The organism is Micromonospora sp. DT4 (assembly GCF_049841675.1).
In the GTDB taxonomy this organism is placed as follows: domain Bacteria; phylum Actinomycetota; class Actinomycetes; order Mycobacteriales; family Micromonosporaceae; genus Micromonospora.
Genome location: NZ_JBNCKT010000025.1, coordinates 1 through 57148, shown reverse-complemented (window position 1 = coordinate 57148; position 57148 = coordinate 1). Strand labels below are relative to the sequence as shown.

The following is a 57148-nucleotide window of genomic DNA, read 5'->3' as shown; positions in this document are numbered from 1 at the left end:
AAGCGCTCTAACCCCTAAAAGCGGCCGAGGTGAGTCCGACCTAAAGCCTTGCGCCGTCTGTCAATGATTGCGTGGATGGAGATCAGCTCAACCGGCGGACGACGGGCCGGAGGACGCTAATGAGAGGGCTCGTGTCGGTGGTCGACAGGTGGGCGCGGCACGCTGCTATGTTGTCGGCTTCGTTGAGCTCCGACCAATCGAGCAGGAAGCCTGCCGCGGCGCCCAGCTGCCGGAGGAACGCTCGGGTCGTTCGGCCGTTGCCCTCGCGAAACGGGTGGCAGGCGTTCAACTCGCCGTAATAGTGGGCAAGCGTTTCGACGAACGCCTCGTGCTTGAGGCCGAGGAGGAAGCTGTCCGCCGTCAGCCCACCGAGGACTGCATGGACCTGGTCGTCAATGAAACGCCAGTGGCAGAAGCGTGCTCCTGGCTTGCTGAAGTTGCCGGGGATGATCATGCGCGATGCCTGAACCTCCCGGATCGAAGTCAGGCGAAACTCTGTTTCCCGGAGGACGTCTGGGTCGGTGATCCCCAACTTGTTCTTGAGACAGTCGGTCCCTGTCCAGCAGTACGGATCACTCACCCTTTAGGCGAGCAATCTCGTCGGAGATCAGATCATCCGCGCTGACCACCACCGGCGACCGCGCTCCGCTCGGCTTCGTGCCGCCGTCCCCGCCGTCCCGCCAGGTGCCGCAGAGCATCGCCGACGGGCTCCAGTCGGAAATCCAGCGGTACAAGGACGAGTTGGCCCAGACCAAGCTCCTCCTGGAGGGCAAGGCGTCGCTGGCGCAGGCGCAGGCGGATGCGATGGTCGCGGCGGACCGCGCCGTGCGCGATGCCGACGCGCGCCGCGACCAGGCCGCCGCCCTGGTGGCGAGCTTGGCGCCATCCGCTCAGGCCGAGCAGGCGGCGCTCGACAGCAAGGGGACGCCGAAGGTTTCGGCCGCCCGGCGGGAGGAGTTCATCGCCCGCGCCCGGCGCGCCTCACACGAACCGCTCAACGAGATGCAGACCCGGGTCGAGATCGACGAGCAGTTGGGCGCGGCCGGCTGGACTGTCCAGGACGAGAGCCAGATCAATCTGTACGCGGGCACCGGTGTCGCCGTCCGGGAGGTGACCCTCGCGACTGGCCGGGCCGACTATCTGCTCTATGTCAACCAGCGGCTGGTGGGCGTGATCGAGGCCAAGCGCGAGGGGACCGCGCCGCGCGGAGTGGAGGCACAGCTCGACCGCTATCTCAACGGGCTCACCGCTGAGCAGAAGCTCGCCGCGTGGCACCGGGACGACCCGCTGCCCTTCGGCTACGTCGCCACGGGCACCGAGACGGCCTTCGTCAACCGGCTCGACCCGTTTCCGCGTACCCGTGAGGTCTTTGCCTTTTACCGGCCCGAGACGTTCGCAGGCCAACGCGATCAACCTCGCCTCCACCTCACCAGTCACCTTCGGCTCGACCGGCGGGGTGAGCCGCTTCCTGCGGGTGATGGTGTCCTCGACATCACCACCACGCTCGGCGTAGGCCCTGGAAGTCTTGACCACCGTGTCCACATGCACCCCAGCCCGCTGCGCGACGACTTCCTGGCTCGGCACCGGCCCCACCCGATCGGGATCGTTCTCATCACCACCATCAGCACACACCACAACCACCGCCAATTAGCGGCGACACGCTACTAGCAATCTCACCGCCCAGCGCGTGTTTTGTGGACGGTCAGCGGGTGACGCGGACCTCGCCCTCGAAGCGCGGCGAGTAGTCGCAGTCGATCTCGGTGCACAGCTCGATGCCCCCGTTGACGAGCGCTATGCCTCGGTTGAAGGCGAAGCCGCCGGCCTCCGCGTACACCCGGCCGGTCACGGCCTGCGCCGACCCGGTGCAGTAGACGGGCGCCCAGCCGCTGCCGTACGCGACGTTGTCGCCGGAGCGTTGACGCAGACTGAATTCTGCGCCGCCGTTCCGACCGGATTCGCAGGTCACGGTGAGGGTGATGTCGACGGCGACGCCGCGTGCGATCAGTTTCGCCGAGGTGACCTCGACGGTGCTGGCCGCGCTCGCCGGAGTCGGTGCGAGCAGCGCGAACAGGGAAAGGCAGAGCAGGGCGGTGGTGGTGGTGACACGGCGCACGGCGGTCCTCCTCAGTGGAGTGGGTGCGTTTCCACAGTCACCGTAGCCATCGGCGGTACTCGCCACCATCGATCGATCGTGGGGTGCTGGGCGGCCGTCGGGTGGGGGTGGATGGACGGGTGAGCGTGATGCCTGTGCGTCATCTTGATGACACACAGGCATCAGAGACTCAGGGGACATCGCTCCCCGGGAGCCGCGCAACGGCGCGGCGGCGATCAGGCCTGGCGGCGATCAGGCCTGGCGGCGATCAGGCCTGGCGGCGATCAGGCCTGGCGGCGGTCAGGCGCGCGAGCGGGGCAGGCAGCACTTCTTGTACTTCGTGCCCGAGCCGCACCAGCAGGCGTCGTTGCGGCCCGGCGGCCAGGAGGTGATGCCCGCGTCGTCGAGGCTGTCGGCGTACTCGTCGAGGGTTTCCTCGTCGATGGGATCGGTGCCGGCGAAGGCCGCCAGACCCTCGACGCTGCCCGCCACGATGCCCAGGTCGCCGCCGCCGAGTCCGGACGCGTCGGCGAGGGCGCGCTCGATCTGGGCGCGGTGTTCGTCCCAGGTGCTCGGATAGCTCTCGGCCAGTGCCGGCCAGCGCACCAGCAGCGCCTCGAACTCCGGCTTCGGCCAGAACAGCAGCGTCGCCGGACCGTCGTCGAGCGCGTCCGCGGCGTGGCTGGCCGCGTCGCGCAGCCGGTCGGCGAGGTTGTCGTGCTCGTCGTGCGGCAGGCTCAACTTTCCGCGCAGGTCGTGCCGCCGCTGGGCCAGGCCGTAGATCATGGCGGCGGCCGTGTCCTGGGCGTCCTCGGACTCGTGCTGGTGGGCGCGGCTGCGGTCCACCATCGCGTCGAGTGCCGCGGTGAGCCATTCGACCGCCGTTTCGGCGTGGCCGGACTCGGCCAGCTCGTCGACCAGGTGGACGGCGTCGGGGTCGGTCTCCAACAGCGGACGCAGCTCGGACAGCTCCGCCCGTCCCTCGTCGACTCGGCCGAGGCGCAGCAGGAGGCCGCCGCGCACGGCGCGGACGTACGTGTTGTCGTCGGGCTGCTCGGCGATGGCGCGGGTGGCCAGGGCGAGCGCGTCGGCCAGGTCACCCGCCTGCTCCATGATGTCCGCGGCGACCAGCAGGGCGTAGCCGGTGTCGGCGGGATCGGCGACTCGGCCCTCGTCGACGGCGCTCACCAGCTCGGTGACCAGCGCCGCCGGGTCGGGGCTCCCCGATCCCAGGGAACCGATCTCGTCGATACGGTCGGCGGTCAACATCTCGGGCATGGGCACATCCTGACGAACGGCGGGTGACGACCGGCCAGCGTACCCCGACACACAGCGCAGCCCGGGCGGCGAACCGCCCGGGCTGCGACGCGGACCTCAGCGGGTCGCGGGCATGGTGGCGAACTCGCCGGCTAGCTCGGACTCGACGATCGTCGCGGCGGACGGCCGGCGACCGGCCGACGCCCGCCGGGCGGAGGGGACGGCGAGGGACGCGAGCGCGGCGGCGAGGGCGATCGCGGTGAGGACGAGAAATCCCTCCGTGAAGCCGGCCTCCCGGGGCAGGCCGCTGGCCTGCGGGTGGGCGGTGATCACGCCGCTGACCACGGCCGCGCCGATCGCGCCGCCGATGGTACGGATGTTGGCGTTCATGCCGGTCGCCACGCCGGTCTGGCTGGCGGGCACGCTGGCGACGATGAGGTTGGCCATCGACGCGAAGGCCAGACCGATGCCGAGGCCGACCAGGCCGCCGGCGACGGCGACCTCCCAGCGGGTGTCGTGCGCGGCGGCGAGCATGGCGGACGCGGCCACGTTGAACGCCGCGCCGGTGGCGAGCTGCGCCTTGGCGCTGAACACGGCCTGGAGCCGGCCGGCGATGATGCCCGCGACGAACATCGCGACCAGCATCGGCAGCATGAGCAGACCGGCCTGGCTGATGCTGGCGCCGAAGCCGTAACCGGCCGCGGTCGGGGTCTGCACGAACTGGGGCAGGAACGCGTACACGGAGAACATCGAACCGCCGTAGAGCAGGGCGACCAGGTTGGTGGTCCAGACGCCGGGCAGGCGCATCATCCGCATGTCGATCAGTGGGTTGGCCGAGCGCAGTTCGGCGGTCAGCCAGCCGGCCAGCAGCACCACGGCGAGGGCGAGTAGGCCGAGCACCCGGGTGCTGGTCCAGCCCCAGGCCGCGCCCTGGCTGATCGGCAGGAGCAGCGCGACCAGCCAGCCGGAGAGCAGCAGGGTGGCCCGCCAGTCGATCCGACCCGGGGTACGCACCGGTGACTCCGGGATGAAGAGGTACGCGGCGACGGCGGTCAGTCCCACCACGACCAGGGGGATCCAGAACAGCCACCGGTAGTCCAGCGCGGTGACGATCGGCCCGGCCAGTACGACGCCCAGGCCACCGCCGGCGGCGACGATCGCCGAGATGGCGGCGACGGCGCCGGAGACCCGCGCGGCGGGGAACTCGTCGCGGATGATGCCGAACGACAGCGGGAAGACCGCGCCGCCGATGCCCTGCACGACCCGGGCGACGATGAGGACGCCGATGTTCGGCGCGATGGCGGCCACCAGGCAGCCGAGGGCGAGGGCGGCGAGCGAGACGACGAGCACCCGCTCCTTGCCGATCATGTCGCCGACCCGCCCGAGGATCGGCGTGAAGATCGACGCCGAGAGCAGGTAGGCCGTGAGGACCCAGGTCACGGTGTTCTGGGAGGTGTGCAGGTCCTGCTGGATGGTCGGCAGCACCGGGGTGATCAGCGACTGGAGCATCGCGAAGAATCCGGCGCCGGCCGCGAGCACGGTGAAGGTGAGCCGACGCGAGCTGCGTCGGGAGGTCACTGCCACGAGAGAAAACTCCTGAGATGGTACGGAAGAAGGCGTGTGTCGCCCGTCGTCGGCGGCGGGCGGGTTGTCGGGTTCGGGCGATCGGGTGGCCAGGCGGATCGGGCGGGTCCCGAGGTAAGCTATCCGGAGGCAGGCCTCCGGGAGTTCCGGAGGGGTGCCTCCACTAAGCTAGCGGAGGGTTGCCTCCGGATGCAACCAGGATGAGGTGACGCACGTCATGACCAGCGCGGAGCAGGTGTCCGAGGTGTTCGCGCAGCGGCCCAAGCGGGCCGACGCGCGGCGTAACTACGACGCCCTGGTCGCCGCGGCACGTGACGCGTTCGCCGAGAACGGCGCGGCCGCCTCGCTGGAGGACGTGGCCCGCCGGGCCGGGGTGGGCATCGGCACCCTCTACCGCAACTTCCCGACCCGGCGGCACCTCTTCGAGGCCGTCTACGTCGAGGAGGTCCGGGCGCTGAGCCGCTCCGCCGAGGACCTGGCCGAGCTGCCCCCGTGGGACGCCCTCGTCGCGTGGCTGCACCGCTTCGTCGCGTACGTCGCCACCAAGCGGGCGCTCGCCGAGCAGTTGCTGCACGACTCGGAGATCTTCGGGACCTGCCGGACGGAGATCTACGCCGCCGGCGAGCCGCTCATGAGCCGCGCCCAGGCGGCCGGCGTGGTACGCGACGACATCGGCTTCGACGACGTGGTGCGGCTGATCAGCGGGCTCACCATGGCCCAGTTCCCGTCGCCCGAGCAGCGCGACCGCGTCCTCGGTGTCGCCCTCGACGGGTTGCGCCCCGCGGCCGCCGCCCGCTGACGACGCTCACTCGTCGACCAGCACCAGCCACTCCGAGGGTGGCCTGGTCAGCCGCTAATACCTCAAGCGGCTCGGCGGCACCGCCACCATCGGCCGGTACGTCAGCCTGGGCGCACCGCAGTACGGCACGTACGTCGCCAACATCGTGGCATTCCTCGGCCTGGGTAGCTGCGCCGGCGTCGTGGCCTGCCAACAGATGACCATCGGCTCGGCGTTCCTCGCCGACCTGAACGCCGGCGACGACACCCCCGGCCCGGTGCGCTACACCACCATTCGGACACTCCAGGACGAGCTGGTTCGTCCGACCGGCAACGCCGCCGTCAACGGCGGCACGACGAACGTGCTCGTCCAGGCGTACTGCCCGCTGCGGGTGGTGGGGCACCTGGGCCTGGTGCTCGACGGCACGGCGTACACCATCGTGCGCGGCGCCCTGGTCGACGGCCCGGTGCGACCCAACTGCCTCGCGGTCTGACCGCTCGTCGGTGCGGTGGTCCCGCGGGGACCGCCGCACCGGGCCCGCGACGGCGAGTGTCGGTTGTATGACGATCCCGCGAAACGGTGTGGCAGACATCAGATGTCCTCGATAACCTGCTCCGGCCGTCCACTCCCGACAGTGTGGACGTCGTCCGTCGAGAGGGAGTAGCAGGCATGACCGAGCCGCACCGGGTGCCGCCGGAGAGCACACCGCCGACAGTGCCGCAGCTCGACGTCCGGGCCGCCGAACCGCCGACCGCCGACGCGCCGCCGCCCACCGGCGGGTTCGCCGACCGGCCGCCGGGTTACCCGAGCGCCCTGGTCTGGCTGCGCGCCGGGATCCTGCGGGACTGGCGGGGCGTGCTCGGCGCGTTCGTCGCCACCTGGTTCTACCTGCCGGTCGCGCTGCTCCTGGCGTTCTGGGGCGGTCTCAGCCTCGCCGCGGTCGGCCTCTTCGCCGGTGGCACCGGCGCGGACGACCAGCTCCCCTCGGCGCTGCGCGACGCCCCACTGATCGGCTCCCTGCTGGACGCGTTCCTCAGCCGCTCCGGCGGGGTGCTCGGCGGCGTGGCCGGCTTCGCGGTCGGCTTCCTGGCCGGCTTCCTCGCCGTACTGGCGCTGCCCTTTCTGGGCGTCGCCGACGAGCCTCTCGGGCTGCTCACCGGCCTGGTCGGCACGGTCGTCGCGGCGGCGCTGATCGGCGTCCTCTACACGCTGTACCGGGTACTGCTCGAGGCGAAACTGCTGGTGGTGTCCGGCGCGCGCCAGCCCAGCCGCCGCGAGAACGCGCGTCTGCGCCCGCTGCTGGACGACTGCGCGCGACGCCTCGGCCTGCCCAACGTGCCCCGGCTGCTCATGGAGGACGACCCGATCCTGAGCAACGCCCGGACGTACGCCCGGCACGTGGTGGTCACCACCGCCGTGCTCACCGAGCCGGACGACGAGGTGGCCGCGCTGCTCAGCCACGAGCTGGTGCACTGGCGCACCGGAGACGAGATCACCAGCGCCTTCGTCCGTGGCGTCGGCCTGCCGCTCACCCTCGCCCACGCCCTGCCCACCTGGCTGATGCGGACGTTCCCGCACCCGGCCACCAACTTCGTGGTGTTCCTGTTCTTCTGGCCGGTGCTGCTCACCATGCGGTACGTGGTGCTGCCCCTGCACGCCCGCGACGTACGGGCCGCGGAGTACCGGGCCGACCTCGGGGCCGTGCTGACCGGACACGTCGACGGACTGCGGCGCATCCTGGAGCGGCGGCTCTCCTTCGAGAGCGGGCGCAGCGGCTGGGACGAGGCGGTCTGCGCCACCCACCCGCCGCACGAACTCCGGCTCGACGCGCTGGAGCGGGCCTCGGTGGCCGGCGTACCCGCCGACGCCGCAGCGCCCGTCACCGCCGAACGGCTGTTCGGCCACAGCGGCCCGGTCGGCAGCCGCCGCACCTGGCTGCTGGTCGGCGCTCTCGCTCTCGCCGCCTGCCTCGGCACCAGTGGGCTGGGCGTGGTGCAGTGGGCGTTCTTCCGCCCAGAGGCGACGGTCGACGGATTCTTCTCCGCGCTCGCCGACTCCGACAGCGAGGCCGCGCTCGACCTGCTCACCGACGAGGACGCTGGCGCCGACCGCAAGTTGCTCGCCCAACTGCTGCGCGGCAAGGGCTACCAGCCACCGACCGACGTCGAGGTCACCTCGGTGGAGCGCGACGACGACACGGCCACCGTGACGGTGGCGTACCGACTGGGCGACGTGCGGCAGACCGCCACCCTCACCCTGCGCCGCGAGGAGGAGACCACGGCCGGCCTGTTCCACGGCTGGCGGTTGAGCGGCGGACCGATCCCGCTCAGCTCGTCGATCGCCGAGCCGGGCGTACGCCTCAACGGTGTGGAGCTGCCGGTCGCCACCGAGGGGCCGCCGCTGGTGCTGCTGCCCGGCCTCTACACCGCGACCGGCCCGTCCAGCGCGCTCAGCGAGACACCCGCCGAGACCGTGACGGTCGGCCCGGGGCAGGGCGGGGCGACCCTGGAACTGGCCCCGGTGCTCAAGCCGACGGCGGTCGAGGCGGTCGAGACCCGGGTCCGTGCCTGGTTGGACGAGTGCGCCAAGCAGACGGTCGCCGCCCCGCCGGGCTGCCCGTTCCGCTACTACGGCGGGTCCGCGCAGAAGGTCACGTGGAAGATCCTGGAGTACCCGAAGATCGCCGTCGAGCTGACCGGCCCGAGTACCGCCCGGGTGTCCACCCCGCTGGAGGGCCAGGGCAGGGTGCAGGTCAGCGGCACCACCACCTACTTCGGCACCAGCTCACCGTTCAGCGACGACAACGCGCTGACCGTCACGGGCCTCGCCACCGCCGACGGGGACGCCGTCGTCTTCCAACCCGCCTCCGACTGACCGGGAGACCCACCGTGACCGACAGCGACGCCGCGCGGCTGCCCGTCCGGCTGACCATCAACCCCCGACAGCGGCAGCCCGTGGCGGTCGACCTGCTGACCTGGATCCACCGCCGTCCGGAGTACCGGCCGGTGGTCCGGGCGGGCGGCGGTGGCGGGGGACGGCCCGGCTTCAGCGACGCCGTGATCATCGCGGTGCTGGCCCAGGGGCTGCTGCCGGGGCTGTTCAACCTGTTGCAGTCCTGGGTGGACCAGCAGCGCACCGAGGCCAGCATCCGGATCCAGTCCGGGGACACCGAGGTGGAGTTGCAGGTCAGCGGACGGACCGACTCGGCCCGCCTGCTGGCCCAGGCCACCGAGGCGCTGCGCGCGGCACGGGAGAGCGGCCCGGACGCCGCCGACTGAGGCCGACGGCGTCCGGACCAGCGCGGTCAGCTCGCCTTGGCCAGCGCCTCGAACTCGTCGTCGGTGAGCCGTACGTCTGCGGCGCCCACGTTCTCCTCCAAGTGCGCCACCGACGACGTACCGGGGATGGGCAGCATCACCGGCGAGCGGCGCAACAGCCAGGCCAGGGCGAGCTGCGCGGGCGTCGCGCCGTGCGCGTTGGAGATCGCGTCCAGCGGGCCGCCCGGCCGGGCCAGCTCGCCCGTGGCGATCGGGAACCACGGGATGAACGCCAGGTCGTTGCGTTCGCAGTAGTCCAGCACGTCCTCGGCGCTGCGGTTGGCGAGGTTGTACAGGTTCTGCACCGAGACGATCTCGGTGATCGCCCGCGCCTGCTCGATCTGCTCCACGCTGACCTCGGACAACCCGATGTGCTGGATCTTGCCCTCCTGCCGCAGGAGCGCCAGCTCGCCCAACTGGTCGGCGAGCGGAACCTGCGGGTCGATCCGGTGCAGCTGGTACAGCGGGATGCTGTTTAGGCCCAGGTGTCGCAGGCTCAGCTCACACTGCTGGCGCAGGTACTCCGGGCGACCCAGCGGACGCCAGTCGCCCGGCCCGGAGCGGGTCAGCCCGGCCTTCGTCGCGATGACCAGGTCGTCGGCGTACGGGTGCAGAGCCTCGCGGATCAGCAGCTCGGAAACGAACGGCCCGTACGAGTCGGCGGTGTCGATGAACGTCACGCCCAGCTCGACAGCCCGGCGCAGCACCCGGAGAGCCTCGGCCGGGTCCTTCGGATCACCCCACACGCCCGGGCCGGTGAGCTGCATCGCCCCGTACCCGAGCCGGTTGACGGTGACGTCGCCGCCGATCCGGTACGTGCCGGACGCCACCGAACCACCTCGTGATCGTCCCCCCGTGGCGGCCCGCCATGCCGCCGCCTGCCCGACTGTGTGCCGGGACACGACAACCGTGGCCCCTAGCGCTCGCCGTGTCCGGTCTGCTACGCCTGATCCGAGTCGGCGCGGCCGGCCGGGGGAGGCGCAATGTGGCGACGGTTCCGACCGGACCCGGTGGGTCGGCTCCGGGGGCGGCTGGACCGCTTCGCCGCCACCCGCGACCCCCGTGCGGTTCTCGACTCCGGCGCGATCCGCGACGCCGAGGCCGTCATCGACCTGGTGACCGAAACGCCCACGGACGGGCCGCTGCCCGAGCGGGTCGCCGAGGGCGTGTCCCTCCTGGCCGGTCTGCACTGGTACCGCTACCGGCTGCTGCCCGCGGGCGAGGACGCCGACGACCTCGACCAGGCGCTGCGGCTCACCGAGTTCCTGCTGCGCTTCGCGCCGGAACGGGTACCCCCGCCGCTGCTGGCGTTGCTGCGCGCCCAGCATGCTCGCGGGGGATCACCCCGGCCCGCCCCCGCCGCCCCCGCCGCCCCCGCCCCCGGCACCCGCGCCGCCCCCGACGACGCGGCGAACGCCCAGTACGTCGAGGCCGTCCTGCTGATGGCCGCGGCCGAGAACAACCGTGACTACCGGGTGGCCGACCAGGCCGAGGCGCTGCTGCGGCAGGCGTTGGCCGGTACGCCGGCGGGCACGCCGGAGCGCCTGCACTACCTGTCCGCCCTCGGCCGGGTCCACCGCGACCAGTTCCAGCATCTCGGCCGGCGGCGGGCCCTGGCGGCGGCCGTCGAGGCGCACCGGGAGAGCCTGGAAGCCACCGGCGTCGGCGACCCGGAACGTCCCGTACGGCTGTTCAACCTCGGCAACGTCCTGGGCGACACGTACGAGGTGGACCACGACCCGGCAGCGCTGGACGAGTCGATCACGGCACTGCGCGACGCGGTGCGGGCCGCTGCCCCGGGCGCGCCGGTGCGCACGATGGCGCGGATGAACCTCGGCCAACGGCTGCGCGACAGGTGGCGGTTGCACCGGCGGCCAGGCGACCTCGACGAGGCGGTCGACGCCTTCGCCGCGGCCCGGGGCAGTGCTGATCCCCGGGTCGCCGCGCTGCACGGCGCGGCCCTCGCCGAGCGGTTCCTCCGCGACCGCACGCCCGCCGAACGGGACGCCGCCATCGAGGCGTACCGGTCGGCGTTGACCGGGTTCGGTGGGCTCGACCCGGAACTCGCCGGCACTACCCGGGTCGGCCTCGCCACCCTGCTCGCCGATCGGCACCAGGCCGCCGCCGACCCGGCCGACCTCGACGCGGCGATCGACGCGTACCGGGCTGCCGCCGGGTCCGGGACGACACTCGACGGGATGGACGGGGACGAGTTGCGGCACGCCGTGGCCGGTCTGCTGGTGACCCGGTACGAGCGGCGGCGGCGGGCCGACGACATCACCGAGGCGGTACGGGTGCTGCGCGCCGGCGTGGACGTCGCCCGGGACCCCGTCCAGCGGGTGGGCCGGCTCGCCGACCTCGGCCACGCGCTCGCCCTGGGCCACGCCGACCTCGGCGGGGTGAACGCGCTGCGCGCCGGCCGCGACGCGCTGACCGAGGCGGAACGGCTGCTGCCTCGTACCGACCCGCTGCGTCCGCACGTCCTCAACAACCTCGGCAACACCCTGCGCGAACTCGCCGACCTGGCCGGCGAGCCGGCGCTGCTGGAGCCGGCGGCGGTCGCGCTGCGATCGGCCGTCGCCGCCGCCGAGCCGGAGGACGCCTCCCTGCCCCGGTACCGCTCGAACCTCGGTCTGGTGCTGCAGGCGCTGTTCGCCTCCACCCAGGACCTGGCGACCCTGACCGAGGCGATCCAGGTGTTGGCGCAGGTGATCGACACGACGCCACCCGGGCATCGGGACCGCTTGCCGGCGCTGACCAACTACGGCTCCGCCCTGAACCGCCGGGTCGAACTCTTCATCGACGGCGCGCTGCCCGCCCGTGACGGGTCCGTCGACGAGGTCGCGGCCGGCATCGCCCGGGACTCCGACGCCGCAGTGGCCGCGCTGCGCGAGGCCGCCGAGCTGGCCGAACAGGAGGCCGACCCCACCGAGTACGCCCAGACGGTCGGCACCCACGCGCTGGCCCACCTGCTGCGGCATCGCCTGAACGGTGATCTGCCAGCGCTGGACGAGGCCGTTCGGCTGCTCGAAGGGCTCAGCGAGCGGCCATCGGCCGACGCGGACCGGCACCGGATCCTCACGAACCTCGGCAACGCCCTCCTGCTGCGTTACCAGGCCGGGCATGCCGACGCCGACGCGACCGCCATGCTGACCGCCTACCGGGGGGCGGTCGACGAGCTGGTCGTCGAGCATCCCGCGCGCACCATGTGCCTGAGCAACCTGGCCACCGCCCTGGAAGCGGTCGCTGCGGCCACCTCCGATCCCGACACCACCACGGCGGACACCAGCGCGGGTCGCTCGGGCGTGGGTGGCTCCGGGGTGGGTGGCTCGGGCGTGGGTGGCTCCGGGGCGGGTGGTTCCGGCGTGGGTGGTGCCGACGCGTTGGCCGAGGCGACCGCCGCGCTGCGCGCCGCCGCCGACGTCGAGTCCGCGCCGTCGCTGCTGCGGGCGTCGGCCGCCAGCCGGTATGCGGCGCACGCCGCCCAGGCCGGCGACCTGGCGGCCGCGCTCGACGGGTACACCACCGCCATCGAGCTGATCGACCTGGTGGCCTGGCACGGCATGGATCCCGACGACCAGAGTCGCCTACTCGGGCGTTTCCCCGGACTGGCCAGCGACGCCGCGGCGGTCGCCATCGCCCTGGACCGCCCGGAGCGCGCGGTCGAACTGCTCGAATACGGCCGGGGCGTGCTGCTCACCCGCGCCCACGACGCGGGCGCCGACCTGGCCGCGCTGCGCGCGCAGGCCCCCCGGCTGGCCGCCCGCCTCGCCGACCTCCAAGCCGCCCTCGACGACTTCCCGGCGCCGCCGGCCGGGATGTCAGCGCCGTCCGGGCTGGCGTCGCCGTCCGGGCTGGCGTCGGTTGCTGGGGTGGCGTCGGCGGTCGGGCTGGCGTCGGTTGCTGGGGTGGTGTCGACGGTCGGGTTGGCTGGTGACGGCGTACCGGGCGCAGGGGCCGGAGCGACGCCGGAGCAACGGTACGACCTCGCCACCCGCCGCCGCCACCTGCTGACCGAGATCCGCGACCGCCCCGGCTTCGCCGATTTCCTCCGTCCGCCGCCGTTCGACGAGCTGGCCCGAGCTGCTGCCGTCGGCCCGGTGGTGCTGGTCAACGTCGCCGCCCGGCGCTGCGACGCGCTGGTCGTCGCCGACGGTCAGGTCACTGTGGTGCCGCTGCCGGAACTGACCCTTGCCGAGCTGGTCGTCCGGACGGTGAGCTTCCTGACCGCCATCGCGGCGATCACCGGGCCGGCGGCGGCGGACGTACCCCAGCCGCAGGTGCGGCGTCGGCACTCGATGGCCCGCGCCGAGGTCGCCCAGACACTGGACTGGCTGTGGCGCGTCATCGCCGCACCCGTACTCGACGTGGCCCTGCCCACCCCACCCGACGCCGAGCCCGCGGCCGGGTCGTCGCCCGACGCGGTCGGTGGTGGGCCCCGGCTGTGGTGGTGTCCCACGGGCGTACTCACCCTGCTGCCGCTGCACGCCGCCGGTCCGCTCGCTCGTGGCGACGGGGTGCTCGACCGGGTTGTTCCGTCGTACACGGCCTCGCTGCGGGCGCTGACGCACGCACGACGGGGCGGCCCGGCCCGGCACGGACCGGTCGACGCGGCGCTGTTCGTCGGCATGCCGCAGACGCCCGGCCTGGCCGATCTGCCCGGCGTCGCGCGGGAGGAGGAGATCGTCCGGCGGCATGTGCCCCGGGTGCGTTCCCTGCTCGGCCCGGTGGCCAGCCCGGCGGCGGTGCTCGCCGCCCTGCCCGAGCAGCCCGTCGCGCACCTGTCCTGTCACGGTACGCAGGACCTGCGCGCCCCGGCCCGGGGACGCCTCGAGCTGGCCGGCGGCGCGCTGCGCGTGCGGGACCTGTGGCGGCCGGCCGGCAGCCCGGCCGCGTTGGCCATCCTCTCCGCCTGCGAGACGGTACGCGGCGGAGCGGCCCTGCCCGACGAGGCGCTCACGCTCGGCACGGCCTTCCAACTGGCCGGCTTCCGGCACGTCATCGGCGCGCTGTGGTCAATCTCGGACACGCTGACGGTGCGGCTCTGCACCGACCTGTACGAAGGGTTGGCGGTGACCGGAGGGATCGACCCGGATCGCGCGGCCGTGGCCCTGCACGCGGCGGTCCGCCGCCTCCGCGCCGCCCTGCCCGACCATCCGGACACCTGGGCCGGCTACGCCCACCTGGGCCCCTGACTCCCCGACGGTGGCGACCGCCGCGTGGGCCCCTGACTCCCCGACGGTGGCGACCGCCGCGTGGGCCCCTGACTCCCCGACGGTGGCGAGCGGCCCGGTCGCCACGCCCGGCGCGGCGGATCGGAGCGCCAGCCGGGCTGTTCAGGCCGCGCCGACCGGCAGGCTGACGGCGGGGGAGTGGGCGGGCGGGGCGGCGGGGGCGTACCAGGTCACACCGACTGCCGCGACCAGCAGCGTGGTGCACAGCAGCACCAGGCCCACGCCCGTGCGCAGCGACCGGACCGCCGCCACGGCCTCCAGATGATCACCGAGCGGGGCCGGCGGGAGGGCCGCCACCGGGGTCACCGCCAACCGGCCGTGCGCCGCGCGGAGCAGCGCGAGCGCTCCCGCCACGCCCGCGAGCAGCGCGGCGAGCAGCAGCAACCCGACCAGCGCGCCCCAACCCGGCGCGAGCGTGCTCACATCCGAGCGACCCCGGATCAGGCTGAACCCGACCAGCGCCACCAGCAGGCCGCCGAGGCCGTTACGCCAGGCCACCGCCGCCGCGCGGACGCGCTCCAACTCGCCGCGCAGCAGGCCGGTCAGCTGCTGCGCGCGGCGCAGGTCGGCCACGGTCGCGGGCGGGCCGGGACGAAGACGGATCACGCCTCGACCTCCAACCACAGCGTCCAGTACGCCCCGCAGCCCCGCAGCCCGGCGGGGCACCCCGGGTGCTCGGCCTCGCACTCGCACAGCAGCGTCCGGTAACCGGGGTCCGAGGTCGCGGCGTCCTTGCGGTACACCTCGTCCACGAGAGTGGTGGTGCTCGTGTGGCCGCACCGGGGGCAGCGCCCGCTGAGCACCACCGCGAACTCGAACGCCTGGAGGCGGAAGTCCGCAGCGGCCCGCGTGGCGTACGCCTCGTCGGTCACCTCGGCGTACGGCAGTGGGCTCGACACCGGCTCGTCGTCGCGCATCCCGACCTCCCGCCACCGACACCTGGACCGTCCACCGTAGCCGGTGACCACACCGGCGCAGGTCCGCGTCCCCGTGTCCGCGCCCGCTCGTCCCCGGGGACCTGCCGGGGGCAGTTGCGCGGAGCGCCCGGTACCGCCCTCGTCGGCGTGCGACGCTGGGCGTGTGCCGGTGACGCCGGCCCGGGCGGCCGGCCTGGTGCGTGCCGGCGCGACGGCGGAGGGAGGACCATGGCGCAGGTGCCGCAGGTCGACTTCGCGCTCGACACGTACGAGTGCATCGTGATCTATCCCGGCGCGGCCGGACGGGCCCTGCCCCCGGAGACCGTGCAGCGGTTGCAGGCCGAGCACGCCGAGTACATGCAGGCGTTGCAGCGCCGGGGGATCATCCTGGTCGCCGGCTCGGTGGACGGCCCGGCCCGTACGCCGGAGCCGCCGATCGGCTTCGGGCTGGCCCGCACCGGCAGCGTCGAGGACGTGCGCAGCGTGCTGGAGGCCGACCCGGCGGTGCAGGCCGGCCTCTACCGGGTGGACGTGTTGACCTTCCTCTGCCCGGCTGGCTCGCTGGAGTTCCCGCTGGTCAAGGCCGGCGGCTGACCGTCGGCCCCACGACGGGTGTCGTGCTGGTGACGGTGTCGCGGTACGCGTCGGTGTTACGGTCGCGCGAACCGGGCGTGCCCGCGCCCGGCCAGACGGCGTACGACCCGGGTGACCTGCCCATCGCCGTGCCCGCCCGGCCCGCCTCCACGCGCCGCAGGGAGCCGCCGCCGGGAGCGCCCCGACATCGTCCGGCACGGAGGCGTACGATTCCCGGCGCGCGGTCGCCGTTGCCCGTCGCCACAACGTTCCCGGTGCGCTTGCGCCGCCGGCCCGACGCGTGCCGCGCATCGTTCGACACCTGTTCCGCTGCCTGCAAGGGGTCGGTCCCGAGTCCGACCCGAAGGAGAGACTAGCCTGATGGGCGTGACACGCCGCGCGAAGATCGTCTGCACTCTTGGTCCCGCCACCTCGTCGCCGGAGCGCATCCGGGGCCTCGTCGAGGCCGGTATGAACGTGGCGAGGCTCAACTTCAGCCACGGCAGCCACGCTGACCACGAGGCCGTCTACCGGATGGTCCGGGAGGCCTCCGAGGCCGCCGGCAAGCCGGTGGCCGTCCTCGCCGACCTTCAGGGCCCCAAGATCCGGCTTGGCAAGTTCACCGACGGCCCGCACGAGTGGCGTACCGGTGACTCCGTCGTGATCACCAGCGACGACATCGCCGGCACCAAGGGGCGGGTCTCCTGCACGTACCGGAAGCTCCCGCAGGAGGTGAAGCCCGGTGACCGGCTGCTGATCGACGACGGCCGCGTCGCCGTGGAGGTCACCGACGTCAGCAGCAACGACATCCGCTGCCTGGTCACCGAGGGCGGCCCGGTCTCCAACAACAAGGGCGTCTCGCTGCCCAACGTGGCGGTCAGTGTGCCCGCCATGTCGGACAAGGACGCCGAGGACCTGCGCTTCTCCCTGGGGCTCGGCGTCGACCTCGTGGCGCTCTCCTTCGTCCGTTCGGCCGAGGACATCAAGCTCGTGCACAGCATCATGGCCGAGGAGGGCATCTTCCGGCCGGTGTTGGCCAAGGTCGAGAAGCCGGAGGCCGTGGAGCACCTCGAGGCCATCGTGCTGGCCTTCGACGGCGTGATGGTCGCCCGTGGCGACCTCGGTGTCGAGATGCCGCTGGACCAGGTCCCGCTGGTGCAGAAGCGCGCCGTGCAGCTGTGCCGGGAGAACGCCAAGCCGGTCATCGTGGCCACCCAGATGCTCGACTCCATGATCGAGAACTCCCGCCCCACCCGGGCGGAGGCCTCGGACGTGGCCAACGCGGTCCTCGACGGCGCGGACGCGGTGATGCTCTCCGGCGAGACCAGCGTCGGCAAGTACCCCGTGCTGACCGTCAGCACCATGGCCAAGATCGTGACGACGACCGAGTCCGGCTCGATCGGCGTGCCCCGGCTGCAGCACGACCCGCGTACGCACGGCGGCGCGCTCACCGTGGCCGCCTCGTCGATCGCCCGGGCCATCAACGCCAAGGCGCTGGTCGCGTTCTCGCAGACCGGCGACACCGTCCGGCGGCTCTCCCGCCTGCACTGCGACCTGCCGCTGCTGGCGTTCACCCCGGTCCCCGAGGTGCGCGACCAGCTCGCCCTGACCTGGGGCGTGGAGACGTTCCTCATGCCGTTCGTGCAGCACACCGACGACATGTTCCGCCAGGTCGACCAGGCGCTGCTCGGGCTCAACCGGGCCAACCCCGGCGACTACGTGGTGATCGTGGCGGGCAGCCCGCCCGGCACCCCCGGCTCGACCAACACGCTGCGCGTACACCAGCTCGGTTCGCTGGTCGACGCGGCGTCGGCGCGGGCGCTGCAGTGAGCGACGGTCGGGTCGCGGTCGGCCAGGCAGCGGTGGACCAGCTGCTGGAGGTGCTGGACCTCGACCCGACCGGGGAGATGACCTTCCGGGGGATGAGCCCCCCGGTCGGCCCACAACGGGTGTACGGCGGCCAGGTTGCCGGTCAGGCCCTGGTCGCCGCCGGCCGCACGGTGGACCCGGAGCGGTTCGTGCACTCGCTGCACGGCTACTTCGTCCGCCCCGGCGACCCTGTCGAGCCGATCGAGTACCAGGTGGAGAACATCCGCGACGGCCGGTCGTTCTCGGTACGCCGCGCGGTCGCCCTTCAGCACGACAAGCCGATCTTCTTCATGTCGGCGTCGTTCCAGCGGGCCGAGGAGGGGTTGGACCACCAGGCTCCCGCCCCGCTGGAGGTGCCCCCGCCGCAGGACGTGCCGACCATGTCCGACCGGCTCTCCCGTTACCCGGAGCGCCTGGGTATGTGGGCGCAGATCCCCCGCCCGATCGACGTGCGCTACGTGGGGGAGCCCGGCTGGGTCCGTCCCGGCGACCGGCCAGCCGACCCGCACCAGCGGGTCTGGATGCGCATCGACGGCAAGTTGCCCGACGACCCACTGCTGCACGCGTGCGCCCTCACGTACGCCTCCGACCTCACCCTGCTGGACTCGGTGCTCTCCGTGCACGGCGAGGTGTGGGGGCCGGGTGGCGTGGTCGGCGCGAGCCTGGACCACGCGCTGTGGTTCCACCGGCCGTCCCGCGCCGACGAGTGGTTCCTCTACGACTGCTGGAGCCCGTCCGCGTCGGGCGCGCGCGGGCTGGCGACCGGCCGGATGTTCACCACGGACGGCCGGCAGATCGCCAGCGCCGTACAGGAGGGTCTGCTGCGCCGCGTCGGCGCCTGACCCGATCGGTCATGCCTGGTGGATGGCCTCGCCGGCGATCTCGATCTGCACGGTCTTGCCGACCAGCACGCCGCCGCTCTCCAACACGACGTTCCAGAGCAGGCCGTAGTCCTCCCGGTTGATCTCGGCGGTCGCGCTGAATCCGAAGATGTTCTGCCCGTACGGATCCTGACGGGCGCCGCCGAAAGTCACCTGAAGGTCCACCGCGCGGGTGATCCCCTTCACCGTCAACTCGCCGGTGAGCACAAATCGATTGGGCTCGGACTGCGGCGGGGGATTGTGACTTCTGCCTCGTCCACCAGGTCGGTGGTTGCGCAGGCGTGCCCAGTAGAAAATCGGGTCTTCGTTGCTCTGCCACTTGATGCCAGTGCTTCGATATTCGAGAGTGGTATAGCGCTCCACGTCGAGGAAGTCCGCGCTTTTCAGGTGAGTGTCCCGGTCGGCGTTTCCGGTGGAGATGCTCGCCGCCGCGATGGTGGCGGTCACCCCGGAGCGCAGCGGATCCTCTGCCACCGTGATCTCTGCGGTCGCCTCGGCGAACTCGCCGCGTACGGGGCTCACCATCATGTGACGGGACAGGAAACCGATCCGCTTGTGCGCCTGATCGAGGCGGTAGGTGCCGGCGATCGGGATGGTCATGCCATCCCAGGTGCGTGTGGCGACATCGGCCATCGTGTTGCCTTCCCCCCCCGGGTTCATCAATGTCTGGCCCGAGCCCCAGAAACCGGTCGGGCAGGTGCAGTGCCCGCCCAGCATAAGGACGCTCCGAATCGGCCTTTCGGGCCCCACCGGGTAGTGGATCACGGCCGTCGGTGCTATTGGCTATTCGTCGATGCGTGACCGATCGGCCGAGGGCCGCCGGTCCCGGCGGATGACCTGCGGGCTAGCCTTGCCGGCATGCGTCTCTCCGCCCGGGTCGACTACGCCCTCCGCGCGGCCGCCGAGCTCGCCGCGACGGCCAGCGGCCCCGGGCGGGGCCGGCCGGTCACCGCCGACCAGATCGCCCGCGCGCAGGAGATCCCGCCGAAGTTCCTGGAGAGCATCCTGTTGCAACTGCGCCGGGGTGGCATCGTGCACGCCCAGCGTGGTCCGGAGGGCGGTTACTGGTTGGCCCGTCCGGCCGAGGAGATCTCCCTCGCCGAGGTGATCCGGGTGATCGACGGGCCGCTCGCGCACGTCCGGGGGCAGCGCCCCGAACAGCTCGGCTACCACGGACCGGCCCGTGCCCTCCAGGAGGTCTGGATCGCGCTGCGCGCCAGCGAGCGCGAGATCCTGGAGCTGGTCAGCGTCGCCGACGTGGCAGCGGGCACTCTGCCCGCCCGCGTCACCGAGCTGGCCGCCGACCCGCGCGCCTGGATCTGAGTGCCAGCCGGCCCGGACCTGACACCCACCCGCCGGGGCCACCCTGCTCAGCTCGATCTCCACCGAGTCGGCCGCGCCGTGGATGGCCGCCATCCTCTTCACCCTGGGCACGTACCTGCTGGTGCGCTTCGCCCGACCGCTGCGTACCGGCCGGGTCGGCGGACGGCTGCGCGGACGCTTCCTCGGTCCCCTGGGCCTGGTCGCCGGCTTCGTCGATGCGACCGGCGGGGGCGGGTGGGGCCCGGTCGCCACCCCGGCGTTGCTGGTCTCGGGTCGCATGGAGCCCCGCAAGGTGATCGGCTCGGTCGACACCGCCGAGTTCGTCGTGGCGGGCGCCGCCAGCGTCGGTTTCCTGATCGGGCTGGGCACGGAGGGGTTTCTGCTTCCCGCCGTCGTGGCCCTGCTGATCGGCGGGCTCATCGCCGCCCCGATGGCCGCCTGGCTGGTGCGCATCGTGCCTGCCCAACTGCTGGGCGCGGCGATCGGTGGCGTGATCGTGCTGACCAACGCCCGCACCCTGATCCGGTCCGCCGAACTGGTCGGCCCGCTCCGCCCCACCCTGTATGCCCCGTTGGCTGCGGCTGGCCGTCGGTTCACCGCAGGGCACCGAGGCGCACGTCGACGAGGCGTGGGCGCTCCTCGCCGAGGCGGCGGACAAACTGCTGACGCGCTGACCGGTCCGTCAGCGATCGGAACGACCGGCAGCAGCGCCGCGTGACCTCCGCGCCGAGGACCTGATTGAGCGTGATGCCTGTGAGTCATAAATATGACTCACAGGCATCACGCTCGCAGGAGTGAGCATCCGCCGTAGCGGCCGGCGCTCACCCGGTCGAGTCGATCAGGCGGTGTGGGGGAGGGGCAAGAGCCACACGGCGTGACGGTCGTCGATATTGCGGAGCGGAAAGCGCTTGCCCTACGATGCGGCTGAGCCGGATCCGAGTTCCAGGGCGTTCATCCCCGACCAGATCGCCGTTCGCCGCCGCCGCGGCGGACCGTCCATCGTGCTACCCCGGGCAGGGCAGGTGGATCACAGCGGTCATCACCGGATCCCCGGAGGCAGTTCATGCACCCGTCAAGACAACGGCTGATCCTGCTCGCCGCCTCGACGGCGGCAGCCGTCGTGGCCGGCGTTGCCGGCACGGTCGTCGCCTCGGCCGCCGCCGTCGCCTGCCGCGTCGACTACCAGGTCACCAACCAGTGGCAGGGCGGCTTCGGCGCCAACGTCACCATCACCAACCTCGGCGAGGAGGTCAACGGCTGGACCCTCACGTGGTCGTACGCCGCCGGCCAGCAGGTCACCCAGGCCTGGAACGCCACCGTCAGTCAGTCCGACGCCCAGGTGAGCGCGCGCAACGTCGACTACAACGGCGCCCTCGTCACCAACGGCACCGCCTCGTTCGGGTTCAACGCCTCGTGGACGAGCAGCAACCCCGCGCCGGCCAGCTTCGCGCTCAACGGCGTCACCTGCACGGGAGCGCCCTCCACGGGCGGCCCGACCACGCCGGCCCCGACCACGCCGGCCCCGACCACGCCGGCCCCGACCACGCCGGCCCCGACCACGCCGGCCCCGACCACGCCACCACCCACCCCTGGGGCCGGGGCGAAACAGATGGAGAACCTCGACCGAGGGCTGATCAGCGTCCGTTCCGGCAGCGGCAACCTGGTCTCCTGGCGGCTGCTCGGCACCGAGACGTCCGGCGTGTCGTTCAACCTCTACCGCGGTTCGACCAGGGTCAACGCCAGCCCGATCACCGGCGCCACCACCTACCTCGACAGCGGCGCGGCGGCCGGGTCGACGTACACCGTGCGGGCCGTGGTGGGCGGCGCCGAGCAGGCGGCGTCCGCGCCCGCCCTGCAGTTCGCCAACGGCTACCTGGACGTGCCCCTGCAGGTGCCGGCCGGCGGCACCACCCCCAGCGGGGAGAGCTACACCTACAGCGCCAACGACGCCTCCGTCGGCGATCTCAACGGCGACGGCACCTACGAGATCGTGCTCAAGTGGGACCCGTCGAACGCCAAGGACAACTCGCAGTCCGGCTACACCGGCAACGTCTACGTCGACGCGTACACGCTGACCGGCACCCGGCTGTGGCGCATCGACCTGGGTCGCAACATCCGGGCCGGCGCGCACTACACCCAGTTCCAGGTGTACGACTACGACGGCGACGGCCGCGCCGAGGTGGCCATGAAGACCGCCGACGGCACCCGCTTCGGCACCGGTCAGCTCATCGGCTCGTCGTCGGCGGACTACCGCAACTCCAGCGGCTACGTGCTGTCCGGCCCGGAGTACCTGACCATGTTCAACGGCCAGACCGGCGCGATCGCATCCACCGTCAACTACGACCCGCCGCGCGGCACCGTGTCGTCCTGGGGCGACTCGTACGGCAACCGGGTCGACCGGTTCCTCGCCGGCACCGCGTACCTGGACGGCCAACGCCCGTCACTGATCATGGCGCGGGGCTACTACACCCGCGCGGTGGTCGCGGCGTGGGACTTCCGCAACGGCACGCTGACGAAGCGCTGGACGTTCGACTCGAACTCGTCCGGCAACGGCGCCGCCGCCGGCCAGGGCAACCACCAGCTCTCCGTGGCCGACGTCGACGGCGACGGCAGCCAGGAGATCGTCTACGGCGCCGCCACCATCGACGACAACGGTTGGCTGCTCTACTCGACGGGCAACGGGCACGGCGACGCCATGCACGTCGGGGATCTCGACCCGGGCCGCGCCGGCCTGGAGGTGTTCAAGGTAGACGAGGACGCCAGCAAGCCCAGCTCGTGGTTCGCGGACGCCCGTACCGGTCAGATCCTGTGGTCCACGCCGGCCTCCGGCGACAACGGCCGGGGCGTCTCCGCGGACATCTGGGCGGGCAGCCCCGGCGCGGAGTCCTGGTCGGCGTCCGTCTCCGGCCTGGCCAACACCCGCGGGCAGAGCGTGGGGCGCAAGCCGTCGTCGACGAACTTCCTCGCCTGGTGGGACGGCGACCCGGTCCGCGAGCTGCTGGACGCCACGAAGATCGACAAGTACGGCACCGGAGGCGAGACCCGGCTGCTCGATGGCAGTCAAGTGGCGTCCAACAACGGCACCAAGTCCACGCCGGCGCTCTCGGGCGACATCCTGGGTGACTGGCGCGAGGAGGTGATCTGGCGAACCACCGACAGCCGGGCGCTGCGCATCTACAGCACACCCACCCCGACCAGCACCCGGATCTACACGCTCATGCACGATCCGCAGTACCGGGTGGCGATCGCGTGGCAGAACACCGCGTACAACCAGCCGCCACACCCGGGGTTCTTCATCGGCGATCAGATGGCCGATCCACCCACCCCGAACATCTACCTACGCTGATCTGACCCTGGCGGTACCGATTGCGTTCGCCTAAGGTGGCAGGCACCGGGCCGCAGCCGCGGAATCCGCACAGCTGCAGCCCGGTGCTCCACACCGCGGCATTCCCGACCCGTCCCGACCGGAAATGCCGTACCACCACCGGCACCAACATTAGGCACTGTCCGGGTCGCGGGAGTGACGCTGACGTGAAGATCGTGTTTCACGCGTCCCGACGTAGGCCCCCGGCCACCTTCTCGGCGATCAACTCGTACGACCGCACCCGGTCGGCCACGTCGTACACCAGCGTGGTGAGCATCAGCTCGTCCGCGCCGGTCCGCTCCTGCAACTCGGTGAGCTGCCGCCGCACCGTCTCCGGCGAACCCATCGCCTGCCCCTCGCGCCGTTGCAGCACGAACTCCCGCTCGATCTCGGTGTACGGGTACGCCGCCGCCTCGTCCGGCGTCGACAGCGGCTCCGGCCGACCGGAACGCAGCTTCAGGAACGACAGCGCGCTCGGCCCGGCCAGCCACTCGGCCCGCTCGTCGGTGTCGGCGCAGACCGCGTTGACGGCCACCATCGCGTACGGCTTGTCCAGCCACTGCGACGGCCGGAAGTTCTGCCGGTACAGCGCCAACGCCGGCAGCGTGTTGGCCGAGCTGAAGTGGTGCGCGAACGAGAAGGGCAGACCCAGCAGGCCGGCCAGTTGGGCGCTGAAGCCGCTGGAACCGAGCAGCCAGACGGCCGGCTGCTCACCCCGACCCGGCGTGGCGACGATCTGCCCCGGCTTCTCCCCGCTGAAATAGTTCATCAGGTCGGCCAGCTCACGCGGGAAACCCTCCGCCGACAGGCCCTCCATGGTGCGGCGCAACGCCAGGGCGGTCACCTGGTCGGTGCCGGGGGCCCGGCCGATGCCCAGGTCGATCCGGCCCGGGTGCAGCGCTTCGAGGGTGCCGAACTGCTCGGCCACCACCAGCGGCGCGTGATTCGGCAGCATCACCCCGCCCGAACCCAGCCGGATCGTCGACGTGTTCGCCGCCAGGTGCGCGAGCAGGACCGCCGGCGCGGAGCTGGCGATCGCCGGCATGTTGTGGTGCTCGGCCACCCAGAAGCGGTGGTAGCCCAGGTCCTCGGTGCGCCGGGCCAGCTCGGTGGTGGCCCGCAGCGCCGCGCCGGCGGTGGCGCCCTGGGCGACCGGAGCAAGATCAAGAACAGACAACGGTACGGTGATCACGCGCAGTGCCAACTCCCCGGCCCGCCCGTTCATTCCGACCGCCGCTCAGCCCACGCCCCGCGCCTGCTCGAAGATCAGGCTGGTCTGCGTGTGCTGCACCACCGGATCGACCGCCAGATGGTCCTGCACGAAATCCCGCAACGCGTCACCCGACGCCGCCCGCACGTGCAGCACGTAATCCTCCGCACCCGCCACGTGTAACACCGACACCACCCCGGGCAGCCGCACCGACCGCGCCCGGAACGCGTCCACCGCCGCCCGCTCGTGCGCGGTCAACCGCACCGACACCAGCGCCTGCAACGGCAGGCCCAGCGCCGCCGGATCCACCTCCGGGTGGAAACCCCGGATCGCCCCGCGCTCACGCAACGCCCGCGTACGCGTCAGGCACGTCGACGGCGCCACCCCCACCCGCTCGGCGAGCGCGTTGTTCGGCAACCGGCCGTCCGCCACCAACTCGGCGAGGATCGCGCGGTCCACCTCGTCCAGGGCCGGGTACGGCCGCAGATCGTTCGGCTCAGAGGGCATCCGAGCATCGTCTCCCGAACCACGAGCCAAAACCAGGGCCCCTCGGCAGAATCATCTACCAAACTGTTGCCCTTACGCCGGCAGATGTTCGACCCTACCCGCATGACGATGGTGGACACCCAGGCCGTACACGCCGGCCGCGACGACCTTCGCACGCTCGGCGTGCACGTACCACCGATCGACCTCTCCACCACCAACCCACTGCCCTCGGTCGACGACGGCGGCAACGCCTACGAACACCTCGCCACCGGCGGCACCCTCCCCGCCGACGCCAGCGCCGTCTACCAACGGCTCTGGAACCCCACCGTCGCCCGCTTCGAAACCGCCCTCGCCGCCCTCGAAGGCACCGACCAGGCAGTCGCCTTCGCCAGCGGCATGGCCGCCCTCACCGCCACCCTGCTCGCCGCCACCCGCGACGGACACCGCCACATCGTCGCCGTGCGCCCCCTCTACGGCGGCACCGACCACGTCCTCGCCACCGGCCTGCTCGGCACCACCGTCACCTGGGCCCACCCCGACCAGGTCGCCACCGCCATCGGTACGGACACCGCCCTCGTCGTCATCGAGACGCCCGCCAACCCCACCCTGGATCTCGTCGACATCGCCGCCCTCGCCCTCGCCGCCGGTGACGTACCCCTGCTCGTCGACAACACCGTCGCCACCCCCGTCCTCCAACAACCCGCCCGCCACGGCGCCGCCCTCGTCCTGCACAGCGCCACCAAGAGCATCGGCGGGCACGGCGACGTCCTCGCCGGCGTCGTCGCCTGCGACGACGCCTGGGCCACCCGACTCCGCCAGGTCCGCGCCGTCACCGGCGCGATCCTGCACCCCCTCGGCGGCTACCTCCTGCACCGCGGCCTGCAGACCCTGCCGCTGCGGGTCCGCGCCCAACAGGCCACCGCCGAGAAACTCGCCGGCTGGCTCGCCGACCACCCCGCCGTACACCGGGTGCACCACCCCTCGGTGTACGACCCGGCGGCGCTCGTCGGCCGGCAGATGTCCGGCCCGGCAGCCTGCTCGCCTTCGAGGTACGCGGCGGCGCGCCCGCCGCGGCCACCGTGGCCGCCGCCTGCCGACTCATCACCCACGCCGTGTCCCTCGGCGGCGTCGACACGCTCATCCAGCACCCCGCCTCGCTCACCCACCGACCCGTCGAGGGCGACGCGAAGCCCGCCGCCGCGCTGCTGCGCCTCTCCGTCGGACTGGAAGACCCCGAGGACCTGCGCGCCGACCTCGCCCAGGCGCTCGACACGATCGCCTGATCAGCGCAGCTCGCGGTTGCCCAACACCCGCGTCGGCGCGCCCTCCGCGCCACCCGCGGCATCGCCCGACCGATCCCGTCCGTCATCGTCACCTGGTTCGGCAGCAGCCGCCGCAACACCGGGAACAGCGGACGGGTTACCGCGTACCCGATCCGGTAGGCCCGCGTCCGCGACACCGCCCCGTACGTCGGCTGGATGAACCCCGGCCGTGCCGCGTACCCGTTGGGCAGCAGGTCCATGATCGCGTCCTCGGTGCGACCCTTGACGCGCGCCCACATCACCCGGCCCTGCCCGGTCGAGTCGGTGCCGACGCCGGAGACGTAGACGAAGGTGACCTCGGGGCTCACCTCGGCCAGCAACCTCGCCGCAGCGAGGGGGTAGTCGTAGCTGACCCGGGTGTACGCCGCCTCGTCCAGACCCAACGACGAGACGCCCAGGCAGTAGAAGCAGGCGTCCACGCCGGTCAGCTCCGCACGTAACCGATTCCAGGTCACCCACGTCGGGGACGGTCAGCTCCCGCAGCTTCGGGTCCTGCTGACCGGTACCCCCTGTCGTCGACACCCGCACAGGCTCCCACGCACGTGATGCCACCGCCCCCTCCGCCGGTCGATCATGAAGTTATTGCCTTCGATGTCGGCGTGGCGAGCACCGCGCGCATCGCCACGTCGCAGGCTTCGATGAGGCCAGGCCAGGCATCAGCGCAGTAGATCCGCAAGACCGGCACCCGCGCCGTCGTGACCAAGTGGCCGTCACCGAGATAGAGGCCAAGCAGGTAGACGTAGGCGGCGGGGTCTGTCGGACTGTCGACACCTTCCCGGCAGCGGAAGCACCGAAGCTCCGTGCCCTGGAGTCGAGCCTCCGGACGGTCATTACACCAGTGCCAGACCGTCAAGTACGGCAGGCCGTTGGCGCGAGCGGTGTCGGCGACCGTGTTGCCGGCCAGGAACATCTGCCGTGCTCGTGCGCGAATCTCGGGCGGGTACACGAGAGAATTCTCGAACACCCGTACGACATCTTTTGTGGTGCCCTCGGTGGGATTCGAACCCACACTGTATGGAGTTTGAGACCATTGCCTGCTGCCAGTTGGGCTACGAGGGCGCTTCCCTGATTCGGCCCTGACAGGATACCCACTACGCTGAGGGCGGTGACACCCGGCTGGGCGGGTGTCGGGTTCGAACTGGTGGGGGTAGGGCTGGTGGCTGAGACGCCGACGGATGCCGAGCGCAGGCGCGTACTGATCGCCGAGGACGAGGCGCTGATCCGGCTGGACCTCGCCGAGATGCTGGTCGAAGAGGGCTACGAGGTGGTGGGGGAGGCCGGCGACGGCGAGACCGCCGTGCGCCTGGCCGAGGAGTTGAAGCCCGACCTCGTCATCCTCGACATCAAAATGCCGATCATGGACGGGCTGGCCGCCGCCGAGCGCATCGCGGGCGCCCGGATCGCCCCGGTGATCATCCTCACCGCGTTCAGCCAGCGGGATCTGGTGGAGCGGGCGCGGGCGGCGGGGGCGATGGCGTACCTCGTCAAGCCTTTCCAGAAGAGTGACCTGGTCCCGGCGGTGGAGATCGCGTTGTCGCGGTACTCGGAGGTCGCCGCCCTGGAGGCCGAGGTCGCGAGCCTGACCGACCGCCTGGAGATCCGCAAGACGGTGGAGCGCGCCAAGGGCGCGCTGATGACGACGTACGGGATGACCGAGCCGCAGGCGTTCAAGTGGATCCAGCGCACGGCGATGGACCACCGGATGACCATGAAGGAGGTCGCCGAGCGGATCCTCGCGGAAACCGCCGGCGGCGAGGTGGCGCAGCAGCCGAGCGTCTGACGGCGTACGGCATGCGCGGGGCCGCCCGGGCGGCCGGTGGTGGTTAGCATCGACGGGTGTCCGTCCGACGGGTGATCGCGGTGTCCGGCCTGTTCGCGCTGCTGCTGGCGGGATGTGACGGTCCGGCCGTGCCGGGCGGCGGCGGGTCTACGGCGGCCGCTGTGCCGGCGTCGCGGCCGGCGTGGAAGGCGGTGACGATGCCGGCGCCGCCGGGTGGCGCGGGCCGCCTTCTGGTGCGGGATGTGGCGGCGTGCGCGGGCCGGTGGTTCCTGGTCGGCGGTGTCGCGGACGCGTCGGGCGGGACCCGTCCGGCGGCGTGGTCCAGTGTGGACGGTACGGCGTGGTCGGCGCTGCCGGTGCGGGCGGATTCGTTCTACGGCAAGCAGAACGTGCTGTCGTCGGTGGCGTGTCGTGACGGTCGGGCGGCGGTGATCGGCGCGAAGGTCGGCGGGGCGCACGGCTATCCGCGGGTGAGCACGTGGCGGCAGGTGGCCGACGGCGCGCTGGTCGAGGTGCAGGCGTCGTTCGAGACGTACGGCGGGCCGACGGCGGTGAACGTGTCCCGCCTGGCGGCGGGTCCGTCGGGTTGGTTGATCGTGGGTAACCGGTCGGCGGGCGCGGCGTCCTGGGTGTCGTCGCCGCCGGCGGCGGAGTTCGCGCTGGTGGAGGGCGCCCCGGGGTTGGCGAGTGACGCCGAGGGGGTGACCTGGGCGTTCGACGCGGTGGCGACGTCGTCCGGGTGGTTGGCGGTGGGGGGTCTGCTGCCGGCTGGTCGGATCGACCGGGATCCGGCGGTGTGGTCGTCGCCGGACGGGCGGTCGTGGCAGCGCACGGTGTTGCCGGGCGGTCCGGAGTACGAGGAGTTGCAGCGGGTGGCGCTGGCCGATGGGGTGCCGGTGGCGGTCGGGTTGCGGGGGGCGACGTTCGGCGCGTGGCGTCAGGAGCCGGCGGGCTGGGTGGCGGCGGGCGTGTTCGGGCGGCGTTCGGACGCGGGTGTGCCGCAGGTGGCGTCGCTGGTGGCCGCGGATGGTCGGTTGTTCGCGGCGGTGGTGGACGGCGCGCGTTACTCGGTGTGGGTGTCGACGGATCGTGGTGGGTCGTGGCGGGAGGCCGCGCTGCCCCACGATGTGGCGGCGGGCGCCGACCGGGACGTGGCGGTGGTGGCGGTGGGTGACCGTTGGTGGGTGGCGGTGGACGACGGTTCGCGGTCCGGACTGTGGTGGGCGAGCGGGACGGGCGGCTGAGGGAAGGACCCGGCCGTCTCACATTCCGGACACGTCAGGTCCCGCTGTTTGCCCAGGTCAGCCCACCTTTTCGGTGGGTTTTTGGGCCCGGCGGGTGTGGTGAGCCGCCGACTTGGCGTCGGCCTAAGGACCGATCGACGGATTCACCTGTTACGCGTATCGACAGGATTACCCACGTCTTCGTAACGGTTTCGCAGACCCCGCGTTCAGGCCTTCCGAGACGGCGTGCGGTGTCGGTACGCTCCGCCATCACGAGCCGTTACGCAGGGGGCATCCCTGCGGGGTGGGTGGATCTGCGGTCCGCGTGCTGTCGCCGTCACTACGGGTCAGCCGCGTCCGCATCTGGAGGAGGTCAGGAAGCCGTGAGGCGAAGCTATGTACGGGCGCTGGGCACTGTTGCGCTCGCCGCGACCCTGGTGGTTGCGGCTGGTTGCCAGGATTCCGGTGGCGGCGACGGTGGGACCGCGTCCGGTGACTGCGGTGGCAAGATCGCGATCTTCGGCGCGTTCACCGGTGACAACGCGGGTCTGGTGATCCCGTCGCTCAACGGCGCGAAGCTCGCCGTGAAGCAGTTCAACGGGGCGAACCCGAACTGCAAGGTCACCATGCAGGAGTTCGACACCCAGGGCGACCCGGCTGTCGCGACCCCGTTCGCGAACCAGATCGCGGGTGACAACTCGTTCCTCGGTGTCATCGGTGGCCACTTCTCCGGTGAGTCGGACGCCACCATGCCGATCTACCAGGCCGCTGGCCTGGCCATGATCAGCCCGTCGGCGACCCGTACGGACCTGACCCAGAAGAACAACACGTCCTTCTACCGGGTCGTCGGCAACGACGGCACGCAGGCCGGTGCGGTGGCGAGCTACCTGAAGGCGCAGAACGCGGCGAAGGTCTTCATGATCGACGACGCCAGCGCGTACGGCGCCGGCATCACCGAGGAGCTGGGCAAGCAGCTCGGCCCGCTGGTGGTCAACAAGGACAAGATCCAGGAGCGGCAGGCGCAGTTCGACGCCACCATCTCCAAGATCAAGGCCGCGCAGGCGGACTACGTCTTCTACGGTGGCTACACCCGTGAGGCCGCCCCGCTGGTGAAGCAGATGCGCGCTGCCGGCATCAAGGCCAAGTTCGTCGGCCCGGACGGTCTGTACGATTCGGCCTTCCCGAAGGGCGCCTCCGGCGGCGCCGACGGCGCGATCATCACCTGCCCCTGCCTCCCGGCTGTCAAGGCCGGCGGCACCTTCGCCGCCGACTACCAGAAGGAGTACGGCATCGCGCCGGGCTCCTACGGTGCTGAGGGCTACGACGGCGCCAAGATCTACCTGGACGCCTTCAAGGACGGCAAGAAGACCCGGGCGGACATCCTGGCGTACGTGAAGGCGTACGACAAGCAGGGTGTGTCGAAGTACATCAAGTTCGACTCCAAGGGCGACGTCGACCCGTCGAAGGTCGTCATCTGGGCCTACCAGATCAAGGGCGAGGCCATCGAGCCGCTGCAGGAGCTCAAGCTCAGCTGATGCCATGGCGATGGAGTGCGGCCGGGGTGCATCACCCCGGCCGCACTTGATTCAAGGAGACCCCCGGTGCATTTCGATGAACTGATTGGTCATCTCGGCCAGCACACGGTCGATGGCCTTTCCAAGGGCGCCATCTACGCCCTGATCGCCCTTGGCTACACACTCGTCTACGGCGTCCTTCGTCTGATCAACTTCGCGCACTCCGAGGTCTTCATGGTCGGCACCTTCGCGGTGCTGATCCTGTGGAACCAGCTCGGTGTGGAAAATAACCCCCCTGTCGGCCAGGCGATCCTGTTCCTGGTGCTCGGCCTCATCGTCGCGGCGGTCGCCTCAGGCGGTACGGCTCTGGCGCTCGAGCGGGTCGCGTACCGGCCGCTGCGGCGCAAGAACGCGCCGCCGCTGATCTTCCTGATCACCGCGATCGGTCTGTCGCTGGTGTTCGTGGAGCTCTTCGGGCAGGTGCTGCCCAAGCTGCTGGGTGGGGTAATGCCGGACGTATTCGGCCGGCCCCGGCAGATCGTCGGTATGCCGACGATCATCAAGCAGGAGACCCTGGTCACCATCGGCAACACGAGCATCACCAACATCCAGGTGATCGTGTTCGTCGCGGCCGTGGTGATGATGGCGCTGCTCGACTGGTTCATCAACCGCACCCGGTACGGCCGGGGCGTGCGCGCGGTGGCCCAGAACCCGGAGACGGCCGCGCTGATGGGCGTCAACCAGGAGCGCGTCATCATGCTGATCTTCGTGCTGGGCGGCATCATGGCCGGCGCGGCCGCGTTGCTGTGGAGCATGCGGTTCGGCTTCACCCAGAACAGCATCGGCTTCGTGCTCGGCCTGAAGGCGTTCACCGCCGCGGTCCTGGGCGGCATCGGTAACCTGCGCGGCGCGCTGCTGGGTGGCCTCTTCCTCGGCATCGTCGAGGTTTACGGCGCCACGCTCTTCGCGTCCAACTGGGAGGACGTCATCGCCTTCGTGGTGCTGATCGTGGTGCTGATGTTCCGGCCCACCGGTCTGTTGGGCGAGTCGCTTGGGAGGGCCCGCGCATGATCAACAAGATCCGCTTCGCAGATCAGCGTCGGGTGACGCTGCTGACCGGTATCGGCGACCGTTGGCGGGCGCTCACGAAGTGGCAGCAGGCCCTCGGGCTGGCCGCCTTTGTGGCGATCCTCTACTACCTGCCGCTGCTCGGCATTCCGGGCCTGACCTGGCTGCGGACCGACTCGATCCAGGGCGGCAACAACTGGGCGGGCGTGCTCTTCGTCTGCGCCATCTACGTGCTGGTCGCGATCGGCCTGAACGTGGTGGTCGGCCTCGCCGGCCTGCTCGACCTGGGCTACATCGGCTTCTTCGCCATCGGCGCGTACAGCGTGGCGTTGTTCGGTTCGGTGAACTCCCCGGTGGTGAAGTGGTTCCAGAAGGAATTTGACCTCCCGCCGACGTGGGCTGTCACCTGGGCGATCTGCCTCTTCATCGCGATCGTGCTGACCATGATCTCCGGGGTGTTGCTGGGCTGGCCGACGCTGCGGCTGCGCGGTGACTACCTGGCCATCGTGACGCTGGGCTTCGGCGAGATCATCCGGATCGTGGCCCGCAACGCCACCGGTCTGACCAACGGCCCGGTGGGCATCTCGGCCATCCCCGGTCCCGAGGGTGCGCCGTCGCCGGACAACAAGGTCTTCGGCCTGATCGACGCGAAGCCCTGGTACTGGTTGGCGATCACGTTCGTACTGATCATGGTGTTCCTGGTTCGCCGGCTGGAGCACAGCCGGGTCGGCCGGGCGTGGCTGGCCGTGCGTGAGGACGAGGACGCCGCCGCGGTGATGGGCGTGTACCCGTTCAAGTTCAAGCTCTGGGCGTTCGCCATCGGCGCGGCGCTCGGCGGCCTGTCGGGCTTCCTCTTCGGCAGCCGGAACGCGTTCATCGACCCGACCCAGTTCAACGCGAACCTGTCCATCCTCTTCGTCGCGATGGTGGTGGTCGGTGGCTCCGGCAACATGATCGGCGTCTCGCTCGGCGCGGTGCTGCTGGCGTACCTGCCGGAGCGGTTCCGTGACTTCGCCGACTACCGGTGGCTGGTCTTCGGCCTGGCCATGGTGCTGGTGATGATCCTGCGTCCGCAGGGTCTGGTGCCCAGCCGGCGGCGTGCCCGCGAGTTGTCCGATCGCGCGGCGGAGGCAGAGGAGGTGCCCGCTCGTGTCTGACCAGTCCACCAGCGCCGTGACGCCGAAGATCCCGACTCAGCCGGGGCCTCGGCAGGTGCTTCTCGAAGTCGACGACGTCACGCTCCGCTTCGGCGGCGTGGTCGCCCTCGACAAGATCAATTTCCAGATCTACGAGGGCGAGATCCTCGGCCTCATCGGCCCCAACGGCGCCGGCAAGACCACCAGCTTCAACGTGATGACCGGGGTCTACAAGCCGACGTCGGGCGCGGTCCGGTTCCGGGGCCAGAAGGTGACCGGCCGCAAGCCGCACCAGATCAGCCAGTTGGGCATCTCCCGGACGTTCCAGAACATCCGTCTCTTCCCGGAGATGACGGCGCTGGAGAACGTCATGGTCGGCACGGACTCCCGGCACAAGACAAGTGTGCCGGGGGCGCTGTTCCGGCTCTACCGGGTGCGACCCAAGCCGGAGGAGCTGCCGCAGGTCACCGCCGCGTCCGGGATCGTCCGGACCTGGCAGCAGGTGCGCCTGTCGGCCGCGAAGATCTTCGGCCTGTCCCGGCACATCCTGGAGGAGCGGGCGGCGGAGGCCAAGGCGCTCGAGTTGCTGCGCTTCGTCGGGATCGCCGACCGGGCCAACGACGAGGCGCGCAACCTGCCGTACGGCTACCAGCGCCGGTTGGAGATCGCCCGCGCGCTGGCCACCGAGCCGAAGCTGATCTGCCTGGACGAGCCGGCCGCCGGCTTCAACCCGGCGGAGAAGGAGGAACTCCTCACCCTGATCCGCAAGATCCGTGACATGGGCCTGACCGTCCTGCTCATCGAGCACGATATGCGGCTGGTCATGGGTGTCACCGACCGGATCGTGGTGCTGGAGTTCGGCCGCAAGATCGCCGAGGGTGCGCCCGCGGAGGTCAGCCGCGATCCGAAGGTGATCGCCGCGTACCTGGGGGAGCCCGCCGATGACGCTGCTTGAGCTCGAGAACGTCGCCGTCGCGTACGGCCGGATCGAGGCGTTGCACGGGATCAGCCTCACCGTCAACGAGCGTGAGGTGGTGGCCCTGATCGGCGCGAACGGCGCCGGTAAGACCACCACGATGCGTGCCATCTCCGGGACCAGGTCGCTCAGCACCGGGAAGATCACGTTCAACGGTGAGGACATCAGCAAGCTCCGGGCCGACCTGCGGGTGGTGCGGGGGTTGTGTCAGTCGCCGGAGGGGCGGCAGATCTTCCCCGGTATGACGGTCATGGAGAACCTGGACATGGGGGCGTACACCCGGCGGGACTCCGCCGGCATCGCCGCCGACCTGGAGCGGGTCCTGACCCTCTTCCCCCGGCTGGCCGAGCGGCGCAAGCAGGCCGGCGGCACCCTCTCCGGCGGCGAGCAGCAGATGCTCGCGGTCGGCCGGGCGCTGATGAGCCGTCCGAAGCTGCTGTTGCTCGACGAGCCGTCGATGGGTCTGGCCCCGCTGGTGATCCGGCAGATCTTCGACATCATCACCGAGATCAATCAGCAGGGCACGACCATCCTGCTGGTCGAGCAGAACGCCCAGCAGGCGCTCTCGCGGGCCCACCGGGGCTACGTGTTGGAGACCGGCCGGATCGTCAAGGAGGGCACCGGCCAGGAACTCCTGCATGACCCGGCAGTCAAGGAGGCGTACCTCGGCGTGGCCTGAGCCACCGCATCCGGCGGCCGGTCGTCCCCTCGTGGGCGGCCGGCCGTCGGCGTGTGTGCCGTGGGGTGTGTTTTCGCGCCCGTGGCGCGGTGCCGCCACCCGGGGTTGTCGGTGCGACGGACTAGAGTCGCTGCCGTGACAGCTACGACGCCGCGCCTGCTCCTCGTCGACGGACATTCCCTGGCATACCGGGCGTTCTTCGCCCTGCCGGTCGAGAACTTCTCCACCACGACGGGGCAGCCGACCAACGCGGTGTACGGCTTCACCTCGATGCTGATCAACGTCCTGCGCGACGAGCAGCCTACCCACATCGTCGTCGCCTTCGACGTCTCCCGCCGGTCCTTCCGCACCGACAAGTACGCGGAGTACAAGGCCGGCCGCAGCGAGACCCCCACCGACTTCAAGGGCCAGGTCAGCCTCGTCAAGGAGGTCCTGGCGGCGTTGCAGATCCCGGTGGTCGAGATGGAGGGCTACGAGGCCGACGACGTCATCGCGACGCTCGCCTGCCAGGCCCGCGACCAGGGCATGACGGTGCTGATCAGCAGCGGCGACCGCGACGCGTTCCAGCTCGTCGGCGACCAGGTCACCGTGCTCTATCCGCGCAAGGGCGTCTCCGACCTGGCCCGGATGGACCCGGCGGCGATCGAGGCGAAGTACGGCGTCGGCCCCGAGCGTTACCGTGACCTCGCCGCGCTGGTCGGCGAGACCAGCGACAACCTGCCCGGCGTGCCGGGTGTCGGGCCGAAGACCGCCGCCAAGTGGATCACCACGTACGGCGGGGTGGAGGGCGTCATCGCCCGCGCCGACGAGATCAAGGGCAAGGCCGGTGACAGCCTGCGGGAGCGGCTCGCCGACGTGATCCGCAACTACGAGATCAACTGCCTGGTCTCCGACCTGGAACTGCCGCTGCGCCCGGAGGACGCCCGCTGGGCCGGTTGGGACCGGGAGGCCGTACACCAGGTCTTCGACACCCTGGAGTTCCGCATCCTGCGCGACCGCCTCTACCAGTACCTGGAGGCCGTCGAGCCGGAGGCCGAGTCCGGCTTCGACCTGACCGGCGAGGTCCTCACCGAGCCGGGCGCGCTCGCCGCCTGGCTGGACGCCCACGCCCCGAGCGGCACCCCGGTCGGGCTCGCGGTCAAGCTGGACACCGGCCCCAACCGCCGGCACACCGCCTCGATCACCGGGCTGGCGCTGGCCAGCGCCGGTGGGGCGGCAGCCTGGGTCGACCCCAGTGGGCTCGACGCCTCCGACGAGGGCGCCCTCGCGTCCTGGCTGGCCGACGCGCAGCGGCCCAAGGTGCTGCACGACAGCAAGCCCGCCGTGCTGGCCTGCGCCGCACACGGCTGGGAGCTGGCCGGCATCGTCCGCGACACCCAGATCGCCGCGTACCTGGCCCGCCCCGACCAGCGGTCCTACGACCTGACCGACCTGGCCCTGCGCTACCTGCACCGCGAGCTGCGGGTGGACGCGCCCGAGACCGGTCAGCTCACCCTCGACGGGCTGGGCGACGAGGGGGTGGCCGAGCAGAACCTCATGCTCCAGGCCCGCGCGACCCTCGACCTCGCCGACTCGATCGACGCCGAGCTGTCCCGCGACGGCGAACAGTCCGCGCGGCTGATGGCCGGGGTGGAGCTGCCGCTGATGCGGGTGCTCGCCGCGATGGAGCGCACCGGCATCGCCGCCGACACCGACTACCTCTCCGAGTTGGAGGCGCACTTCGCCGCCGAGGTGAAGGCCGCCGCGCAGGGCGCGTACGAGGCGGTGGGCCGGGAGTTCAACCTCGGGTCGCCCAAGCAGTTGCAGGAGATCCTCTTCACCGAGCTGGGCCTGCCGAAAACCAAGAAGATCAAGACGGGTTACACCACCGACGCCGACGCCCTGCAGTGGCTCTACGCGCAGCAGCCCCACCCGGTGCTGGCCCACCTGCTGCGCCACCGCGACGTCGCGAAGCTCAAGTCGACGGTGGACGGCCTGCTCAAGTCCGTCTCCGACGACGGGCGAATCCACACCACCTTCAACCAGACGGTCGCGGCCACCGGTCGGCTCTCGTCCACCGAGCCCAACCTGCAGAACATCCCGATTCGCACCGAGGAGGGCCGGCGCATCCGCCGGGCCTTCGTGGTGGGTGCCGGGTACGAGTGCCTGCTCACCGCCGACTACAGCCAGATCGAAATGCGGATCATGGCGCACCTCTCGTCGGACGATGCGCTGATCGAGGCGTTCAACTCCGGGGCCGACTTCCACGCCGCCACCGCCTCGTCGGTCTTCGGCGTGCCGGTCGACGAGGTCACGCCGGACCAGCGGCGCAAGATCAAGGCAATGAACTACGGCCTGGCGTACGGGCTCAGCGCGTTCGGCCTGTCCCAGCAGCTCAGCATCGGCACCGACGAGGCGCGCGGGCTGATGGAGAACTACTTCGCGGGCTTCGGCGGGGTACGCGACTACCTGCACCAGGTGGTCGCCAAGGCCCGCCAGGACGGCTACACCTCGACCATCCTGGGCCGCCGCCGCTACCTGCCCGACCTGGTAAGCGACAACCGGCAGCGCCGCGACATCGCCGAGCGGATGGCGCTCAACGCCCCCATCCAGGGTTCGGCCGCCGACATCATCAAGGTGGCGATGCTGCACGTCGACACCGCGCTCGTCGACGCGGGTCTACGCTCCCGGATGCTGTTGCAGGTGCACGACGAGTTGGTCTTCGAGGTCGCGCCCGGTGAGCGGGAGGCGCTGGAGGCACTGGTGCGGCGCGAGATGGGCGGGGCGTACCCGTTGTCGGTGCCGCTGGAGGTGTCGGTGGGCGAGGGCCGCGACTGGAACAGCGCCGATCACTGATCTGGTGTTGCGGTGGGGGTTCCGGGGCAGCCGCGGTCGCGTCACTTCCTGCTCCCGTGGGCCGCCCCGCTTCGTCGGGCGGGCATGGCGTTGATCCGCCAACTTCGGGCAAAGTGCTGGGTCGGGGCGTTCTGAGGCGGCAACTTCCCCGAAGTGTGGTGGCTGGGGCGCGGTTCTTGCTGCCGCGCCGAAGTTGTGGAGATCTTGCGCTGTGCGCTACTTCATCGGGTCGTGGCCCCAGTTCATGAGGGACCAGCGCCACTTCGTGTCGCGGACGTTGCCGGACGGGCGCTGCGCCATGTGCCGACGGACGTAGCCGACGACCTTGCGCATGTGCTTGTAGTCCGCCTCGGAGAGATCGCCGCGCTTACGGCGGAGCAGGTTGATGATTTTCCGGCCGGATTCGTGTCCGACGGACTCGCCACCACCGGTACGGCCGCCCTTGTGCCAGCCGACCTGCTTCGACTCGTCGGTCTCCAGCCAGGTGGACAGCTCACCGGGCTTCATGTTCACCGCGTCGGTGAACTCCCGGTAGGTGTCCCGGCCCTGGTCGTCAGCTCTGCTCATGACGCAACGCCTCCGGGCGGTGGGCCACGTCGCGGCCGGTGCCGGCACTGCGGACCCGGTACTGCGGGTCGTCCGGGGACGCGTTCACCGCTCGCCCGCGTACCCGGGTCCGTTCGGTGATCGTGCCCTGCACCACGCCGTACGCGCGGCTGCCGTGTGCCGACCAGGAGACGTGGTCGCCCTGGTGGAACCTCTGTTCGGCCATGCCCCCGGCTACCCGAGCCGGCAAGGGCGAAACGGCTACGGCGTGATCTCGGCGATCGGCAGCTTCATGTCGAACGGCTCGGTCAGCTCGATCACCTCGGCGCCGTCGGCGACCAACTCGTACTGCCGCTCACCGCCCGGGCCCACCCGGTCGCCGATCCGGTACGCGTAGACGTGCACCGGGTCCTGCTCGATCCGCCAGTAGAAGGGGATGCCGGCGGCGGCGTACTCGCCAGGCTTCGCGAACCGGTCAGTCCGTCGGGTGCCGGGCGAGACGATCTCCACGGCGAGCACGACATCCGCCGGCCGCAGGGTGGACCGGTTGGACGGCACCTCCGCGCGACAGAGCAGCACGTCAGGCTGACGGCTGGTGTTGCGGCTGAGTGCGACTCCGACTGCTTGGGCGGCACGAAGGTCCGCCGGGGCGTGCGAGCGCAGCCACAGCCACAGCAGACCGCAGATGTCTTGATGGCCCAGGGTGGGGGAGGGTGTCACCTGGATAACTCCGTCGACGAGTTCGACGCGGGGGGCGTCGTCCGGCAGGGTGAGCAGGTCCTCCAGCGTGTAGTCGGCACGCTGCTGCCGCATCGGGTCCGGACACCAGGGGCCAGGTGATGTCGGGATGGGCTCGGCGCGCATGGGCCGAGCCTACCGGCGATCGATGCCCCACACGTCGGACAACGGGTGCGGCACGCTCAGTCGGCGGGCTTGTCGGTGACGAAGATGGCGGTGCCGGGGAAGAGTCGTCCGCGCAGCGGGCTCCACTGCCCCCAGATCCCCTCGTGCCCCTGCGGCCACTCCGGCTCCACCAGGTCCAGCAGCCGGAATCCCGCGCCGACCAGTTCCCGGATCCGGTCACCGAGGGTCCGGTGCTGCTCCACGTACGTGGCCACGCCGGTCTCGTCCTGCTCCACGTAGGAGGAGCGGTCGAAGTACGAGTGCACGGCCCTCAGGCCGCCCTCGCCGGGGTCGTCCAGGAAGATCCAGCGCATCGGATGGGTCACCGAGAACACCCATCGGCCGCCCGGGCGCAGCACCCGGTGCACCTCGGCGAGCAGGGCCGCCGAGTCGTCCACGAACGGGATCGCCCCGAACGCCGTGCAGGCCACGTCGAACGACTGGTCGGCGAACGGCAGGGCGAGCGCGTCGGCCTGCACCAGCGGCACGCGTACCCCCGTGGTGTCGGCGGCCTCGGCGGCGTGCCGCAACATGCCGGCGGACAGGTCGAAGGCGACCGGCCGCGCGCCCTGGGTGGCGAGCCAGCGGGCGGCGGCGGCGGCGCCGCAACCCACCTCGAGCAGCCGTCGTCCCGCCACGTCGCCGAGCAGGTGGGCGTCCGCCTCGCGCAGCCCCTCCGGGCACCAGACGAAGTCCACGTCGCCGAGGAACGCGCCGTGTTCGGCCTGGTAGTCGTCGGCGTCGGTGTCCCACCAGCCGCGGTTGGCCCGCCGGACCTCGGCGTCACCCATGCGGCGCCGGGTCACCCGGCTGTCGTCATCCACGCGCTCACGCTAGGCCCCCACCCCGCAGTCCACGCCGGCGGCGCGGCGGGATCGACGCGGACTCGGGGGTGTCGGGCACCGCACGGCGCGCCGATTGCCCGGAAACCGCGTCGTCCGAGTGGCGGGTGGGGCCGCTGTGACGTACGAGACACGAGGGGTCGTTTCCGGGCGATTGTTCGGCTTTCGCAGGTCGCCGCGCGGCGAGGAGACGGGAGGGCTTGCACGCTGTGGTAATGCGCACGGTAGGCTAGACGATGCGCTCGCGGATCGTGTGTCTCGGCAGGGAGCAGGTGCGCGGTCGACGGACCACATCATGATCTCACTAGGCGATCGTTCGGTGTGCCCGGCGACGGATCCGCTGGCGCGAACAGGTCACCGCGACACCAGCCTGCTGTGACAACCCACCGACCGGAGCAACCGCCCACATGACGAGCAGCATCGAGGCCCCCTCGAGCGCCACCCGGGTCACCCACGACGATCTCGGTTCCGAGGAGGCTTTCCTCGCCGCGATCGACGAGACCATCAAGTACTTCAACGACGGCGACATTGTCGAAGGCACCGTCGTCAAGGTCGATCGGGACGAGGTCCTGCTCGACATCGGCTACAAGACCGAGGGTGTCATCCCCTCTCGGGAGTTGTCGATCAAGCACGACGTCGACCCCGCCGAGGTTGTGACGGTTGGCGACCACATCGAGGCCCTGGTCCTTCAGAAGGAGGACAAGGAGGGGCGTCTGATCCTCTCCAAGAAGCGGGCGCAGTACGAGCGGGCCTGGGGCACGATCGAGAAGATCAAGGACGAGGACGGTGTCGTCCGCGGCTCGGTCATCGAGGTCGTCAAGGGTGGTCTCATCCTCGACATCGGCCTGCGCGGCTTCCTGCCCGCGTCCCTGGTCGAGATGCGGCGCGTGCGTGACCTGCAGCCGTACGTTGGGCGCGAGCTCGAAGCCAAGATCATCGAGCTGGACAAGAACCGCAACAACGTGGTGCTGTCCCGCCGGGCCTGGCTCGAGCAGACGCAGTCCGAGGTGCGCACCGAGTTCCTCAACAAGCTGCAGAAGGGCCAGGTCCGCAAGGGCGTCGTGTCCTCGATCGTCAACTTCGGCGCCTTCGTGGACCTCGGCGGCGTCGACGGTCTGGTGCACGTCTCCGAGCTGTCCTGGAAGCACATCGACCACCCGTCCGAGGTCGTCGAGGTGGGCCAGGAGGTCGAGGTCGAGGTCCTGGACGTCGACCTGGACCGCGAGCGCGTCTCCCTGTCGCTGAAGGCGACGCAGGAGGACCCGTGGCGGCAGTTCGCCCGCACCCACGCGATCCAGCAGATCGTGCCGGGTAAGGTCACCAAGCTGGTTCCGTTCGGTGCGTTCGTCCGCGTGGACGACGGCATCGAGGGCCTGGTCCACATCTCCGAGCTGGCCGAGCGCCACGTGGAGATCCCGGAGCAGGTCGTCCAGGTCGGCTCCGAGGTCATGGTCAAGGTCATCGACATCGACCTCGAGCGCCGCCGGATCTCGCTGTCGCTCAAGCAGGCCAACGAGGGCTTCGTCGAGGGCGAGGAGCACTTCGACCCGACCCTCTACGGCATGGCCGCGACGTACGACGCCGAGGGCAACTACATCTACCCGGAGGGCTTCGACCCGGAGACGGGCGAGTGGCTCGAGGGGTACGACAAGCAGCGCGAGACCTGGGAGAACCAGTACGCCGAGGCCCGTCAGCGCTGGGAGGCCCACACCAAGCAGGTGCAGACCTCTCGCGCCGCCGACGCCGAGGCCGCTGCCAACCCGACCCCGGCCGTCCCGGCTGCCGGCGGTGGCACCACCTCCTCGTCCAGCCCGGCCCCGAGCCGGCAGGCCGAGGAGCCGGCCGGCACCCTGGCCACCGACGAGGCGCTCGCCGCTCTGCGGGAGAAGCTCGCCGGCGGTAAGTGACCCGCTGATACGACGACAGGCCCCGTCTCCCGCGATCTTCGGATCGTCGGAGGCGGGGCCTTCGCCATGTGGTCACCGCGCCGCCGGTGTCGCGATGACCACTCATGGGGGAGGCGATGGCGGGGCACCGGTCACCTCGCGCGCTTTGCTCTGCTGCAACGGAGGAAACGGTCGGTCTCCGATTACCGGACGGCACGTGTCTCCTGGGCTGAAGCAGAGCAGAGGAAGCGCGTGACAGGTCAGGGCGCCTACGGGTTCCTCGCGGGGTGGGCGTGTTTGGCGGGCGAGCCGTGATCCGGTTGACTGGTCTCGTGCTGAGAGTGGGTTTGACCGGCGGGATCGGGTCGGGCAAGAGCGCGGTGGCCGCGCGGCTGGTGGAGTTGGGCGCGGTGCTCGTGGACGCCGACCAGGTCGCCCGGGAGGTCGTCGCGCCGGGCACCGAGGGCCTCGCGGAGATCGTCGCCACCTTCTCAGCGGCGGTGCTGGACGCCGACGGCGCGCTGGACCGCGCCGCGCTGGGCGCGAGGGTGTTCTCCGACGAGGCCGCCCGCGGCCGGCTGGAGGCGATCACCCATCCTCGGGTACGGGCGCGCACCGCCGAGTTGGTCGCGGCGGTGCCGCCGGACGCGATCGTCGTCAACGACGTACCGCTGTTGGTGGAGGTGGGGCTCGCGCCGACGTACCACCTGGTGGTCGTGGTGCAGACGGCCGTGCCGATCCGACTGGAGCGGCTGACGCGCGACCGGGGGATGGACCGCGCGGAGGCCGAGCGGCGGATCGCCGCGCAGGCCGACGACGACCGCCGGCGGGCGGTCGCCGACGTGGTGTTGACCAACGACGGGAGTCTGGTGGCACTGCACGCCGCCGTGGACATGCTGTGGCGGCAGCGGCTGCAACCCTACGAGCACAACCTGCGGCAGCGGCGGGTCGCGCGGCCACCCGCGCGCGGCGACGCGCCCGAGGCCGACCCGAGCTGGCCCGAGCAGTACGCACGGCTGGCGGCCCGTATCCGCCACGCGCTCGACCCGGCAGACCTGCGGATCGACCACATCGGCGCGACCGCGGTGCCCGGCCTCGCCGCCGACGACGTCATCGACGTGCAGCTCGCCGTGCCCAGCCTCGCGGACGCCGACGGGCCGCTGGCCGACCGGCTGGCGAGCGCGGGATTCCCCCGGGTGCCGGGGCACTGGTGGGACGATCCGCGTCCGGCCGGCCGGGGGCGGTGGGAGAAGCGGCTGCACGGCAGCGCCGACCCGGATCGCCCGGTGCGTCTACACGTGCGGGCGGCGAATTCGCCCGGCTGGCGGTACGCGCTGCTCACGCGGGACCATCTGCGCGCCGACCCGGATCAGCGGTCCGCGTACCTGCTGCTCAAGCGGGATCTGGTGGACGCTGCGCCGCCCGTCGGTGACTCCGGCACGGCCGGCGACCCCTGGTTCGACGAGGAGTACCTGCGGGCCGAGCAGTGGGCCGCGCAGACCGGCTGGCGGCCCTGAGGGACGTGCCGGGTCCCGTGGTCAGCGTGTTCCGCTCGGTCGGGTGGCGGCGCGCGGTGGCGGAGCGAGGCGGGGGACGACGGCGGGATCGAGGTCCAGCTGTGCCCACGCGCCCGGGCCGGTGCGCAGCTCCACCCTGCGCAGCGAACCGTCCCGGCCGATCCAGTAGCGCAGCCATGCGTCCGCCACGCGGAGTTCCACCACGTCGACGGTCCGACCGTCGGCGAGGTCCTCGCGGACGCGCACGGGCGCATCACGCCGCGCCAGCGGGCCGGCGGCACTCACCGCGGCGTCGACCAGCAGGTCCAGGTCGTCCCGGGCGGACCGGGTGGTCCGCCACGCGCCGGAGGGGACCGGGAACGGAGGCCGCCCGGGGGTCTCGGCGGTGCCACCACCACCGGCCTCGGCCGGTACGTCCGTGCGGGACAGGCATGCGGCGTCGCGGTATAGCAGGGTGCGGCGACCGGGTACGCCGAGGTCGGCGACCGCCACGTAGGCGGTGCGGGCGGTCCAGCTCAACCAACCGGTGCCCCGCAGGTTGGTGTCGACGCCCAGCGGCGCGGTCAGCGTCAGCGTGGCGCCGCCCTGACCGCGCAGTCGGGCCGGCAGCGCGTCCAACCGTCGCTGCTCGGCGTCCGTGAGCGCCCGTGGCAGACCGGGTCGGCCGCCGAGCGCGTCCACCGGGTGCAGCGTGGGACGGTCGATCCGGTCGAGGAGCACCGTGACCGGCCCGACGCCGGGCAGCCGGGTCACCAGCTTGTGCAGTCGGCCGTCCCGGTCGAGCCAGTAGCGGGCCGACGCGTCCCCTCCGGCCGCTGCGGTGCCGGCCGCCATGGTGCCGGCCGGTGCGGTGCCGGCCGGTGCGGTGCCGGCCGGTGCGGTGCCGCCGGGGCTGGGCGCCGTGGTGGCCAGCGACGCCTGCAGCACGTCCAGCGTCCCGGCTGCGTCCACGTCCTCGGCGACCCAGCGGGCGTCACCACCGGTCGGGGCTCGGTCCGGACGGTCGGCGGCGAGGCCGAGGAGCAGGTCGAGGACCGGTGCCAGGCCCGTGCCGGGCGTCAGGTGACGCAGTTGCCAGCGGTCCGCCGGGGGCACCAGCGGTGGCGCGGCCGGGGTGGGCACGGCGCTCGGGTCCGGCCGGACCACGAGGACCGGGCCGCCGCTCTGCAACAGGCCGCGGTCGGCGCCTGCCCCCGGCCCGCCCACGTCCAGGTAGAGCAGGGGCCGCGACCAGTCCACCCAGCCCACCAGTTCGGTACGGGCGGCGCCGTCGCCGGCGGTGACGTGCAGACCAGCGCGTAGGTCCCGCAGGTTGGTGACCCGCATGGCGGCCAACCGCTCGGCCTCGGCGACGGTCAGCGGCCGGGCCGGCGCGGGTGGGTCGGGCGTCCAGCTCAGCAGCCCGACCACCAAGGCCGCCGCCGACGTCACCGCGGTCAGGGCGAGCAGGAGCAGCAGCGTACGGCGGCGGCGGGCCCGGGAACGTCCGGCGCCGTGGCCCTCGACGGGGCGGCCGCCGGGGTCGGGGGACATGTCGGCGCTGCGGTCCGTGGTGCCAGCGCGGGCGGTGTCGGAGGAGGGTGCCGGGGCTCCAGAGGTGTCCACGGATGTGAAACGGGCGGGACGGCACCGGGTGACGAGCGGGGAGCGACGAGTAGGGGCGCTCGCGGCGGCCGGTCTGCGCCGTGAGCGCGACCACACGGGTGCGCACGCCGGACGAGCCGGGTGCTGCGACCGCTGTGCCGGCGGCGACCGGCCGTGATGACGGCCTGGCCACCGGGCCCGGTCGGCCGCCGCGAGCGGCCTACATGAAGAGGGTAGTCCCGGTGATATGGGCCACACAATGGGAATATTGAAGCCGATCACGTACCCTGCGCGACGGCCGAACATGTCGGACCTGCGGCGTACCGTTGAGGTCATGGCGCTCGACATTCCTCGGCTCGACGGCCGCTTCCAGGTCGTCAGCGAATTCCAGCCGGCCGGCGACCAGCCGGCCGCCATCGATGACCTTGAGCGCCGGGTGCGGCGCGGCGACCGGACCTCGGTGCTCCTCGGCGCGACCGGCACCGGCAAGAGCGCCACCACCGCGTGGCTCATCGAGCGGCTGCAGCGCCCGACCCTGGTGCTCGCCCCGAACAAGACACTCTGCGCGCAGCTGGCCAAGGAGTTCAGCGAGCTGCTGCCGCACAACGCGGTCGAATACTTCGTGTCGTACTACGACTACTACCAGCCTGAGGCGTACATCCCGCAGACCGACACCTACATCGAGAAGGACTCCTCGATCAACGAGGAGGTCGAGCGGCTGCGCCACTCGGCGACGATGTCGCTGCTCACCCGCCGCGACGTGATCGTGGTGGCCACCGTCTCGGCGATCTACGGCCTGGGCACCCCCGAGGAATACCTGGACCGGGCGGTCAAGGTCCGGGTCGGCCAGGATCTCGACCGCGACCAGCTGCTGCGCCGGCTGGTCGACATCCAGTACACGCGCAACGACATGGCCTTCCAGCGGGGCACGTTCCGGGTCCGCGGTGACACGTTGGAGATCATCCCGGCGTACGAGGAGCTGGCCGTCCGCATCGAGCTGTTCGGTGACGAGGTGGAGAAGCTCTACTACCTCAACCCGTTGACTGGTGACGTGGTCCGCGAGGTCGACCAGTTGGTGATCTTCCCGGCGACGCACTACGCGGCGGGCCCGGAGCGGATGGAGCGGGCCATCCGCGACATCGAGGCGGAGCTGACCGAGCGGCTGGCCGAGCTGGAGCGCCAGGGCAAGCTGCTGGAGGCGCAGCGGCTGCGGATGCGCACGACGTACGACATCGAGATGATGCGGCAGGTGGGCTTCTGCTCCGGCATCGAGAACTACTCGATGCACATGGACGGGCGGCTGCCGGGTAGCCCGCCGCACTGCCTGCTCGACTACTTCCCGGACGACTTCCTCACGGTGGTCGACGAGTCGCACGTGACGATCCCGCAGATCGGCAGCATGTACGAGGGTGATGCCTCCCGCAAGCGGATGCTCATCGACCACGGGTTCCGGCTGCCCAGCGCCGCCGACAACCGCCCGCTGCGCTTCGACGAGTTCCTGGAGCGGGTCGGCCAGATGGTCTGCCTCTCCGCGACCCCCGGTACGTGGGAGATGGAGCAGGCCCAGGGCGAGTTCGTCGAGCAGGTCATCCGCCCCACCGGTCTGGTCGACCCGCAGGTCGTGATCAAGCCGACCAAGGGTCAGATCGACGACCTGATGCACGAGATCAAACTGCGGACCGACCGTGACGAGCGGGTGCTCGTCACGACGCTGACCAAGAAGATGGCCGAGGACCTGTCGGACTACCTGCTCGAGAACGGCGTCCGGGTGCGCTACCTGCACTCCGAGGTCGACACGCTGCGCCGGGTCGAGTTGCTGCGCGAGCTGCGCAAGGGCGAGTACGACGTGCTGGTCGGCATCAACCTGCTCCGCGAGGGTCTGGACCTGCCCGAGGTGTCGCTGGTGGCGATCCTCGACGCCGACAAGGAAGGCTTCCTGCGCAGCGGCCGGTCCCTGATCCAGACCATCGGGCGGGCCGCCCGTAACGTCTCGGGCCAGGTGCACATGTACGCCGACAAGATCACGCCGTCGATGGCGGCGGCGATCGACGAGACCGACCGGCGTCGTGCCAAGCAGACCGCGCACAACGAGGCACACGGCATCAGTCCGGAGCCACTGCGCAAGAAGATCCACGACATCCTGGACGACATCTACCGCGAGGCGGAGGACACCGAGAACTCCCGGGTCGGCGGCGCGGTCCGCCAGCTCTCCCGGGGCAAGGCACCCGTCAAGGAGACCCGCAGCCGCAGCCGGGCCACCGCCGCCACCACCTCACGGGAGGGGATGGCCCGCGCCGACCTCGCCCAGCTCATTCAGGAGCTCAACGATCAGATGCTGGCTGCGGCCCGCGAGCTGCAGTTCGAGCTGGCGGCGCGGATTCGCGACGAGGTCGCCGACCTGAAGAAGGAGCTACGCGGCATGGACGCCGCCGGCGTGAAGTGACATCTCATCCGGGACTTCCACCAGTTCGCCGGCGGCGCTCCGGCGGCGCTCCTCGCCGCACGCTCCGCCGTCTGACGCGAGATCCGGCGGACCGAGAACGCGGCCCGACAACGGTGGCGGCCCGACAACGGTGGCGGCCCGACAACGGTGGCGGCCCGACAACGGTGGCGGCCCGACAACGGTGGCGGTCCGAGACCGACTTGGGTCCAGGGACGTGGGGGGGGCGTCCCGGCCGCGCCGACAGCCCGGTGGCGCGGTGCGGGTCATTCGGCACGTACCGGCCCTGAGTAGGGAACGTTGGCCTGTTCGGCACCGGATGTCCCGGCTAGGCACGATCACCTCGGTTGCGGTACGCAAGCACGCTATTGCACTGGGTGATCGTCCTGCGTACGCTCCCTCGATGGGGAGGCGGGGATGCCGTTGCCAACAAGTCCTGTCATTCGACGCGCGCGGCTCGGCGCTGAGCTGCGTCAGTTACGCCGACGCGAGGCGCTGACCCTGGAACAGGTCTGCGACCGGTTGGGCTGGGCCTCGACGTCGAAGCTGTCCCGCATCGAGCTGGGGCAGAGCCGTCCGGATCTCGCCGATGTGCTGGATCTGCTCGACGTCTACCAGGTGCCCGGGCCGGCCCGGGACGCGCTGATCGTGATCGCGCGGGACGCCGCCACCAGTCGCGGCTGGTGGAAGACGCTCGGCGAGATGAGCGAACGGCAGCGTGTCTACGCCGAGTTGGAGGCGGGCGCGGCCGACATCGTGGAGTACCAGCCGTCGGTCGTGCCGGGGCTGCTCCAGACGCCGGCGTACGCCCGCTCCCGGGTCGCCGCCGGCGTCCTGCTCAGCCCCGAGGTCGACGTGGAGGCCGAGGTGCGGGCCCGGGCGCTGCGCCAGGAGATGCTGCGGCGGGCCGACCCGCCGCGCTACACGGCGGTGCTCGCCGAGGCGGTGTGCGACCCGGGTGACCTGCCGCTCGACACCTGGCGTGAGCAGTTGCGGCACCTGGTGGCGGTGACCGGGCTGGCGCACGTGACGGTGCGGCTGCTGCCCCGCGGGGTGGCGGGCGGCGGGCTGCACCCCCTCACGCCGTACTCCTGGTATGCCTTTCCCGACCCGGCGGATCCGCGGACGGTGATGTTGGAGGCGTTGACCACCGACGTCCGCCTGGCGACCATGCTCGACGTCGACAGGTACGAGCGGATGACCGCGGCGCTGCTGGCGGCGGCGTTGTCACCGGAGGAGACGGTCACCGCGTTGGCCCGCCGCGTCGGGCAGTAGGGCTCACCCGCGCGGCCACCGGGCCCGGCGCCCCCGAGACCGTCGGGACCGGCGACCCGCGCGTGCGGGAGCACGATAACCGCGGGGTACGACAGCTCCACTCAGGCCGGTACGTCGAGGAAGTGCTCGACGAGCGGCGGGCCGGCGAAGTGCGGCCCGATGAGCGCGCGCCACTGCGCGAACCGGTCGGTGTCCCGGAAGTTCTTCTCGTGCGCCTCGACCGAGTCCCACTCCACCAGCAGCACGAACCGGGTGGTGGACTCGATGCCCCGGGTCATCCGGACCGACCGGCAGCCGGGCGTTCCGGCGAGCACCGGGTGACCCTGGGCGTACGCGGCGGCGAACGCGTCCTCGTGTCCGGGCAGTACGTCGATCAGCGCGACCTCAAGCACCATGCCGGCAAGCCTTTCACGGCCCGGGGTCGTGGGGGTGCCGCGGGGCCTGTTCCGGCGTCGGCACACGCCCTAAGGTGTGCCGGGAGGGGGCATCATGATCATCGACTGGCTCACCGGCACCGCGTTCCGGGTGGCCGGCGTCGGCACCACCTGGGCGGAACTGCTGGGGTTCGCCACCGGCGTGCTCAACGTGTGGCTGGTGGCCCGGCAGCGCGTCGCCAACTGGCCGATCGGCATCGCCAACGTGCTGCTGCTCATGCTGCTGTTCTGGACGGCCGGGTTGTACGCCGACGCCGGGCTCCAGGTCGTCTACGTGGCGCTGGGCTGCTACGGCTGGTGGCACTGGTTGTTCGGTGGCGAGCGGCGGACCCGCCTCACGGTGAGCCGGACCGGCCGGCGGGAGTGGGTGACGCTGGCGGTCGTCGGTGTGCTGCTCACCGGCGCGCTCTGGGCCCTGCTGGACCGGGTCACCGACTCGACGGTGCCGCTGCCGGACGCGCTGACGACGGCCCTGTCCCTGCTGGCGACGTACGGGCAGACCCGCAAGCGGGTGGAGAGCTGGTGGCTCTGGATCGCCGCCGATCTCATCTACATCCCGCTGTACGCCTACAAGGGTCTGCACCTGACCGCCGTGCTGTACCTGGTCTTCCTCGCCCTGTGTGTGGTCGGGCTGCGGGCCTGGCGGGCCGATGAGCGCCGGCTCGACCGGGTGACCCCGGTGCCGCCCGGCCCGGCGCCGGTGCGCGCGTGAACGGGCGGGCTTCGGACCGTACGCCAGCTCAGCCGAGCTGGGTGCCCGAGTTCGGGCACGGGATGGTGGTGGGGAAGTTCTATCCGCCGCACGCCGGCCACCACGCCCTGATCGCGGCGGCGGCCGCCCGCTGCGCCGTGCTCACCGTGGTGGTGGCGCCGTCGCGGCGGGAGTCGATCCCGCTCGCGGCCCGGTTGGACTGGCTGCGGGAGGTGCACGCGGACACGCCGTGGGTCCGGTTCGTCGGCCGGTACGACGACCACCCGGTGGACTACGCCGACCCGGCGGTCTGGGATGCGCACTGCGCGGTGTTCCGTGCGGCGGTCGGGCCGGAGAAGGTGGACGCCGTCTTCTCCTCCGAGGCGTACGGCGTGGAGCTGGCCCGCCGCTTCGGGGCCGTACCCGTGTCGGTGGATCAGGATCGGCGGACCGTGCCGGTGTCCGGGACGGCGGTGCGCGCGGACCCGGCCGGTCACTGGCGGTGGCTGAGCCCGCCGGTGCGGGCCTTTCTCGTGCGGCGGGTCGTGGTGGTCGGCGCCGAGTCGACCGGCACCACCACGATGGCCGAGGCGCTCGCGGCGCACTACGGCACCGTCTGGGTGCCGGAGTACGGCCGGGAGTTGACGGCACGCAAGCTCGCCCGGCTGTGGGAGCGGTCGCCCGGGGCGACAATCTTCGACGTCGGCTGGGACCGGGACGACTTCCGCGTGGTGGTTCGCGAGCAGCAGGCGGCCGAGGACGCGGCGGCCCGATCGTCGGGGCCGTTGCTGTTCTGCGACACCGACGCGCGGGCCACCGCGGTCTGGGAGGAGCGCTACCTGGGCAACGCGTCGCCGCAGGTGCGGGAGGCGGCCCGCCGGCCGGCGCTGTACCTGCTGACCGACCACCGGGACGTGCCCTTCGCCGACGACGGGTTGCGCGACGGCGAGCACCTGCGGGCCTGGATGACCGGGCGGTTCCGGGACGAGTTGGCCGGGTCCGGCGTGCCGGTGGTGGAGTTGACCGGGTCGCACGCCGAGCGGCTGGCGCGGGCCGTGCAGGTCTGCGACGACCTGTTGGCGGCGGGCTGGTCGTTCGCGGAGCCGATCACCGCACCCGACACGCTAGCCTCCTAGGACGACCAGGAGGGTGTGTCGCGGAGCCGCTCGCACCACGCGGCGCCTCAGGTGTGATCACGGCGCGTGGTGGGCAACAATGGTCCCCGAGGAGGGGAGTATTCCCCCGTGACGAAGTCGTCAGCACGGACGATCGCCGGATCCTCGGCGACCGACCCGGCTTCGTCGGTCGCCGTCCCGTTCGCGGGCCGGAGGCGGAAGAGACCTCCGACAGTCACCAGAGTGAGCGACAGCGGCACGCCGGCCCCGGCAGGGGCGTACGGTGTGCCCGACGCCGCGTGTCTGCCGGAGGAATGAACGTTGGACGTGTCCGGATTGGTGTGGGCGGCAACGCTCGTCGCGCTGTCTGCGGTGCTGCTCGTCGATCTGTTGATCATCGGTCGGCGTCCCCACGAGCCGAGCGTGCGCGAGTCGAGCCTCTGGGTCGCCTTCTACGTCGGCCTCGCCCTGCTCTTCGGCGCCGGCGTCTGGCTGGCCTCGGGGGCCAGCGCGGCGGGGCAGTTCTACACCGGCTGGCTCACCGAGTACAGCCTCTCGGTGGACAACCTCTTCGTCTTCGTCATCATCATGGCCCGGTTCGGGGTGCCCCGGCAGTACCAGCAGAAGGTGCTGCTCATCGGGATAGTGCTGGCGTTGGTGATGCGCGGCGGGTTCATCGCCGCCGGCGCGGCGTTGATCTCGCAGTTCTCCTGGGTCTTCTACATCTTCGGCGCGTTCCTGATCTACACGGCGGTCAACCTGGCCCGCCAGGGTGAGCCGGACGAGGGCGAGTTCTCCGAGAACATCCTGATCCGGTGGAGCCGTCGGGCGCTGCCCATCTCCAAGGGCTACGACGACGCGAAGCTGACGACCCACGAGAACGGGCGGCGGCTGTTCACCCCGATGCTCATCGTGATGATCGCGATCGGCACCACCGACCTGATCTTCGCGCTGGACTCGATCCCGGCGATCTTCGGGATCACGCAGGAGCCGTACCTGGTCTTCACCGCGAACGTCTTCGCGCTGATGGGTCTGCGTCAGCTCTACTTCCTGCTCGGTGGCCTGCTCGACCGGTTGATCTACCTCAGCTACGGGCTGGCGGTCGTGCTGGGCTTCATCGGGGTCAAGCTGGTGCTGGAGGCGCTGGCCGACAACAACCTGCCGTTCATCAACGGTGGGAAGCACGTCGCGTGGGCGCCGCACATCCCGATCTGGCTGTCCCTGCTGGTCATCATCGGCACGCTGGGCATCGCCACCGTCGCCAGCCTGATCAAGTCCGCCCGCGACCGGCGTCGGGAGTTGGCCGAGGCCCGACGCTGAGCCTCAGGGCCTGTTTCATGAGGACTGGCCGGCCGCCCTCATGAAACAGGCCCTAACCGTCCGGGCGCGGTGACGGGTCCGGCCGGTCAGACCCGGTGCACGCCGACGAGAGTGGCCGTGCGGTCGGCCGGCAGACGCTCCTCGAGCACCCGACGCCGCCGGTAGCAGGCGTGCAGCATCCGCCGGTTCGTGGAGCCGTCGGCGACGGCCGTGACGATGCCGATGTGGTGGATCTTCCGGCCGGGCCGGGCGAAGAAGTAGAGGTCGCCGGGGCGTTCCGCGCCCAGCGTGAGGGGGGTCGTCGCCCCGGCCTGGTCGTCGGCGTCGCGGGGGAGCAGCACGCCGAACCGGCGCCAGGCCAGGTGGACGAGGCCCGAGCAGTCGATGCCGTACGCCGAGAGTCCGCCCCAGATGTAGACCACGTCCAGCAGCCGCTGGGCCACCGCGAGCGCGTCGGCGGCGCTGGGCGGTCCGGTCCGCGCCGGGGCGAGGTGTCCGTCGGGCAGCCAGAGCGGCGTGGCCTGACCGGGGACGTGGACCTGTTGCCAGCCGTCGTGGGCCGGGCCGGCCGGGACGAGGCGGGTGCCCACGACGATTCCGGGCAGCACCACCGGCCCGGCCGGGGCGGCGCGTAGCCCGGTGACGGTGGCGTCGACAACGAGCGGGTCGTCGCTGACGGTGGGGTCCTGGGGGGTCAGTTGGTCGGCGGGGAGCCAGCCCGGGTAGCCCCGGGGGTCGAGCTTGGCGGCCGGCTGCTCGACGGCGACGACACGCGCCCAGCCGTCCGGGCGCAGTTCGTCGACGAGCACCCGCTCGCCGAGCAGGAGCTGACTCAGCACACAGTCGCCGACCTGCTGGTCGGTGTCCAGGCCGGAGACCCAGGTGGGGATGTCGACACCGGTTGTGAGCGCGGGGCCGTCGACCGGCCGGACCGCCTCGGGGGATGACCACAGCGTCGCCACCGCGACCCGGACGACGGCCTTGCGGCCCGGTTGTAGCTGCACGTCGACCCCCAGCTCGTCTCGGCTGTCCGGGGAGAACCCTATGAAGAAAAGCGACGATCCTCAACCACGAGTCTGCATCTTTACTTCAGTCAGACCAGAAATTCCCAGGCCAGGCGCATCCGGCAGGACGACTGTCGACCCCTCGTAGCGAATTCCGCCCTGCACCGGCGACCAGGCCAGCCACCAGGCGGCGTCCAGGTCGGCGACCGCCGTGGTGCCGTACGCGGCCACCAGGCTCGCCGCCGCGCCGATGCCGACCTGACTCTCCATCATCGACCCGACCACCGTGCCGAGCCCGTGCGCGCGGGCCAACTCCAGCAGGGTGCGCGCCGGGTGCAGCCCGCCACACTTGGCCAGCTTGACGTTGACCAGGTCGGCGGCCCGGCGACGGATCACCTCCACCAGGTCGCGGACCCCGAAGACCGCCTCGTCGGCCAGGATCGGCACCGACACCCGGTCGCTGACCCACGCCAGCCCGTCCAGGTCCCAGCGGGCCACCGGCTGCTCCACCAGCTCCACGTCCAGCTCGGCGTCCTCGATGCCGCGGATCACCCGGACCGCCTCGCGCGGTGTCCAGCCCTGGTTGGCGTCCAGCCGGATGCGCACTCCGGCGCCGACCGCCGCGCGCACCGCCCGTACCCGGTCCAGGTCGCCGGCCGCATCCGTGCCGACCTTGAGCTTGAGCACGCCGAAGCCGTCGGCCCGCCGCTGACGCGCGGCCGCCGCCAGGTCGACCGCGTCGCCCGCGGCGAGAGTGACGTCCGTCGGCACACGCAGGGCCGTGCCGCCGAGCAACCTCGCCAGGGGTACGTCCAGACGCCGCGCGGCCAGGTCGTGCAGGGCGACGTCCACCGCCGCCTTCGCCGCCTCGTTGCCGACCACCGCCCGCTGCACCTCGGCGCAGCGGGCCACCAGGTCGTCCGGGTCGCGTCCGGTGAGCAGTGGACCGAGCAACTCCTGTACGCACGCCTGCGCGCCGGCGACCGACGCGCCGGTGACCTGCCACACCTGCGGTGCCTCGCCGAAGCCGGACCGACCATCGGCGTCGATGAGCTCGACGATCAGGGTGTCCACGGTGGTGGTGCGGCGCAGCGCGGTGACGAACGGGGTGTGTAAGGGGGCGGAAACCCGGTGGGTGCGTACCGCCGAGATCGTCATGTGGGGCGCGGCTTGAGACCCCTCCGCCTGCAGGCGAAGAAGGAAACGCCGCTACCTCCCTTCGATATTCGTGTTACACGATGGACCGCTAGAATGTGAGGCATGGGTGAGGCGGTGAAGCGAGCGTACAGGTATCGCTTCTATCCGACCGCCACGCAAGCCGAGCAGCTCAGCCACACCTTTGGCTGCGTCCGCAAGGTATAACCTTGCCCTTGACGCGCGTACCCGTGCATGGGTGGTCGATCGGCAACGCAGCACCTATGCGCAATCGTCGGCGTGGCTCACCGAGTGGAAACGCACCGCCGAGATGGCCTACCTCAACGAAGTCAGCTCCGTGCCCTTGCAGCAGACGCTTCGGCACCTGCAAGCCGGATTTTCGGCGTTCTGGGACAAGCGGTCGCGCTACCCGCGATTCAAGACCAAGCGCGCGTCGCGGGCGTCGGCAGAGTACACCCGCTCAGCATTCCGCTGGCGTGACGGCCAGCTGACTCTGGCGAAGGTGGACGCGCCGCCCCGCGTTACGAGCGCGCTGACCGGCGCAAGCTGGCCAAAGCGCAACGCACTCTGTCCCGCAGAGCCAAGGAGTCCGCAAATCGGGCCAAAGCGCGGGTTGCGGTGGCCCGGATCCCTGCCCGCATTGCCGACCGGCGGCGCGATCACCTGCATGAGTTGTCGACTCGCCTCGTCCGTGACAACCAAACGGTCGTGATCGAAGACCTCAGCGTTCGTAACTTGCTGCGCAATCACCGCATGGCCCGCGCCATTTCCGACGCGGCGTGGACGCGGTTGCGCAGCATGATCGAGTACAAAGCGGCCTGGTACGGGCGGGACCGTCGTCCCCGTCGACCGCTGGCATCCGAGCACGAAGACCTGCTCGGCGTGCGGGCGGGTCAACACCGCGATGACCCTCGGCGTTCGTGTTTGGACGTGTCTCGGCTGCGATGCCGTGCATGATCGCGACGTCAACGCCGCCCGCAACATTCTCGCCGCCGGACTGGCGGAGAGGTAAAACGCCTGTGGAGGGACGGTAAGACCTCACCCGCGCAAGCGGCGAAGGCGCGACCCTGTGAAACAGGAACTCCCCTCAGGTGACCGAGGGAGCTTCGCCCCTCAGGCGGCGGAGCAGGCCAAGTGGGGCACCCTATACGCGTGCGCGCGTACACGGGGCGGACTGCCTCGGCATAGGGAGGGGGACCGGATGGCCGGGCGGGACTGGGAGATGGTGGGTGCGCCGAACGCGCGTGACCTGGGTGGCCTCGTCGGCGTCGACGGGCGGCGCGTACGCGTCCGGCAGTTGATCCGCTCCCCGGCCCTGGGCCGGCTCACCGACTCCGACCTGCCGGTGCTGGCGAAGCTGGGCCCGGCGTGCGTGCTCGATCTGCGGGACGGCTCGGAGATCGCGGTCGCCCCGACGGACCGGCTGGCCGGCGAGCCCCGGGTGGTGCACCTGCCGGTGCACGATCCGGAACACCCGGTCTTCACATACGTCTCGGCGGTGCTGCTCGGCCACGACCTCGACTCCTACGAGGAACTGGCCCGGCGGGGCACGGCGGGGGCGATGGCCGAGATCTACCGGTGGTTCGTCACGGGGGAGTCGGCGCGGGTCAACTTCGGCGCGGCGGCGCGGCTGGCCGCCGAGCCGGACAATCTGCCGTTGGTCTACCACTGCTCGGCCGGCAAGGACCGCACCGGGTGGCTCACCGTCATCCTGCTCACCGCGCTCGGGGTGGACGAGGCCGCGATCCGCGCCGAGTACCTGCGCAACAACGAGCTGACCGACAGTCTGCGGGCGGTGATCGTCGAGGCGATGCGCCGGCGGAACCCCGAGCTGGACGTCGACGCGGTGCTGCCGGTGCTGGAGGTCCGCGCCGAGTACCTCGACGCCGGCTACGACGAGGTGTGCCGGGTGCACGGCTCGTTCGACGGCTACCTGCGCGACGGGTTGGGGCTGACCGACGAGGTTGTCGGGGCGCTGCGGGCGCACCTGTTGGAGTGAACCCGTCCGGCTCAGAGCCGGTGGCGGGCCGCCCAGACCTCGGCCGAAACGCGCGCGATCAGGCGGCAGGGGTCGTCCTCGGCCCCCTCGCCGCCGTCGTCCAGGTCGGTCGTGGTGCACACGGCGATGACGTACGGCGGGGCATCGTCGGGCAGCACCACGCCGGCACCGTGGCGCACACCGCGTACCCAGCCGTTCTTGAGCGCGATCCGGGTGCCCTCGGGCAGGCCGGCGGCCAGGTCCTCGCGGTGCTCCTGGGCGAGCAGCACGTCCAGCATAGCGGCGCAGCCGGCCGGCGAGGCGAGGCGACCGGGAGTGGTGGCGCCGCTGGCCAGCGCGCCCAGCAGGGCGGCCAGGTCGGCGGCGGTGACGGTGTTGGTGATGCCGGCGTCGCGGGCCGCGAAGTCCTCGATGCCGCGGCCGGTGACGCTGTCGTGGGCACCGGCCAGCGCCCACACCGCGGCCACCACGGGCAGCCCGACGTGCCCGATGACCAGGTTCGTGGCCAGGTTGCTGGACCGTACGATCATCCGCTCGGCCAGCCAGCGCAGCGACGCCGTGCCGCCGAGCCGGTCCCAGACCGCGTCGTCGTTGTCGTAGTGCGGGGCGCAGGAGAACCGGGGCGCACCGGGCTGGGCCGAGTCGAACTCGTTGACCACCGGGACGTCGGCGTCCAGGTCCAGCGTGCCGGCCTCGGCGGCGCGGTGCAGCGCGGCCAGCACCGCCACCTTCATCGTGCTGGCGGCGTAGTGGCCGGCGCGGGCGTGGCGGGTCCAGGTCGGTGGCGCGCCCAGTCGACCCACGTACGCCGAGACGGTGCCCGGCACCGTGTCCAGGTGGGCGTCGAGATCATCCCAGGTCATGCCGGTGACCGTAGCTGATCAACCGGCGCCGGACGGATGTACCCCGGGCGGGGTGCGAAAGGGCGCGGGGGGCCCCCGCCGCCCCCCCCCCCCCGGGGGGGGTGGGGACCCCGGGGGGGTGGGGGGGGCGGCGGCCCCCCCCCCCCGCGGCAGGTG

Annotated in this window: 47 protein-coding genes, 1 tRNA gene and 6 pseudogenes; 33 read left to right on the top strand and 21 right to left on the bottom strand. The window is 71.5% G+C overall.

The annotated features are described in order from the left end of the window. Window positions 1–82: 82 nt before the first annotated feature. Window positions 83–580, bottom strand: coding sequence for a Fic/DOC family protein (locus tag ACLQ24_RS10560; RefSeq protein WP_425890782.1), 498 nt, complete (start codon window positions 578–580; stop codon window positions 83–85). A 77-nt stretch (window positions 581–657) separates the two neighbouring features. Here ACLQ24_RS10560 and ACLQ24_RS10555 point away from each other — a divergent pair, with 77 nt between their 5' ends. Continuing rightward, window positions 658–1668 carry a type I restriction endonuclease gene (locus tag ACLQ24_RS10555; protein WP_425890780.1) on the top strand — a complete coding sequence of 337 codons (1011 nt, stop codon included), beginning with the start codon at window positions 658–660 and terminating at the stop codon, window positions 1666–1668. Between the two features lie 34 nt (window positions 1669–1702). Here ACLQ24_RS10555 and ACLQ24_RS10550 read toward each other — a convergent pair whose 3' ends face one another. The 3 genes from ACLQ24_RS10550 to ACLQ24_RS10540 form a co-directional block, all read right to left on the bottom strand. Next, entirely contained in the window at window positions 1703–2113 is a 411-nt protein-coding gene (locus ACLQ24_RS10550) for a hypothetical protein (protein WP_425890779.1), read from the bottom strand. 279 nt (window positions 2114–2392) lie between these two features. Next, window positions 2393–3370, bottom strand: a complete 978-nt coding sequence (locus ACLQ24_RS10545; protein WP_425890778.1) for an SEC-C domain-containing protein — start codon at window positions 3368–3370, stop codon at window positions 2393–2395. Between the two features lie 96 nt (window positions 3371–3466). Then, entirely contained in the window at window positions 3467–4933 is a 1467-nt protein-coding gene (locus ACLQ24_RS10540; protein WP_425890776.1) for an MFS transporter, read from the bottom strand. A 217-nt stretch (window positions 4934–5150) separates the two neighbouring features. Between ACLQ24_RS10540 and ACLQ24_RS10535 the strand changes: the two genes are divergently transcribed. The 4 genes and pseudogenes from ACLQ24_RS10535 (at window position 5151) to ACLQ24_RS10520 (ending at window position 8989) form a co-directional block, all read left to right on the top strand. After that, window positions 5151–5732: a TetR/AcrR family transcriptional regulator gene (locus ACLQ24_RS10535; protein WP_425890775.1), complete on the top strand. Its 582-nt coding sequence runs from the start codon at window positions 5151–5153 to the stop codon at window positions 5730–5732. A 28-nt stretch (window positions 5733–5760) separates the two neighbouring features. Beyond that, a pseudogene (locus tag ACLQ24_RS10530) lies at window positions 5761–6204 on the top strand (lipase); the annotation flags it as partial. A gap of 176 nt (window positions 6205–6380) precedes the next feature. After that, window positions 6381–8585: a M48 family metalloprotease gene (locus ACLQ24_RS10525; RefSeq protein ID WP_425890773.1), complete on the top strand. Its 2205-nt coding sequence runs from the start codon at window positions 6381–6383 to the stop codon at window positions 8583–8585. A gap of 14 nt (window positions 8586–8599) precedes the next feature. Continuing rightward, window positions 8600–8989, top strand: coding sequence for an effector-associated constant component EACC1 (locus ACLQ24_RS10520; RefSeq protein ID WP_425890771.1), 390 nt, complete (start codon window positions 8600–8602; stop codon window positions 8987–8989). Between the two features lie 26 nt (window positions 8990–9015). Here the strand turns inward: ACLQ24_RS10520 and ACLQ24_RS10515 are convergent, their stop codons facing one another. After that, window positions 9016–9858 carry an aldo/keto reductase gene (locus ACLQ24_RS10515; RefSeq protein WP_425890769.1) on the bottom strand — a complete coding sequence of 281 codons (843 nt, stop codon included), beginning with the start codon at window positions 9856–9858 and terminating at the stop codon, window positions 9016–9018. A gap of 153 nt (window positions 9859–10011) precedes the next feature. On the opposite strand from ACLQ24_RS10515, the gene ACLQ24_RS10510 reads away from it, so the two are divergent. Further along, on the top strand, window positions 10012–14223 hold the full coding sequence (locus tag ACLQ24_RS10510; RefSeq protein ID WP_425890767.1) for a CHAT domain-containing protein: 4212 nt from the start codon (window positions 10012–10014) through the stop codon (window positions 14221–14223). A 141-nt stretch (window positions 14224–14364) separates the two neighbouring features. Here ACLQ24_RS10510 and ACLQ24_RS10505 read toward each other — a convergent pair whose 3' ends face one another. Together ACLQ24_RS10505 and ACLQ24_RS10500 are read right to left on the bottom strand one after the other, a co-directional pair. After that, on the bottom strand, window positions 14365–14868 hold the full coding sequence (locus ACLQ24_RS10505; protein ID WP_425890765.1) for a hypothetical protein: 504 nt from the start codon (window positions 14866–14868) through the stop codon (window positions 14365–14367). After that, window positions 14865–15179: a hypothetical protein gene (locus ACLQ24_RS10500; protein ID WP_425890764.1), complete on the bottom strand. Its 315-nt coding sequence runs from the start codon at window positions 15177–15179 to the stop codon at window positions 14865–14867. The genes ACLQ24_RS10505 and ACLQ24_RS10500 overlap by 4 nt, the downstream gene beginning before the upstream one ends. Window positions 15180–15407: 228 nt before the next feature. On the opposite strand from ACLQ24_RS10500, the gene ACLQ24_RS10495 reads away from it, so the two are divergent. From ACLQ24_RS10495 to ACLQ24_RS10485, 3 genes are all read left to right on the top strand, one after another. Then, on the top strand, window positions 15408–15773 hold the full coding sequence (locus ACLQ24_RS10495; RefSeq protein WP_425890762.1) for a YciI family protein: 366 nt from the start codon (window positions 15408–15410) through the stop codon (window positions 15771–15773). 360 nt (window positions 15774–16133) lie between these two features. After that, the gene (gene pyk / locus ACLQ24_RS10490; protein WP_425890760.1) at window positions 16134–17582 is read left to right on the top strand and encodes a pyruvate kinase; all 1449 of its coding nucleotides are present in this window, start codon (window positions 16134–16136) and stop codon (window positions 17580–17582) included. Continuing rightward, window positions 17579–18463: an acyl-CoA thioesterase gene (locus ACLQ24_RS10485; RefSeq protein ID WP_425890758.1), complete on the top strand. Its 885-nt coding sequence runs from the start codon at window positions 17579–17581 to the stop codon at window positions 18461–18463. The genes pyk and ACLQ24_RS10485 overlap by 4 nt, the downstream gene beginning before the upstream one ends. A 9-nt stretch (window positions 18464–18472) precedes the next feature. On the opposite strand, the gene ACLQ24_RS10480 is transcribed toward ACLQ24_RS10485, so the two are convergent. Then, window positions 18473–19135 (bottom strand): YceI family protein, encoded by a 663-nt coding sequence (locus tag ACLQ24_RS10480; RefSeq protein WP_425890790.1) that lies wholly within the window; start codon window positions 19133–19135, stop codon window positions 18473–18475. A gap of 225 nt (window positions 19136–19360) precedes the next feature. Between ACLQ24_RS10480 and ACLQ24_RS10475 the strand changes: the two genes are divergently transcribed. The 3 genes and pseudogenes from ACLQ24_RS10475 (at window position 19361) to ACLQ24_RS10465 (ending at window position 23171) form a co-directional block, all read left to right on the top strand. Then, on the top strand, window positions 19361–19825 hold the full coding sequence (locus tag ACLQ24_RS10475; protein WP_007462839.1) for an RrF2 family transcriptional regulator: 465 nt from the start codon (window positions 19361–19363) through the stop codon (window positions 19823–19825). A gap of 31 nt (window positions 19826–19856) precedes the next feature. Further along, a pseudogene (locus ACLQ24_RS10470) lies at window positions 19857–20543 on the top strand (sulfite exporter TauE/SafE family protein); the annotation flags it as partial. 345 nt (window positions 20544–20888) lie between these two features. Further along, complete coding sequence (locus ACLQ24_RS10465) at window positions 20889–23171, top strand: cellulose binding domain-containing protein (protein ID WP_425890756.1); 2283 nt, start codon at window positions 20889–20891, stop codon at window positions 23169–23171. A gap of 199 nt (window positions 23172–23370) precedes the next feature. On the opposite strand, the gene ACLQ24_RS10460 is transcribed toward ACLQ24_RS10465, so the two are convergent. Together ACLQ24_RS10460 and ACLQ24_RS10455 are read right to left on the bottom strand one after the other, a co-directional pair. Then, window positions 23371–24414, bottom strand: a complete 1044-nt coding sequence (locus tag ACLQ24_RS10460; protein ID WP_425890755.1) for an LLM class flavin-dependent oxidoreductase — start codon at window positions 24412–24414, stop codon at window positions 23371–23373. Window positions 24415–24426: 12 nt separating this feature from the next. Next, a complete protein-coding gene (locus ACLQ24_RS10455) occupies window positions 24427–24906 on the bottom strand; it encodes an Lrp/AsnC family transcriptional regulator (protein WP_425890754.1) in 480 nt (159 codons plus the stop codon). Between the two features lie 84 nt (window positions 24907–24990). On the opposite strand from ACLQ24_RS10455, the pseudogene ACLQ24_RS10450 reads away from it, so the two are divergent. After that, a pseudogene (locus ACLQ24_RS10450) lies at window positions 24991–25818 on the top strand (aminotransferase class I/II-fold pyridoxal phosphate-dependent enzyme); the annotation flags it as partial. Window positions 25819–25964: 146 nt separating this feature from the next. Continuing rightward, window positions 25965–26168 carry a PLP-dependent transferase gene (locus tag ACLQ24_RS10445; protein WP_425890789.1) on the top strand — a complete coding sequence of 68 codons (204 nt, stop codon included), beginning with the start codon at window positions 25965–25967 and terminating at the stop codon, window positions 26166–26168. Between the two features lie 610 nt (window positions 26169–26778). Here the strand turns inward: ACLQ24_RS10445 and ACLQ24_RS10440 are convergent. Continuing rightward, the gene (locus ACLQ24_RS10440) at window positions 26779–27153 is read right to left on the bottom strand and encodes a hypothetical protein (RefSeq protein WP_425890753.1); all 375 of its coding nucleotides are present in this window, start codon (window positions 27151–27153) and stop codon (window positions 26779–26781) included. A 35-nt stretch (window positions 27154–27188) separates the two neighbouring features. Continuing rightward, window positions 27189–27266: transfer RNA gene (locus tag ACLQ24_RS10435), tRNA-Leu, on the bottom strand. A gap of 97 nt (window positions 27267–27363) precedes the next feature. On the opposite strand from ACLQ24_RS10435, the gene ACLQ24_RS10430 reads away from it, so the two are divergent. The 8 genes from ACLQ24_RS10430 to polA all read left to right on the top strand — a co-directional run bounded on the left by ACLQ24_RS10430 (window position 27364) and on the right by polA (window position 37418). After that, entirely contained in the window at window positions 27364–27987 is a 624-nt protein-coding gene (locus ACLQ24_RS10430; protein ID WP_355049623.1) for an ANTAR domain-containing response regulator, read from the top strand. Between the two features lie 56 nt (window positions 27988–28043). Then, on the top strand, window positions 28044–29231 hold the full coding sequence (locus ACLQ24_RS10425; protein WP_425890751.1) for a hypothetical protein: 1188 nt from the start codon (window positions 28044–28046) through the stop codon (window positions 29229–29231). Window positions 29232–29593: 362 nt separating this feature from the next. Beyond that, window positions 29594–30745: a branched-chain amino acid ABC transporter substrate-binding protein gene (locus ACLQ24_RS10420; protein ID WP_425890749.1), complete on the top strand. Its 1152-nt coding sequence runs from the start codon at window positions 29594–29596 to the stop codon at window positions 30743–30745. A gap of 66 nt (window positions 30746–30811) precedes the next feature. Continuing rightward, on the top strand, window positions 30812–31795 hold the full coding sequence (locus ACLQ24_RS10415) for a branched-chain amino acid ABC transporter permease (RefSeq protein WP_425890787.1): 984 nt from the start codon (window positions 30812–30814) through the stop codon (window positions 31793–31795). Further along, window positions 31792–32949, top strand: a complete 1158-nt coding sequence (locus tag ACLQ24_RS10410) for a branched-chain amino acid ABC transporter permease (RefSeq protein ID WP_425890747.1) — start codon at window positions 31792–31794, stop codon at window positions 32947–32949. Before ACLQ24_RS10415 ends, ACLQ24_RS10410 begins: the two co-directional genes overlap by 4 nt. Before the next feature lie 16 nt (window positions 32950–32965). Continuing rightward, window positions 32966–33883, top strand: a complete 918-nt coding sequence (locus tag ACLQ24_RS10405; protein ID WP_374109281.1) for an ABC transporter ATP-binding protein — start codon at window positions 32966–32968, stop codon at window positions 33881–33883. After that, window positions 33870–34583, top strand: coding sequence for an ABC transporter ATP-binding protein (locus ACLQ24_RS10400; protein ID WP_425890745.1), 714 nt, complete (start codon window positions 33870–33872; stop codon window positions 34581–34583). The genes ACLQ24_RS10405 and ACLQ24_RS10400 overlap by 14 nt, the downstream gene beginning before the upstream one ends. 135 nt (window positions 34584–34718) lie before the next feature. Beyond that, a complete protein-coding gene (gene polA, locus ACLQ24_RS10395; RefSeq protein WP_425890744.1) occupies window positions 34719–37418 on the top strand; it encodes a DNA polymerase I in 2700 nt (899 codons plus the stop codon). 219 nt (window positions 37419–37637) lie between these two features. Here the strand turns inward: polA and ACLQ24_RS10390 are convergent. From ACLQ24_RS10390 to ACLQ24_RS10375, 4 genes and pseudogenes are all read right to left on the bottom strand, one after another. Continuing rightward, window positions 37638–37985, bottom strand: a pseudogene (locus tag ACLQ24_RS10390) (DUF3140 domain-containing protein); the annotation flags it as partial. Further along, a complete protein-coding gene (locus ACLQ24_RS10385; RefSeq protein ID WP_425890742.1) occupies window positions 37972–38190 on the bottom strand; it encodes a DUF2945 domain-containing protein in 219 nt (72 codons plus the stop codon). The pseudogene ACLQ24_RS10390 and the gene ACLQ24_RS10385, both read right to left, overlap by 14 nt. Before the next feature lie 35 nt (window positions 38191–38225). Then, the gene (locus ACLQ24_RS10380; RefSeq protein ID WP_425890740.1) at window positions 38226–38777 is read right to left on the bottom strand and encodes a Uma2 family endonuclease; all 552 of its coding nucleotides are present in this window, start codon (window positions 38775–38777) and stop codon (window positions 38226–38228) included. A 107-nt stretch (window positions 38778–38884) separates the two neighbouring features. Next, a complete protein-coding gene (locus ACLQ24_RS10375) occupies window positions 38885–39658 on the bottom strand; it encodes a class I SAM-dependent methyltransferase (protein ID WP_425890786.1) in 774 nt (257 codons plus the stop codon). A 458-nt stretch (window positions 39659–40116) separates the two neighbouring features. On the opposite strand from ACLQ24_RS10375, the gene rpsA reads away from it, so the two are divergent. Both rpsA and coaE read left to right on the top strand, forming a co-directional pair. After that, complete coding sequence (gene rpsA, locus ACLQ24_RS10370) at window positions 40117–41616, top strand: 30S ribosomal protein S1 (protein ID WP_109819865.1); 1500 nt, start codon at window positions 40117–40119, stop codon at window positions 41614–41616. Between the two features lie 311 nt (window positions 41617–41927). Next, entirely contained in the window at window positions 41928–43112 is a 1185-nt protein-coding gene (gene coaE, locus ACLQ24_RS10365; protein ID WP_425890739.1) for a dephospho-CoA kinase, read from the top strand. Window positions 43113–43133: 21 nt separating this feature from the next. Here coaE and ACLQ24_RS10360 read toward each other — a convergent pair whose 3' ends face one another. After that, the gene (locus ACLQ24_RS10360) at window positions 43134–44717 is read right to left on the bottom strand and encodes a hypothetical protein (RefSeq protein WP_425890737.1); all 1584 of its coding nucleotides are present in this window, start codon (window positions 44715–44717) and stop codon (window positions 43134–43136) included. 313 nt (window positions 44718–45030) lie between these two features. Here ACLQ24_RS10360 and uvrB point away from each other — a divergent pair, with 313 nt between their 5' ends. Beyond that, entirely contained in the window at window positions 45031–47139 is a 2109-nt protein-coding gene (gene uvrB, locus ACLQ24_RS10355; RefSeq protein ID WP_425890735.1) for an excinuclease ABC subunit UvrB, read from the top strand. A gap of 414 nt (window positions 47140–47553) precedes the next feature. Beyond that, entirely contained in the window at window positions 47554–48411 is an 858-nt protein-coding gene (locus ACLQ24_RS10350) for a helix-turn-helix domain-containing protein (RefSeq protein ID WP_425890733.1), read from the top strand. A 101-nt stretch (window positions 48412–48512) separates the two neighbouring features. Here ACLQ24_RS10350 and ACLQ24_RS10345 read toward each other — a convergent pair whose 3' ends face one another. Continuing rightward, on the bottom strand, window positions 48513–48806 hold the full coding sequence (locus ACLQ24_RS10345) for an antibiotic biosynthesis monooxygenase family protein (protein ID WP_425890731.1): 294 nt from the start codon (window positions 48804–48806) through the stop codon (window positions 48513–48515). Between the two features lie 94 nt (window positions 48807–48900). On the opposite strand from ACLQ24_RS10345, the gene pnuC reads away from it, so the two are divergent. The 3 genes from pnuC to ACLQ24_RS10330 all read left to right on the top strand — a co-directional run bounded on the left by pnuC (window position 48901) and on the right by ACLQ24_RS10330 (window position 51971). After that, the gene (gene pnuC, locus ACLQ24_RS10340; protein WP_425890729.1) at window positions 48901–49557 is read left to right on the top strand and encodes a nicotinamide riboside transporter PnuC; all 657 of its coding nucleotides are present in this window, start codon (window positions 48901–48903) and stop codon (window positions 49555–49557) included. Beyond that, window positions 49554–50672: an AAA family ATPase gene (locus ACLQ24_RS10335; RefSeq protein ID WP_425890727.1), complete on the top strand. Its 1119-nt coding sequence runs from the start codon at window positions 49554–49556 to the stop codon at window positions 50670–50672. The genes pnuC and ACLQ24_RS10335 overlap by 4 nt, the downstream gene beginning before the upstream one ends. Before the next feature lie 300 nt (window positions 50673–50972). Then, complete coding sequence (locus ACLQ24_RS10330; RefSeq protein WP_425890725.1) at window positions 50973–51971, top strand: TerC family protein; 999 nt, start codon at window positions 50973–50975, stop codon at window positions 51969–51971. Between the two features lie 86 nt (window positions 51972–52057). Here the strand turns inward: ACLQ24_RS10330 and ACLQ24_RS10325 are convergent, their stop codons facing one another. Continuing rightward, window positions 52058–52975: an NlpC/P60 family protein gene (locus tag ACLQ24_RS10325; RefSeq protein ID WP_425890723.1), complete on the bottom strand. Its 918-nt coding sequence runs from the start codon at window positions 52973–52975 to the stop codon at window positions 52058–52060. A gap of 60 nt (window positions 52976–53035) precedes the next feature. Continuing rightward, window positions 53036–54133, bottom strand: coding sequence for a mandelate racemase/muconate lactonizing enzyme family protein (locus ACLQ24_RS10320; protein ID WP_425890721.1), 1098 nt, complete (start codon window positions 54131–54133; stop codon window positions 53036–53038). 102 nt (window positions 54134–54235) lie between these two features. On the opposite strand from ACLQ24_RS10320, the gene ACLQ24_RS10315 reads away from it, so the two are divergent. From ACLQ24_RS10315 to ACLQ24_RS10300, 4 genes and pseudogenes are all read left to right on the top strand, one after another. Continuing rightward, window positions 54236–54337, top strand: coding sequence for a helix-turn-helix domain-containing protein (locus tag ACLQ24_RS10315; protein ID WP_425890719.1), 102 nt, complete (start codon window positions 54236–54238; stop codon window positions 54335–54337). A 339-nt stretch (window positions 54338–54676) separates the two neighbouring features. Next, window positions 54677–54901 (top strand): annotated as a pseudogene (locus ACLQ24_RS10310) (transposase); the annotation flags it as partial. 64 nt (window positions 54902–54965) lie between these two features. Continuing rightward, window positions 54966–55142: pseudogene (locus ACLQ24_RS10305) on the top strand (zinc ribbon domain-containing protein); the annotation flags it as partial. Between the two features lie 189 nt (window positions 55143–55331). Beyond that, window positions 55332–56129: a tyrosine-protein phosphatase gene (locus ACLQ24_RS10300; protein WP_425890717.1), complete on the top strand. Its 798-nt coding sequence runs from the start codon at window positions 55332–55334 to the stop codon at window positions 56127–56129. 11 nt (window positions 56130–56140) lie between these two features. On the opposite strand, the gene ACLQ24_RS10295 is transcribed toward ACLQ24_RS10300, so the two are convergent. Next, complete coding sequence (locus ACLQ24_RS10295; protein WP_425890715.1) at window positions 56141–56992, bottom strand: serine hydrolase; 852 nt, start codon at window positions 56990–56992, stop codon at window positions 56141–56143. Window positions 56993–57148 lie beyond the last annotated feature (156 nt).

Excerpts from the sequence above, each read along its gene's own strand:
- ACLQ24_RS10315 (WP_425890719.1), top strand. The coding sequence starts at position 54,236 with ATGGGTGAGGCGGTGAAGCGAGCGTACAGGTATCGCTTCTATCCGACC.
- ACLQ24_RS10545 (WP_425890778.1), bottom strand. The coding sequence starts at position 3,370 with ATGCCCGAGATGTTGACCGCCGACCGTATCGACGAGATCGGTTCCCTG.
- ACLQ24_RS10475 (WP_007462839.1), top strand. The coding sequence starts at position 19,361 with ATGCGTCTCTCCGCCCGGGTCGACTACGCCCTCCGCGCGGCCGCCGAG.
- ACLQ24_RS10375 (WP_425890786.1), bottom strand. The coding sequence starts at position 39,658 with ATGGGTGACGCCGAGGTCCGGCGGGCCAACCGCGGCTGGTGGGACACC.
- pnuC (WP_425890729.1), top strand. The coding sequence starts at position 48,901 with ATGATCATCGACTGGCTCACCGGCACCGCGTTCCGGGTGGCCGGCGTC.
- ACLQ24_RS10460 (WP_425890755.1), bottom strand. The coding sequence starts at position 24,414 with ATGAACGGGCGGGCCGGGGAGTTGGCACTGCGCGTGATCACCGTACCG.
- ACLQ24_RS10465 (WP_425890756.1), top strand. The coding sequence starts at position 20,889 with ATGCACCCGTCAAGACAACGGCTGATCCTGCTCGCCGCCTCGACGGCG.
- ACLQ24_RS10500 (WP_425890764.1), bottom strand. The coding sequence starts at position 15,179 with ATGCGCGACGACGAGCCGGTGTCGAGCCCACTGCCGTACGCCGAGGTG.
- ACLQ24_RS10300 (WP_425890717.1), top strand. The coding sequence starts at position 55,332 with ATGGCCGGGCGGGACTGGGAGATGGTGGGTGCGCCGAACGCGCGTGAC.
- ACLQ24_RS10320 (WP_425890721.1), bottom strand. The coding sequence starts at position 54,133 with ATGACGATCTCGGCGGTACGCACCCACCGGGTTTCCGCCCCCTTACAC.
- ACLQ24_RS10380 (WP_425890740.1), bottom strand. The coding sequence starts at position 38,777 with ATGCGGCAGCAGCGTGCCGACTACACGCTGGAGGACCTGCTCACCCTG.
- ACLQ24_RS10345 (WP_425890731.1), bottom strand. The coding sequence starts at position 48,806 with ATGGTGCTTGAGGTCGCGCTGATCGACGTACTGCCCGGACACGAGGAC.
- ACLQ24_RS10385 (WP_425890742.1), bottom strand. The coding sequence starts at position 38,190 with ATGGCCGAACAGAGGTTCCACCAGGGCGACCACGTCTCCTGGTCGGCA.
- ACLQ24_RS10400 (WP_425890745.1), top strand. The coding sequence starts at position 33,870 with ATGACGCTGCTTGAGCTCGAGAACGTCGCCGTCGCGTACGGCCGGATC.
- ACLQ24_RS10455 (WP_425890754.1), bottom strand. The coding sequence starts at position 24,906 with ATGCCCTCTGAGCCGAACGATCTGCGGCCGTACCCGGCCCTGGACGAG.
- rpsA (WP_109819865.1), top strand. The coding sequence starts at position 40,117 with ATGACGAGCAGCATCGAGGCCCCCTCGAGCGCCACCCGGGTCACCCAC.
- ACLQ24_RS10525 (WP_425890773.1), top strand. The coding sequence starts at position 6,381 with ATGACCGAGCCGCACCGGGTGCCGCCGGAGAGCACACCGCCGACAGTG.
- ACLQ24_RS10510 (WP_425890767.1), top strand. The coding sequence starts at position 10,012 with ATGTGGCGACGGTTCCGACCGGACCCGGTGGGTCGGCTCCGGGGGCGG.
- ACLQ24_RS10495 (WP_425890762.1), top strand. The coding sequence starts at position 15,408 with ATGGCGCAGGTGCCGCAGGTCGACTTCGCGCTCGACACGTACGAGTGC.
- uvrB (WP_425890735.1), top strand. The coding sequence starts at position 45,031 with ATGGCGCTCGACATTCCTCGGCTCGACGGCCGCTTCCAGGTCGTCAGC.
- ACLQ24_RS10480 (WP_425890790.1), bottom strand. The coding sequence starts at position 19,135 with ATGGCCGATGTCGCCACACGCACCTGGGATGGCATGACCATCCCGATC.
- ACLQ24_RS10350 (WP_425890733.1), top strand. The coding sequence starts at position 47,554 with ATGCCGTTGCCAACAAGTCCTGTCATTCGACGCGCGCGGCTCGGCGCT.
- ACLQ24_RS10535 (WP_425890775.1), top strand. The coding sequence starts at position 5,151 with ATGACCAGCGCGGAGCAGGTGTCCGAGGTGTTCGCGCAGCGGCCCAAG.
- ACLQ24_RS10295 (WP_425890715.1), bottom strand. The coding sequence starts at position 56,992 with ATGACCTGGGATGATCTCGACGCCCACCTGGACACGGTGCCGGGCACC.
- pyk (WP_425890760.1), top strand. The coding sequence starts at position 16,134 with ATGGGCGTGACACGCCGCGCGAAGATCGTCTGCACTCTTGGTCCCGCC.
- ACLQ24_RS10410 (WP_425890747.1), top strand. The coding sequence starts at position 31,792 with ATGATCAACAAGATCCGCTTCGCAGATCAGCGTCGGGTGACGCTGCTG.